This window comes from Mesorhizobium sp. P2_D1 (assembly GCF_056404455.1).
In genome coordinates this window covers 1-53,097 of record NZ_JBFUDZ010000025.1, presented here as the reverse complement: position 1 = coordinate 53,097, position 53,097 = coordinate 1, and the positions used below count along the sequence as shown (strand labels likewise).

The 53,097-nt window shown below is 63.7% G+C and carries 65 protein-coding genes and 2 pseudogenes (1 of these 67 only partly in view); 28 read left to right on the top strand and 39 right to left on the bottom strand.

The features are described 5' to 3' along the window. On the bottom strand, positions 1-49 hold the 5' portion of the coding sequence (locus AC1D0I_RS18945; RefSeq protein ID WP_477396954.1) for an SDR family NAD(P)-dependent oxidoreductase. Its footprint begins 701 nt before the window's first position; the window shows 49 of its 750 coding nt (coding positions 1-49); it begins with the start codon at positions 47-49; its stop codon lies off the left edge, out of view. Positions 50-180: 131 nt separating this feature from the next. Here AC1D0I_RS18945 and AC1D0I_RS18940 point away from each other — a divergent pair, with 131 nt between their 5' ends. From AC1D0I_RS18940 to AC1D0I_RS18930, 3 genes are all read left to right on the top strand, one after another. Next, on the top strand, positions 181-519 hold the full coding sequence (locus AC1D0I_RS18940; protein WP_477396952.1) for a LysR family transcriptional regulator: 339 nt from the start codon (positions 181-183) through the stop codon (positions 517-519). A 31-nt stretch (positions 520-550) separates the two neighbouring features. Continuing rightward, the gene (locus AC1D0I_RS18935) at positions 551-1,075 is read left to right on the top strand and encodes a substrate binding domain-containing protein (protein WP_477396950.1); all 525 of its coding nucleotides are present in this window, start codon (positions 551-553) and stop codon (positions 1,073-1,075) included. A gap of 115 nt (positions 1,076-1,190) precedes the next feature. Then, positions 1,191-1,502, top strand: a complete 312-nt coding sequence (locus AC1D0I_RS18930) for a hypothetical protein (protein WP_477226709.1) — start codon at positions 1,191-1,193, stop codon at positions 1,500-1,502. 49 nt (positions 1,503-1,551) lie between these two features. Here the strand turns inward: AC1D0I_RS18930 and AC1D0I_RS18925 are convergent, their stop codons facing one another. Beyond that, positions 1,552-2,154, bottom strand: a complete 603-nt coding sequence (locus AC1D0I_RS18925; protein ID WP_477396948.1) for a DUF6456 domain-containing protein — start codon at positions 2,152-2,154, stop codon at positions 1,552-1,554. Positions 2,155-2,589: 435 nt separating this feature from the next. Between AC1D0I_RS18925 and AC1D0I_RS18920 the strand changes: the two genes are divergently transcribed. Both AC1D0I_RS18920 and AC1D0I_RS18915 read left to right on the top strand, forming a co-directional pair. After that, entirely contained in the window at positions 2,590-2,868 is a 279-nt protein-coding gene (locus AC1D0I_RS18920; protein WP_477226707.1) for a DUF982 domain-containing protein, read from the top strand. 123 nt (positions 2,869-2,991) lie between these two features. Further along, a complete protein-coding gene (locus AC1D0I_RS18915) occupies positions 2,992-3,300 on the top strand; it encodes a DUF982 domain-containing protein (protein WP_477397004.1) in 309 nt (102 codons plus the stop codon). Between the two features lie 131 nt (positions 3,301-3,431). Here the strand turns inward: AC1D0I_RS18915 and AC1D0I_RS18910 are convergent, their stop codons facing one another. Continuing rightward, positions 3,432-4,118: a GcrA family cell cycle regulator gene (locus AC1D0I_RS18910; RefSeq protein WP_477396946.1), complete on the bottom strand. Its 687-nt coding sequence runs from the start codon at positions 4,116-4,118 to the stop codon at positions 3,432-3,434. A 618-nt stretch (positions 4,119-4,736) separates the two neighbouring features. Here AC1D0I_RS18910 and AC1D0I_RS18905 point away from each other — a divergent pair. Beyond that, positions 4,737-5,441 carry an XRE family transcriptional regulator gene (locus AC1D0I_RS18905; RefSeq protein WP_477396944.1) on the top strand — a complete coding sequence of 235 codons (705 nt, stop codon included), beginning with the start codon at positions 4,737-4,739 and terminating at the stop codon, positions 5,439-5,441. A 28-nt stretch (positions 5,442-5,469) separates the two neighbouring features. On the opposite strand, the gene AC1D0I_RS18900 is transcribed toward AC1D0I_RS18905, so the two are convergent. After that, positions 5,470-5,772 carry a hypothetical protein gene (locus AC1D0I_RS18900; protein WP_477226705.1) on the bottom strand — a complete coding sequence of 101 codons (303 nt, stop codon included), beginning with the start codon at positions 5,770-5,772 and terminating at the stop codon, positions 5,470-5,472. 184 nt (positions 5,773-5,956) lie between these two features. On the opposite strand from AC1D0I_RS18900, the gene AC1D0I_RS18895 reads away from it, so the two are divergent. After that, the gene (locus AC1D0I_RS18895) at positions 5,957-6,325 is read left to right on the top strand and encodes a hypothetical protein (protein ID WP_477396942.1); all 369 of its coding nucleotides are present in this window, start codon (positions 5,957-5,959) and stop codon (positions 6,323-6,325) included. A 95-nt stretch (positions 6,326-6,420) separates the two neighbouring features. On the opposite strand, the gene AC1D0I_RS18890 is transcribed toward AC1D0I_RS18895, so the two are convergent. The 4 genes and pseudogenes from AC1D0I_RS18890 to AC1D0I_RS18875 form a co-directional block, all read right to left on the bottom strand. Next, positions 6,421-7,437: an ABC transporter permease gene (locus tag AC1D0I_RS18890; RefSeq protein ID WP_477396940.1), complete on the bottom strand. Its 1,017-nt coding sequence runs from the start codon at positions 7,435-7,437 to the stop codon at positions 6,421-6,423. Then, a complete protein-coding gene (locus AC1D0I_RS18885; RefSeq protein WP_477397002.1) occupies positions 7,434-8,528 on the bottom strand; it encodes a sugar ABC transporter ATP-binding protein in 1,095 nt (364 codons plus the stop codon). The genes AC1D0I_RS18890 and AC1D0I_RS18885 overlap by 4 nt, the downstream gene beginning before the upstream one ends. Next, a pseudogene (locus AC1D0I_RS18880) lies at positions 8,502-8,930 on the bottom strand (ATP-binding cassette domain-containing protein); the annotation flags it as partial. The gene AC1D0I_RS18885 and the pseudogene AC1D0I_RS18880, both read right to left, overlap by 27 nt. A gap of 280 nt (positions 8,931-9,210) precedes the next feature. Continuing rightward, on the bottom strand, positions 9,211-10,158 hold the full coding sequence (locus tag AC1D0I_RS18875) for a substrate-binding domain-containing protein (protein ID WP_477301431.1): 948 nt from the start codon (positions 10,156-10,158) through the stop codon (positions 9,211-9,213). 377 nt (positions 10,159-10,535) lie between these two features. Here AC1D0I_RS18875 and AC1D0I_RS18870 point away from each other — a divergent pair, with 377 nt between their 5' ends. From AC1D0I_RS18870 to AC1D0I_RS18840, 7 genes are all read left to right on the top strand, one after another. After that, positions 10,536-10,871: an ArsR/SmtB family transcription factor gene (locus AC1D0I_RS18870; protein ID WP_477396938.1), complete on the top strand. Its 336-nt coding sequence runs from the start codon at positions 10,536-10,538 to the stop codon at positions 10,869-10,871. Next, entirely contained in the window at positions 10,868-11,362 is a 495-nt protein-coding gene (locus AC1D0I_RS18865) for an SRPBCC family protein (RefSeq protein WP_477396936.1), read from the top strand. Before AC1D0I_RS18870 ends, AC1D0I_RS18865 begins: the two co-directional genes overlap by 4 nt. Further along, complete coding sequence (locus tag AC1D0I_RS18860) at positions 11,352-12,176, top strand: alpha/beta fold hydrolase (RefSeq protein WP_477396934.1); 825 nt, start codon at positions 11,352-11,354, stop codon at positions 12,174-12,176. The genes AC1D0I_RS18865 and AC1D0I_RS18860 overlap by 11 nt, the downstream gene beginning before the upstream one ends. 137 nt (positions 12,177-12,313) lie before the next feature. Further along, entirely contained in the window at positions 12,314-13,105 is a 792-nt protein-coding gene (locus AC1D0I_RS18855; RefSeq protein ID WP_477396932.1) for a pseudouridine synthase, read from the top strand. 134 nt (positions 13,106-13,239) lie between these two features. Beyond that, the gene (locus tag AC1D0I_RS18850; protein WP_477396931.1) at positions 13,240-13,986 is read left to right on the top strand and encodes an SDR family NAD(P)-dependent oxidoreductase; all 747 of its coding nucleotides are present in this window, start codon (positions 13,240-13,242) and stop codon (positions 13,984-13,986) included. 42 nt (positions 13,987-14,028) lie between these two features. Next, on the top strand, positions 14,029-15,075 hold the full coding sequence (locus AC1D0I_RS18845) for an RNA polymerase subunit sigma-70 (protein ID WP_477396929.1): 1,047 nt from the start codon (positions 14,029-14,031) through the stop codon (positions 15,073-15,075). Positions 15,076-15,123: 48 nt separating this feature from the next. Continuing rightward, a complete protein-coding gene (locus tag AC1D0I_RS18840) occupies positions 15,124-15,567 on the top strand; it encodes a VOC family protein (RefSeq protein WP_477396927.1) in 444 nt (147 codons plus the stop codon). Position 15,568: 1 nt separating this feature from the next. On the opposite strand, the gene AC1D0I_RS18835 is transcribed toward AC1D0I_RS18840, so the two are convergent. Further along, complete coding sequence (locus AC1D0I_RS18835; protein ID WP_477301417.1) at positions 15,569-16,150, bottom strand: histidine phosphatase family protein; 582 nt, start codon at positions 16,148-16,150, stop codon at positions 15,569-15,571. Positions 16,151-16,358: 208 nt separating this feature from the next. Here AC1D0I_RS18835 and AC1D0I_RS18830 point away from each other — a divergent pair, with 208 nt between their 5' ends. Next, positions 16,359-16,808 (top strand): universal stress protein, encoded by a 450-nt coding sequence (locus AC1D0I_RS18830; protein ID WP_477396925.1) that lies wholly within the window; start codon positions 16,359-16,361, stop codon positions 16,806-16,808. 10 nt (positions 16,809-16,818) lie between these two features. On the opposite strand, the gene AC1D0I_RS18825 is transcribed toward AC1D0I_RS18830, so the two are convergent. Continuing rightward, the gene (locus tag AC1D0I_RS18825; RefSeq protein WP_477396923.1) at positions 16,819-17,568 is read right to left on the bottom strand and encodes a sulfite exporter TauE/SafE family protein; all 750 of its coding nucleotides are present in this window, start codon (positions 17,566-17,568) and stop codon (positions 16,819-16,821) included. A gap of 21 nt (positions 17,569-17,589) precedes the next feature. Next, the gene (locus AC1D0I_RS18820) at positions 17,590-17,784 is read right to left on the bottom strand and encodes a hypothetical protein (RefSeq protein ID WP_477396922.1); all 195 of its coding nucleotides are present in this window, start codon (positions 17,782-17,784) and stop codon (positions 17,590-17,592) included. Positions 17,785-17,934: 150 nt separating this feature from the next. Between AC1D0I_RS18820 and AC1D0I_RS18815 the strand changes: the two genes are divergently transcribed. The 7 genes from AC1D0I_RS18815 to AC1D0I_RS18785 all read left to right on the top strand — a co-directional run bounded on the left by AC1D0I_RS18815 (position 17,935) and on the right by AC1D0I_RS18785 (position 23,725). Continuing rightward, positions 17,935-18,807 carry a LysR substrate-binding domain-containing protein gene (locus tag AC1D0I_RS18815; protein ID WP_477396920.1) on the top strand — a complete coding sequence of 291 codons (873 nt, stop codon included), beginning with the start codon at positions 17,935-17,937 and terminating at the stop codon, positions 18,805-18,807. Between the two features lie 160 nt (positions 18,808-18,967). After that, positions 18,968-19,468, top strand: a complete 501-nt coding sequence (locus AC1D0I_RS18810) for an Lrp/AsnC family transcriptional regulator (RefSeq protein ID WP_095091173.1) — start codon at positions 18,968-18,970, stop codon at positions 19,466-19,468. Next, entirely contained in the window at positions 19,465-20,625 is a 1,161-nt protein-coding gene (locus tag AC1D0I_RS18805) for a saccharopine dehydrogenase family protein (RefSeq protein ID WP_477396918.1), read from the top strand. The genes AC1D0I_RS18810 and AC1D0I_RS18805 overlap by 4 nt, the downstream gene beginning before the upstream one ends. Positions 20,626-20,730: 105 nt before the next feature. Then, on the top strand, positions 20,731-21,519 hold the full coding sequence (locus AC1D0I_RS18800; protein WP_477396916.1) for an ABC transporter substrate-binding protein: 789 nt from the start codon (positions 20,731-20,733) through the stop codon (positions 21,517-21,519). Positions 21,520-21,612: 93 nt separating this feature from the next. Further along, positions 21,613-22,284: an amino acid ABC transporter permease gene (locus AC1D0I_RS18795; RefSeq protein ID WP_457150578.1), complete on the top strand. Its 672-nt coding sequence runs from the start codon at positions 21,613-21,615 to the stop codon at positions 22,282-22,284. Next, complete coding sequence (locus AC1D0I_RS18790) at positions 22,281-22,955, top strand: amino acid ABC transporter permease (protein WP_457150579.1); 675 nt, start codon at positions 22,281-22,283, stop codon at positions 22,953-22,955. Before AC1D0I_RS18795 ends, AC1D0I_RS18790 begins: the two co-directional genes overlap by 4 nt. A gap of 26 nt (positions 22,956-22,981) precedes the next feature. After that, on the top strand, positions 22,982-23,725 hold the full coding sequence (locus AC1D0I_RS18785) for an amino acid ABC transporter ATP-binding protein (RefSeq protein ID WP_477301403.1): 744 nt from the start codon (positions 22,982-22,984) through the stop codon (positions 23,723-23,725). A 9-nt stretch (positions 23,726-23,734) separates the two neighbouring features. Here AC1D0I_RS18785 and arsK read toward each other — a convergent pair whose 3' ends face one another. From arsK to AC1D0I_RS18730, 11 genes are all read right to left on the bottom strand, one after another. Then, entirely contained in the window at positions 23,735-24,976 is a 1,242-nt protein-coding gene (arsK, locus tag AC1D0I_RS18780; RefSeq protein ID WP_477396914.1) for an arsenite efflux MFS transporter ArsK, read from the bottom strand. Continuing rightward, entirely contained in the window at positions 24,969-26,393 is a 1,425-nt protein-coding gene (locus AC1D0I_RS18775) for an NAD(P)-binding domain-containing protein (protein WP_477396912.1), read from the bottom strand. The genes arsK and AC1D0I_RS18775 overlap by 8 nt, the downstream gene beginning before the upstream one ends. Before the next feature lie 45 nt (positions 26,394-26,438). Continuing rightward, on the bottom strand, positions 26,439-26,759 hold the full coding sequence (locus tag AC1D0I_RS18770) for an ArsR/SmtB family transcription factor (protein ID WP_477301397.1): 321 nt from the start codon (positions 26,757-26,759) through the stop codon (positions 26,439-26,441). 63 nt (positions 26,760-26,822) lie between these two features. Continuing rightward, the gene (arsC, locus tag AC1D0I_RS18765) at positions 26,823-27,245 is read right to left on the bottom strand and encodes an arsenate reductase (glutaredoxin) (protein WP_477301396.1); all 423 of its coding nucleotides are present in this window, start codon (positions 27,243-27,245) and stop codon (positions 26,823-26,825) included. Further along, the gene (locus tag AC1D0I_RS18760; RefSeq protein WP_477397000.1) at positions 27,242-27,931 is read right to left on the bottom strand and encodes an MIP/aquaporin family protein; all 690 of its coding nucleotides are present in this window, start codon (positions 27,929-27,931) and stop codon (positions 27,242-27,244) included. The genes arsC and AC1D0I_RS18760 overlap by 4 nt, the downstream gene beginning before the upstream one ends. Positions 27,932-27,998: 67 nt before the next feature. After that, positions 27,999-28,331, bottom strand: coding sequence for an ArsR/SmtB family transcription factor (locus tag AC1D0I_RS18755; protein ID WP_477396910.1), 333 nt, complete (start codon positions 28,329-28,331; stop codon positions 27,999-28,001). 117 nt (positions 28,332-28,448) lie between these two features. Beyond that, positions 28,449-29,147 carry an RES family NAD+ phosphorylase gene (locus tag AC1D0I_RS18750; RefSeq protein WP_477301392.1) on the bottom strand — a complete coding sequence of 233 codons (699 nt, stop codon included), beginning with the start codon at positions 29,145-29,147 and terminating at the stop codon, positions 28,449-28,451. Beyond that, positions 29,141-29,569: an antitoxin Xre/MbcA/ParS toxin-binding domain-containing protein gene (locus AC1D0I_RS18745; protein ID WP_477226684.1), complete on the bottom strand. Its 429-nt coding sequence runs from the start codon at positions 29,567-29,569 to the stop codon at positions 29,141-29,143. Before AC1D0I_RS18745 ends, AC1D0I_RS18750 begins: the two co-directional genes overlap by 7 nt. A 131-nt stretch (positions 29,570-29,700) precedes the next feature. Continuing rightward, complete coding sequence (locus tag AC1D0I_RS18740; RefSeq protein ID WP_477396908.1) at positions 29,701-30,063, bottom strand: hypothetical protein; 363 nt, start codon at positions 30,061-30,063, stop codon at positions 29,701-29,703. Between the two features lie 209 nt (positions 30,064-30,272). Beyond that, positions 30,273-31,706, bottom strand: coding sequence for an aldehyde dehydrogenase family protein (locus AC1D0I_RS18735; protein WP_477301388.1), 1,434 nt, complete (start codon positions 31,704-31,706; stop codon positions 30,273-30,275). Positions 31,707-32,081: 375 nt separating this feature from the next. Further along, positions 32,082-32,549: a GNAT family N-acetyltransferase gene (locus AC1D0I_RS18730; protein WP_477301386.1), complete on the bottom strand. Its 468-nt coding sequence runs from the start codon at positions 32,547-32,549 to the stop codon at positions 32,082-32,084. Positions 32,550-32,836: 287 nt separating this feature from the next. Between AC1D0I_RS18730 and AC1D0I_RS18725 the strand changes: the two genes are divergently transcribed. After that, positions 32,837-33,427, top strand: coding sequence for a cation efflux transmembrane domain-containing protein (locus AC1D0I_RS18725; protein WP_457153586.1), 591 nt, complete (start codon positions 32,837-32,839; stop codon positions 33,425-33,427). Between the two features lie 12 nt (positions 33,428-33,439). On the opposite strand, the gene AC1D0I_RS18720 is transcribed toward AC1D0I_RS18725, so the two are convergent. The 4 genes and pseudogenes from AC1D0I_RS18720 to AC1D0I_RS18705 all read right to left on the bottom strand — a co-directional run bounded on the left by AC1D0I_RS18720 (position 33,440) and on the right by AC1D0I_RS18705 (position 35,971). Next, positions 33,440-34,180 (bottom strand): SDR family oxidoreductase, encoded by a 741-nt coding sequence (locus AC1D0I_RS18720; protein WP_477301383.1) that lies wholly within the window; start codon positions 34,178-34,180, stop codon positions 33,440-33,442. A gap of 17 nt (positions 34,181-34,197) precedes the next feature. After that, positions 34,198-35,187 carry an aldo/keto reductase gene (locus AC1D0I_RS18715; RefSeq protein ID WP_095091155.1) on the bottom strand — a complete coding sequence of 330 codons (990 nt, stop codon included), beginning with the start codon at positions 35,185-35,187 and terminating at the stop codon, positions 34,198-34,200. Positions 35,188-35,199: 12 nt separating this feature from the next. After that, the gene (locus AC1D0I_RS18710; RefSeq protein ID WP_477301381.1) at positions 35,200-35,571 is read right to left on the bottom strand and encodes a DUF2255 family protein; all 372 of its coding nucleotides are present in this window, start codon (positions 35,569-35,571) and stop codon (positions 35,200-35,202) included. A gap of 3 nt (positions 35,572-35,574) precedes the next feature. Beyond that, positions 35,575-35,971: pseudogene (locus tag AC1D0I_RS18705) on the bottom strand ((R)-mandelonitrile lyase). A 152-nt stretch (positions 35,972-36,123) separates the two neighbouring features. Between AC1D0I_RS18705 and AC1D0I_RS18700 the strand changes: the two are divergent. Next, positions 36,124-37,017 carry a LysR family transcriptional regulator gene (locus AC1D0I_RS18700; protein WP_477396906.1) on the top strand — a complete coding sequence of 298 codons (894 nt, stop codon included), beginning with the start codon at positions 36,124-36,126 and terminating at the stop codon, positions 37,015-37,017. Between the two features lie 111 nt (positions 37,018-37,128). On the opposite strand, the gene AC1D0I_RS18695 is transcribed toward AC1D0I_RS18700, so the two are convergent. The 8 genes from AC1D0I_RS18695 to AC1D0I_RS18660 all read right to left on the bottom strand — a co-directional run bounded on the left by AC1D0I_RS18695 (position 37,129) and on the right by AC1D0I_RS18660 (position 46,386). Then, positions 37,129-37,890 (bottom strand): ATP-dependent DNA ligase, encoded by a 762-nt coding sequence (locus AC1D0I_RS18695; RefSeq protein WP_477396904.1) that lies wholly within the window; start codon positions 37,888-37,890, stop codon positions 37,129-37,131. Between the two features lie 123 nt (positions 37,891-38,013). After that, the gene (locus AC1D0I_RS18690; RefSeq protein WP_184875499.1) at positions 38,014-38,352 is read right to left on the bottom strand and encodes a slr1659 superfamily regulator; all 339 of its coding nucleotides are present in this window, start codon (positions 38,350-38,352) and stop codon (positions 38,014-38,016) included. Positions 38,353-38,368: 16 nt separating this feature from the next. Then, a complete protein-coding gene (locus AC1D0I_RS18685) occupies positions 38,369-38,929 on the bottom strand; it encodes a slr1658 superfamily regulator (RefSeq protein WP_206073834.1) in 561 nt (186 codons plus the stop codon). Between the two features lies 1 nt (position 38,930). After that, positions 38,931-41,297 carry a SpoIIE family protein phosphatase gene (locus tag AC1D0I_RS18680; protein WP_477226673.1) on the bottom strand — a complete coding sequence of 789 codons (2,367 nt, stop codon included), beginning with the start codon at positions 41,295-41,297 and terminating at the stop codon, positions 38,931-38,933. Further along, the gene (locus tag AC1D0I_RS18675) at positions 41,294-42,472 is read right to left on the bottom strand and encodes a methyltransferase domain-containing protein (RefSeq protein ID WP_477396902.1); all 1,179 of its coding nucleotides are present in this window, start codon (positions 42,470-42,472) and stop codon (positions 41,294-41,296) included. Before AC1D0I_RS18675 ends, AC1D0I_RS18680 begins: the two co-directional genes overlap by 4 nt. After that, positions 42,469-42,942, bottom strand: a complete 474-nt coding sequence (locus AC1D0I_RS18670; protein WP_457155392.1) for a ubiquinone biosynthesis methyltransferase UbiE — start codon at positions 42,940-42,942, stop codon at positions 42,469-42,471. Before AC1D0I_RS18670 ends, AC1D0I_RS18675 begins: the two co-directional genes overlap by 4 nt. A gap of 214 nt (positions 42,943-43,156) precedes the next feature. Further along, complete coding sequence (locus tag AC1D0I_RS18665; RefSeq protein ID WP_477396998.1) at positions 43,157-44,806, bottom strand: putative bifunctional diguanylate cyclase/phosphodiesterase; 1,650 nt, start codon at positions 44,804-44,806, stop codon at positions 43,157-43,159. A gap of 440 nt (positions 44,807-45,246) precedes the next feature. Next, positions 45,247-46,386: a helix-turn-helix domain-containing protein gene (locus AC1D0I_RS18660; RefSeq protein WP_477396900.1), complete on the bottom strand. Its 1,140-nt coding sequence runs from the start codon at positions 46,384-46,386 to the stop codon at positions 45,247-45,249. Between the two features lie 232 nt (positions 46,387-46,618). Between AC1D0I_RS18660 and AC1D0I_RS18655 the strand changes: the two genes are divergently transcribed. The 4 genes from AC1D0I_RS18655 to AC1D0I_RS18640 all read left to right on the top strand — a co-directional run bounded on the left by AC1D0I_RS18655 (position 46,619) and on the right by AC1D0I_RS18640 (position 49,010). Next, positions 46,619-46,921, top strand: coding sequence for a hypothetical protein (locus AC1D0I_RS18655; protein ID WP_457155460.1), 303 nt, complete (start codon positions 46,619-46,621; stop codon positions 46,919-46,921). Between the two features lie 116 nt (positions 46,922-47,037). After that, entirely contained in the window at positions 47,038-47,268 is a 231-nt protein-coding gene (locus AC1D0I_RS18650) for a hypothetical protein (protein ID WP_477396898.1), read from the top strand. A gap of 157 nt (positions 47,269-47,425) precedes the next feature. Next, entirely contained in the window at positions 47,426-47,812 is a 387-nt protein-coding gene (locus tag AC1D0I_RS18645) for an ester cyclase (protein ID WP_477396896.1), read from the top strand. 136 nt (positions 47,813-47,948) lie between these two features. Further along, positions 47,949-49,010 carry a YeiH family protein gene (locus AC1D0I_RS18640; protein WP_477396894.1) on the top strand — a complete coding sequence of 354 codons (1,062 nt, stop codon included), beginning with the start codon at positions 47,949-47,951 and terminating at the stop codon, positions 49,008-49,010. Positions 49,011-49,033: 23 nt separating this feature from the next. Here the strand turns inward: AC1D0I_RS18640 and AC1D0I_RS18635 are convergent, their stop codons facing one another. The 5 genes from AC1D0I_RS18635 to AC1D0I_RS18615 form a co-directional block, all read right to left on the bottom strand. Continuing rightward, the gene (locus AC1D0I_RS18635) at positions 49,034-49,531 is read right to left on the bottom strand and encodes a GAF domain-containing protein (RefSeq protein WP_477396893.1); all 498 of its coding nucleotides are present in this window, start codon (positions 49,529-49,531) and stop codon (positions 49,034-49,036) included. A gap of 266 nt (positions 49,532-49,797) precedes the next feature. Further along, the gene (locus AC1D0I_RS18630; RefSeq protein WP_095091143.1) at positions 49,798-50,112 is read right to left on the bottom strand and encodes a GYD domain-containing protein; all 315 of its coding nucleotides are present in this window, start codon (positions 50,110-50,112) and stop codon (positions 49,798-49,800) included. A gap of 281 nt (positions 50,113-50,393) precedes the next feature. Then, positions 50,394-50,552 carry a hypothetical protein gene (locus tag AC1D0I_RS18625; RefSeq protein WP_167458376.1) on the bottom strand — a complete coding sequence of 53 codons (159 nt, stop codon included), beginning with the start codon at positions 50,550-50,552 and terminating at the stop codon, positions 50,394-50,396. 142 nt (positions 50,553-50,694) lie between these two features. Then, positions 50,695-52,323: a chaperonin GroEL gene (groL, locus tag AC1D0I_RS18620; RefSeq protein ID WP_477226664.1), complete on the bottom strand. Its 1,629-nt coding sequence runs from the start codon at positions 52,321-52,323 to the stop codon at positions 50,695-50,697. Between the two features lie 70 nt (positions 52,324-52,393). Then, a complete protein-coding gene (locus AC1D0I_RS18615) occupies positions 52,394-52,708 on the bottom strand; it encodes a co-chaperone GroES (protein WP_379020208.1) in 315 nt (104 codons plus the stop codon). Positions 52,709-53,097 lie beyond the last annotated feature (389 nt).

Sequence of the window (53,097 nt, the reverse complement as noted above, 5' to 3'; positions counted from 1 at the left end):
CCTTTGATGCGCCGGTGACGATGGCGACCTTGCCGTTCAGACTGCTCATCCATTCTCTCCTTGATCCTGACGATGAGCGGTATTTAAGTGCGCGTAAAAAGCGTATTAGCCTGACCTCAGGCCATTCTTTCTTGCCTGGAATTCCGCAATCAGCCCTTCTCGACATGGGACGATGCCGCCATGACCACAATCCTCGAAAAGACCGCCGGCCTCGTCGCTTTCGTGCGCACGGTGGATGCCGGTTCGTTCCAGGCCGCCAGCCGGCTGATCGGCTCCAGTCCGTCGGCCGTGTCGAAGAGCGTGGCGAAGCTGGAGCGGAGGCTCGGCGCTAAACTCATCCAGCGCTCGACGCGCAGGCTGGGGCTGACCAGCGAAGGCCTCGCCTATTACGAGCGGGTGGCGCCGCTGCTGCAGGCGCTCGACGATGCGCAGGACATCGTGCAGAGCACCGGTACGGCGCGCGGCCTGCTGCGTGTCACCGCCCCGGTCGAACTCGGCCGCGGCCTCATTGCCTCATGAGGTGCAGCTGTTTCTGGCAGAGCAACCGGAAGTGAAGCTGGAACTCAGCGTCACGGACCGCCATGCCGACCTGATCCGCGAGAACTATGACGTGGCGGTGCGCATGGGCACGCTGGCCGATGCCGGGCTCACGGCGCGGCGCATCGCCAGCCTGCCGATCGTGCTGGTGGCCGCCCCCGCCTATCTCCAGCGTCGAGGCTTGCCAGCCTCGATCGCCGATCTGCGACACCACGATTTCGTCCGCTATGTATCGGCCGGCCGCCCTCGGGCCATCACTTTCGCCGACGGCACCAAAATCGTGCCCGACGGCCGCTTCGACACCGACGACGGCGGCGCCATCCGCAACGCGGCACTTTCCGGCGCCGGCATCGCCCACCTCCTGCAAGTCGCCGTGCAAGACGACATCGACACCGCCCGACTCATGCGCGTCCTGCCAGATGTGCCGATGCCAACCATGCCGGTCCACATCGTACACGCCTTCGGCCGGCAACTGCCGGTGCGGGCAAGGCTGTTCGTGGAGTTTTTGGCAAAGCAAATGGGGAGGTTGGGAAGGTGAAATGTCTGCCGGGCACGGCCCCGGTGCCCGCATTGCTCATCACATCTTTAAGAATCTGTGGAACGGGGCCGCGCCTCGGGGATTATATTAGGCTAACCTTGAAAAGGAGGTAGCCATGAAGAAGCTCCTGCTTGCTTCGGTTATCGCCATTGCTTCGGCGGCGGCGATGATCGCTCCCGCGAATGCCGGTAGTCGCATCACGATCGGCATCGGCGGCTATGCCGACGACTATTACGGCAACGGTTATTACAATGGTTATGGTGACTACGGCGATCGCTACGCCTATCGCCGCTACTACCAGGACGAGTCCTACGACAACGGCTACAGGCCGCGTTACTACCACCGGTACCACCGTTGTCACATCGAACTGGTCAAGCACTGGCGCCATCACCACAGGATCATCGAGGAAATCCGCGTCTGCGGATGACCTGATCCGGGAAGACTGATCCGGCCGGCATTGCCGGTCGGGTGGTCTGTCACCCGACCCTTCTCCCCACCATCATCCCATAGTGCACCGCCAGCAGGTCCAGTCCGACCTTCAACAGCTTCGTCACTACATCCCGCCCCTCGCCGGTCTGCTCGGCCAGACTCTTGATCGAGCCGCCTGCGCAGCAGACTTTCTGCACTATGTCAGCCACGTCCCAATGGCGTAGCGCCTTGCTCGCGGTGGCGTGGGCGCGGCCAGCGTCGAGCACACTGTCGGCGATGCCGCCGCCGTGCCGACCGCCGTCGACGCGCTCGCTCCAGCGCATCGGCTTCACGCTCGCCTGCTGGCTGCAGCGGAAATCCTCGCGGTAGCGCAAGCCGGCCTCGCGCTGCTGACGCGACAGCGAGGTGATGCCCAGCAGCGGATCCACATTGCGCACCCGCACGATGCCGCCGGTGGAGGTGAAGCCGTCATTCGACACCTCGTAGACGCGGCCCGCTTCCAGCGTGCCCGCAGCCAGCCGCTTGCGGCCGAAGCCATCATCCTTAAGCGCGAAATCATGGCCGATCTCGCGGCGGATGCGCACCTGCTCGGCCTCGCCCTTCGGCAGTTTTGGTGCCTGCGGTCTTGCGGCTCTGGTTCTCTTGCTCACGGGAGACTCCTGGTTGGGGTGTTGGGATTGGGTTGGGCCGTGCGGAACCTGCGTTCCTCGCCCCCGCAGAGCGGGGGAGAGGGAGAGGTGGCTCGGGCGGAGCCCGAGACGGAGAGGGGGCAGCGCGGGGGATCATGGTTGGGTGCCCTATCCTCAACCGGCATTGACTGAGCGGAGGTTGCCCCTCTCCGTCTTGGCTACGCCGAGCCACCTCTCCCCACTCCGTGGGGCGAGGAACCCAAGTTCTGACGCGCCGCCCCTCGCGGCGAGCGGCTCGCGGTTGGCGCGGCGTTTTGCGCAGCTCGATGCGGAGCTGCGCTTTGGAGAGGCAAAACCAAGCCTTGCCGCGGCCGCGGCCATATCCGCGTCCGGACTAATGGAACCAGCGCGAACTTTCGACGTTATGTCGCGTCCATACCAACGGGAGGTTTGCGTATGACAGCTTTCATGCCGGTTACGCTGCGCTTTTGCGACAGCAGAACCATGTTGGTCGGCTCGGTGGCCGAGGCCGCCGACGCGCTCAGGCAGCAATGGCCAGACAAGACAGCACCTGGCTATGTCGAGGCGGCCAGGCTCGTCGCCTTGGCGGTAGACGGCACTTGCAGCCAGCGCATCGCCTTCGACGCCCTCACCAGGGCGGCTGGCCAACAGAATATATTGGTGGCCAGGCCAAGAAGCCGCGCCCATGCCTGGCTGGACGCCGTGGTCCCGTGAGGGTTGTGAGGTTGGTGGGCCGGGCCGGGCCGAAAATGTGATGCAACCGCCAGCCAGCGTGGCGCGTTGATAAGAGCGGGGTTTCCAGCCCCGCGCAGAGTGAAGGTGAACGCCGTGGGTACGATGAAGACCGGAGTGCCGCTCAAGGTGCGGATCGACGGGCAGATCGAAGAGATCGACTGCGTCAACGACGCCGCCGACTTCCTGCAGCGCTGGCCGCTCGAGCGGCGCGGCCATGTCTACCGCAGCGCCCTCAACGCCTGCAGCGCTGCCATCGCCGCGCAGATTTCCGAATCCGACGCCATGAAAGTGTTCACCGGCTTTGCCAGGGTGGCCGACATCCTGGAGGCCGAAGGCGGACCGGCCATGACGCTCGAGACCAGGACCGTGCAAAGCCGCATGCCCAAGCAAGGCCGGCAGGTACCGAAATAGGGCGACGAGGTTTCTTTCTCCCCGTTCACGGGGAGAAATGCCCGCCAGGGCAATGAGGGGCGGCGCCAGCGCTTCGGTCGGATGCTTGAAGCTCATATCTGTTTTCAATCCCACCACGTCAGCGCCGCCCCTCATCCGCCTGCCGGCACCTTCTCCCCGTAAACGGGGGTGAAGGGATGCTCAGCCGCCTGCGCCTCAAAAACGCGGCGGCGAAAGCGGGCCTGGTGATAAGGGCAATAGCTTTTCAGCGCCTTGGTGCGCATGCCGCAGCACAGCATGGCGGCGCCCGGCCGACTGCCCGGCGCATCGTTTTCAGGATCTTCTTCCAGCGTCAGGTCCAGCGGCGCGCGGCAGCGGCCGAACAGGCAGTCGATGAAACGCATCGCCACGCCATGCGGCTGGCGGCCGAGGGCCGCACGAGGCGGCACCGGCATCTCCAGGCGATAGGCTTCGCCATCGGCGACCAGCACGCCCACTTCGCGCACCGACAGGGGTTGCGGCAAGCGCTTCGGCCGGACCGGCGTGCCGGCGATGCCGGTGGCAAGCGCGACGTCGATCGTGTCGGACACCTTGGCGATGGCCCCGTCCGTTCCGTTCGCCCGCTTGCGCGCCTTGGGTTTGCGGGCCGGCAGCCGCTTGCCATTGGCAAAGCCGATCGCACTCAGCATGGCGTTGCGGTGCACGATGCCGATGATGGCGTTGCGCGACACGCGCGCGGCGCGCAGCACAGTGAAAGCCGCCGCGATCTTCGAGGCGGAAAGCCCGTCCTTCAGCCAGCCGGCGATCACTTGCAATTCGGCGTCGGTATAGCTTGCCATCTCAAGGCTCCATCCAAAGTTCTGCCTTCGGCCGTGCGCCGTCGGGCAAGCGTCAGGGCTGGGCCCGGTTGCCTGGGCCGCAGTCAGGGTTGTCGGTTCGGGGGGCCGGCTGGCGCCGGCTTCAGCCTCACCGGGAGCGGGCTCGCCGCCTGGCCGGTTCAGCGAGGCGCGAAAGCCGCGCCTCGGCCGTTTTTCTGTCGGAGGCGGAAACCGCCCTGCCCGCCAGCGGATCGAACAGGATGACGGTGCCATCCTGCGTGCGGATGCATGACCGGTCAGCTGGACCGGCAGAATCCTGGCCAGCGCCATCTCGATCGAATTGGGGGCCGGAGCCGCTGGGAGCGGCGGCTCCGGCCGTTCCGGTCGCCGGTGACGGGCGGACCGGATCCGAGGCCGATGCAATCAGGCAAGGCACCTCGGGCTTCGCTCCGGCCGGGGAGGAGGACGGCCGGGGCGGAAGGGAATGGCTGGCGGTGGTGACCGCCGGGTGCGCCTCATGCGAGGCCGGCGCCACGGCGCCATCGAATCTGGACAGGTTTTGCATGTCCATATATAAGCATAACTCAAAAATATATGCAAGCCATTCTTTCATAGACGAGAGCCACTTTCATCGCTCACATGCACGCCATGGCAAAAACGCAACTGTCAATCAAGGTCGGGGCGGCGATCCGCCAGGCGCGCAAGCAGCGCGGCCTGGTCATGCGCCACATTGCCGAGCACAACGACACCGATGTCGCCGCCGTCGGCAATTGGGAAACCGGCCGCAACCTGCCCAAGACCGAGAACCTGTTGAAGACCGCCGCCTTCCTGCGCGTCGACCCAGTGGCGTTGGGCAAGGGCGAGGTCGTCTTCCTCGATGACACCGGCCCGGTCGCCGACGTGGAGATCGTCACCGATGCCGGCCCACCACCCGCCGGACCGATGGATATCCCGGTGCTGGGCGCCGCCGTCGGCGGCGATGACGGCGACTTCACCTTGAACGGCGAGCCGGCCGGCTATGTCCAGCGTCCGCCCGGCATCCGCAACCTCCCCAAGGTGTTTGCGCTACACGTGCTGTCCGATTCCATGGTGCCGCGCTACGAACCGGGCGACATGATCTACTGTGGCGGCCGTGAGGCGGTGCCCGGCGACCATGTCGTGATCGAGACCTTTCCCGAAGAAAACGAGCGCAACGGCAAGGCCTTCATCAAGAAGCTGGTCAAGCGCACCACCGCCGAGCTTGTGGTCGAGCAGTACAATCCGCCGAAGACGCTGACCTTCAACCGCTACGCCATAAAACAGGTCTGGCGCGTCATCCCGCTCAAGGAACTGCTGGGGTATTAGGGTGGCGGCTCCCGCAGCGCGCCTCTCCTCACGCCCGCCTCGCTCCCTCGAGCGGCGCCTCGCGGTCGTTCAGCATCCGGGCTTCGCTGCGCACGCGCTGGCGCTCGTCGATGAACGCCGCCTGGATCGAAATGGCCACGCCCGGCAGCCCGTCGGCGCGGCAGGCCGAGCAGACGATGCGGCCTGAAAGGGCGGCCAGCGGCGTATTCCCCGACACCCCGAACCGCTTCAGCTGATCGGGCCGCCACCATCTGTTGCGGCCGCAATCGGCGCACTCGACCGATATCGAGGCGACATGCGCGATTACTGCTTCCTTGCCTGGCAATGCCATCGCCCCTGCCTCGTCTTTGTTCCTGATTTGTTCGCATAATCCTGTGTTTTAGGCCGCGAGTCGAGTCGCCCATCTCAAAGATTCCCAAAAGTTTTTCTTCTACAGTTTTTGAGTTATGCTTATATCGACTCACAAATGTGAGTCGGGGCGCGAACCGCCCGCCGCATCATATCCGGGAGTGACGATGGACGCCCTTGCCGCCGATTTCGCCCGCGCCTGCGGTTACACCGGCGACAGCCCTGCTCTGCTCGAAGCCTTCGACGCGATCCGCCGCAACGGCATCGAGCGCGCCCGCCAGGATCATGTCAGGCGCAAGGCCGTCATCGATGCACTGAAACATTCGCAGGCGCTGTTCCTGACGGCGATCGGTCCGGCGCTGTCGGCGCAAGAAGCCATCGAGGATGCCGCCCGCTTCATCGCCTTCTGGCGCAACATGCCGCGCTGGCGCCAGGAGCGGCGCCTGCCCGACCTCATCAGAGCCAGACAGCAGCGCCTGATGGCACGTTACTTCCGCCGTTACGGTCACCGGCTCTGGGCGTTGGAAGCGGCCTGACGAGCAGGCATCCAATAGCTTGCCTCCCGTACAGCACCCCTCATCCGTCTCGGCGCTGTGCGCCGACCCAACCTTCTCCCCGAGAGGGGAAGCGACTATCTTCTCACCCGCGACTTCAGCCAGCGGTCGAACGCCACGGCCAGAATCAGGATCAGGCCGATGACGATGCTTTGCGTGTAGGACGAGACGTTGTTGAACTGCAGCCCGTTCTGCAGCACGCCGATCAGGGCGGCACCCACCACCGTGCCGCCGACCGAGCCGATGCCGCCGAACAGCGAGGTGCCGCCGATGACCACGGCCGAGATCACCGTCAGCTCGTAGCCGATGCCGGCAACCGCTTCCGAGGAGTTGAGCCGCGCCGACAGCAYGAAGGCGGCCAGACCGGCGAAGAAGCCGACGATGACATAGACCGAGACCAGGATGCGGTCGACCCGCAGGCCCGACAACCGTGCCGCCTCGGCATTGCCGCCGACGGCATAAACGGCGCGGCCGTAGCGCGTGTAGCGCAGCACGATGTGGCACAGGATCGCGGCCGCCGCGAAGATCAGCGCCGGCACCGGCACCGGGCCGATCAGGCCGGTGCCGAACCAGCGCATCGAAGCGTCGAAGCCCGAGATCGGGCCGCCATTGGAAATGGTCAGCGTCAGTCCGCGAAACACCGTCAGCCCGCCCAGCGTGACGACGAAGGGCGGCACTTTCAGCCTGGTGATGGCAAGGCCCTGCACGCCGCCTGCTGCCGCGCCAACCACGACGGCGGCCAGCAGGGCGGCGAACCAGCCATAGCCCTGCGTGCCTGAGGTCGACAGCGACAGCGTGTTGGCGGTGCCGCCCTTGGCGACCACGGCGGCGACCATGCCGCAGAAGGCAAGCAGCGAGCCGACCGACAGGTCGATGCCGGCGGTGAGGATGACGAAGGTCATGCCGAGCGCGATCAGCCCGGTGATCGAGATCTGCCGCGTGATGTTGAACAGGTTGATCGGATCGATGAAGCTCGGCTTCAGCACGGTGAAGACGACGACCAGTGCGGCCAGGAACAGCAGCGGCCCAAAGCTCATCAGCAGCCGCGCGATGTTGATGCCGCTACGCTGGTTCTGCTCTCCCGCCACGCTCATCGTGCCTGCCCCTTCGCATCTGGCCCCTTCGCATCCCGCTTGTCGAGTGCCATCAGTTCCATCAGTTTTTCCTCGCTTGCCTCGATCCCCGGCATCTCGCCGGTGATGCGCCCCCGGCGCATGGTGACGATGCGGTCCGACACCGCCAGCACCTCCGGCAGTTCGGACGAGATCATCATCACCGCGATGCCGCCCGCCGCAAGCTGCACCAGGATTTGGTGCACCTCGGTCTTGGCGCCGACATCGACGCCGCGCGTCGGCTCGTCGACGATCAGCACTTTCGGATCGCGCGCCAGCCAGCGCGCCAGGATCACCTTTTGCTGGTTGCCGCCAGACAGGCCCTCGATCGCCTGTTCGACCGAGGCCATGCGGATCGACAGCATCTTGCGAAAACCGGCAAGCGCGTCGCGTTCGCGCCGCTCGGCCATGAAGCCGAAGCCGTTGCTGAACGTGCCGAGCGAAGCGACGGAGAAATTCGGCAGGATACCGAGTGCGGCAAAGATCGCCTGGTGCTTGCGGTCCTCCGGCACCAGGCCGATGCCGAGTGCTATGGCATCCGCCGGTGACGCGGGAGCGATTGGCTTGCCGTCGAGCGTGATGGTTCCCGTCGCGATGCGGTCGGCGCCGAAAATGGCGCGCGCCAGCTCCGTGCGGCCGGAGCCGACGAGGCCGGCAACGCCGAGGATCTCGCCAGCCTTGAGATCGATGTCGACGCCGTCGAGCACGATGGCATGCGGCGCCTCGGGGTCGCGCACGGTGCGCAACCCGCGCACCGACAGCACGACATCGCCGGCGACCGCGCGCTGCGCCGGTCGTGCATAGAGTTCGGACGCCGCGCGGCCAACCATCTTCTCGATGATCTTCGGCAACGCGATCGGCCCGCCCTGGCGGTCGAGGTGCCCGGCCAGCCTGCCATCGCGCAGCACCGTCATGCGGTCGCAGATGGCGGAGGCCTCTTCCAGCCGGTGGGTGACGAACATGATGGCGACCTTGTCCCTGCGCAGCCGGTCCATGATCGACAGCAGCCGCTGCACCTCGGTCTCGGTCAGCGCCGAGGTCGGCTCGTCCATGATGATCAGCCGACTTTCCAGCGACAGCGCACGGGCAATCTCGACCAGCTGCTGTTCGGCCACCGACAGCGCCGACACCAGCGTCATCGGATCGATGGAGAGACCGACGCGGGCGATGATCGCCCGGGAATCTTCCTCCATCTTGCGCCAGCTGACCAGCCCGAGCGGACCGATCGGTGCGCGGCCGATAAAGATGTTCTCCGCCACCGTCAGAGTCGGGATCAGGCTCAGCTCCTGGTAGATGGTGACGATGCCGAGCCGCTTGGCATCCTGGGGACTGGACGGATGATAGTCGGCGCCGTCGAAAATGATGTGCCCGCTCGACGGCGGCATGACGCCCGACAGGATCTTGAGCAGCGTCGACTTGCCGGCGCCGTTTTCCCCAAGCAGGCCGAGGATTTCGCCCGGCCGGATGTCGAGCGAGACGTCGCTCAGCGCGGTGACGCCGGAGAAATGCTTGGTGACGCCCTCGACGGCAAGCAGGATGGGCGGTGACGATACGGCTTCAGCTAACGGCAATGGTTGCTCCCTGAGTCATCGAACGTCAGCGCTGCCTCTCACCTTACCCTCTCCCCGGAGACGGGGAGAGGGGGTCGCCAGCGTCAGAGCGATTGCCTTCTCCCCGTCGCTACACGGGGAGAAGGTGCCGGCAGGCGGATGAGGGGCGGCGCCAGCTTCAGCGATCTGTGCGCAACCTACTCAACTACTTGGTCTCGCCAATCCGCTCGGCCTTGTCGAGATTGTCCTTGCCGATGACGATTGGCGTCAACAGCACCAGCTTCTCCTTCGGCTCGGTCTTGTCCTTGGCGTAAGCCACCGCAATGCGTACCGCCGTGCGCGACTGTTCGCCGGGGAACTGCTCGACGGTGCCGGCGAGCTTGCCGTCACGTACAGCGACCAGAGCTTCCGGCAGCGCGTCGAAGCCGTAGATTTTCACGTCGGTGAAGTTGCGCGCCGCACACGCCTCCATGGCGCCGAGCGCCATGTCGTCATTGGCGCAGACGATGGCATCCGGCTTGCCGTTGGCGGCAAGGCCGGCTTCGGTCACCGACAGAGCCTCGGCGCGGGCGAAGTTGGCGGTCTGCTCGAATACGATCTGGTACTTGTCCTTCAGCGGGTCGAGCACATTGTGGACACCCTTGTTGCGATCGATCGCCGGGCCGGCGCCGGGCTGGCCCTGCAGATGGAAGATCTTGGCGCCATTGGGGAACGCCGCCACCATGGCGTTGGCCTCCGCCTCGCCGCCCTTGACGTTGTCGGCGCCGACATGGGCCAAAATGCCTTCGACGCCGTCGACACGGCGGTCGATCGTCACCACGGGAACACCGGCCTTGACCGCTTCCTCGATTGCCGGCGCCAGCGCGTTGACGTCGAGCGGCGAGATGACGATGGCGTTGACCTTCTGCACCAGCGCCGCCTCGATGTCGGCGGTCTGCTTGGTGGCGGAGTTCTGGCCGTCGCTCTCGGTCAGGTTGACGCCTTGCGCGGCGGCCTCGGCCTTGATCTCGTTCAGCATGTGCACGAAGAACGGAAAGCCGAGATTGGGCACCGAGCCGAGGATGGTGAGCTTGTCCTCGGCAAACACCGAGGGCGCGGCAAGCATCATGGCGCCAAAGGCCGCGGTCGACAGCAGGAATTCACGTCTGTTCATAGGGTTCCTCCTCCACAGGGACGCATCATCCCCAAGGCCGTGATTGGTCTTGGGAAGGGATCATGCGCCGGTTCAAAGTGTTGGAGCATCCTCCGTGCGCCCGAAAACGCGTGCAGCTCCAGCTGGTCGCCGATGTTGAAAAGTGCCTCCCATCGACGTCAGCGCGGGGATGCTAACCCAGGGTCATCCGTTTGCGCAATAATCGATAGAACGGAACTGTTGGGCAAATTATCGGAATTGTCGGATTTTTGGATTTCTGGGGCCGGCAACGCTTTGCCCTTCGCGGCCAGCGTCCTGTTTGCGAGCGTTTTTCCGATTGACGCGGCAAGCGGCGTCTTTTATAGAACCAGATAGTTCCAGAACTAAATGGTTCCGTAATGGCAACTCAAATCTCCCTCGACGACACATTCGCCGCGCTGGCCGACCCGACGCGCCGCGCCATCCTTGCCCGGTTGCTCGACGGCGAAGCCTCGGTCGCCGAACTGGCGCAACCTTTCGCGCTGACCGTGCGGGCGATCTCCAAGCATGTCGGCGTGCTGGAGCAGGCAGGCCTGGTCACCCGCAGCCGGTCGGCGCAGAAGCATCTGAGCCGCATCGAACTCAAGCCGTTGCGTGACATCGACCGCTGGCTCGACGGCTATCGCAAGCTTTGGGAAGGCCGCTTCGACCGCATGGAGGACTTGCTGCGGCGCGACCCGGACAAACCGGAATGAGCGCGCCCATGACCTCGGCGGACGACCGCAGCTTTGCCATCGAGCGGACTTTCCACGCCCCGGTCGAGCGTGTCTTCCGGCTGTGGACGGATCCTGTGCTGGTGGCRCAATGGTGGGGCATCAAGGACTGCACCATCCCGCATTGTGTGCTCGACCTGCGCGTCAGCGGCCGCTGGCGCATCGACATGCGCACCTCGAGCGGCGCGCTCTACCGCAACCAGGGCAGCTATCTCGAAATCGTGGAGAACAGCCGACTGGTCTATTCCGACGAGCCGGATCCCGAATTGCGCGAATGGGCCGGCAAGCCACCGGGGCAAAGTCGCCATACGGTGACTTTCACGCCGGATGCGCAGCGAACCCACGTTCATTTCGAGGTGACGCTGGCCAGCGCTGCCGACCGCGAGCGCCTGCTGGCACTCGGCATGCGCGGCGGCTGGACGCAGAGCTTCGACCGGCTCGAGCAGCTGATAGGAGCGACCCATGCTCGCTGAAAACGCCGAGCCGACCACGCAGGCCGTCCTGTCGCGGGATGGAACGCCGATCGCCTGCGAGCGCCGTGGCCAGGGCCATCCGCTCATCCTGGTCGACGGCGCGCTCTGTTCCCGCACCATGGGCCCGAGCCTTCAACTCGCCAGGGCGCTTGAAGGCAGCTTCACCGTGTTCCGCTACGACCGCCGTGGCCGGGGCGACAGCGGCGACACCACGCCCTACGCGGTCGAGCGCGAGATCGACGACATCGAGGCCGTGCTCCAGGCAGCTGGCGGTGAGGCCTTCGTCTGGGGCATGTCGTCAGGCGCCATGCTGGCGCTGATGGCGGCAAGCCGCCTGCCCGGCATCGGCAAGCTGGCGCTCTACGAAGCGCCGCTGATCGTCGACGACAGCCGCGAGACCACGCAAGGCGACTGGGCAACGATCCGGGCCGCGATCGCTGAAGACCGGCGCGGCGACGCGGTGACCGCCTTCCTCAGATCGGTCGGTATGCCCGGCCTGCTGATTGTCTTCATGCGGCTGACGCCGATCTGGCGCAAACTCAAGGCGGTGGCGCATACATTGCCCTATGACGGCGCCATCGTCGCCGGCGATCAACGCGGCAAGATGCTAGACCCTGCCCGCTGGGCTTCGGTGCGCGTGCCGATCCTGGTGACCGATGGCGGCAAGAGCCCGCTCTGGATGCAGCGTGGAAACAAGGCGCTGGCCGAGGCGTTGCCCAATGCCCGCTACCGGACGCTGGCCGGTCAGAACCACATGCTGAAACCCGCCGCGCACGCACCCGTGCTGACGGCGTTTTTCAACGGTCGGGAATAGCCTCTTCCGGTAAGAACAGCTTCGTGGAAGGAGACAGCCCGCCATCGCCGCATGTGAGCGAGCCTCGCCGCATCCGGCTTGCGAAACCGTCGTGGCCCGTGGCATCTGTCTGACACAACGGACCGATCCCCAGCAGCATGGCAGCACGACCACCACCGCCCAACAGCAGGCCACCTGCCCGCAACGCTAGCACTGGCAAGCCGCACACTGGCAAACCGCCTGGCGTCAGCCTCAACCGCGCTTTGTCGAAGCTCGGCCTGTGCTCGCGCACGCAGGCCGAGGTGCTGATCGCCGAGGGGCGCGTGCGCGTCGGCGGCAAGGTGGTGCGCAATGCGGCCCTTCGTGTCGACCTCAACCGCGACCGCATCGTCGTCGACGACCGGCCCGTGGTTGCCGAGCGCAAGGTCTATCTCATCCTCAACAAGCCGCGCGGTATGGTTACCACCCGCGACGACCCGCAACAGCGCGACACCGTCTATGCCTGCCTCGACGGGCTCGACTTGCCCTTCGTCTCGCCGGTCGGCCGGCTCGACAAGGCGAGCGAAGGCTTGCTGTTGATGACCAACGACACCCAGTTTGCCAACCGGCTGATGGACCCGGCCTCGCATCTGCCCAAGACCTACCACGTGCAGATCGGCACGGTGCCCGACGCCGCGATGCTGGAAAGATTGCGCGCCGGCGTGACCGTCGACGGCGAGACCCTGACCACGAACGCGATCGAGCTTCTGCGCAGTGGTGGTCGCACCGCGTGGCTGGAGATCGTGCTCGACGAGGGCCGCAACCGCCACATCCGCCGCCTGCTCGCCGCGCATGACATCGAAGTGCTGCGGCTCATCCGCATCGCCATCGGCCGCCTGCTGCTCGGCGACCTCGCCAAGGGCACGGCGCGGCACCTGACGCCGGAGGAATTGGCGCTGCTGGCGGAGTAAGTGGCAGGTGCAGGCCCCTTCAACCGCGACACTTCAAAAAATTCTTGCCCCCCACCGATGATTTCCGCTCACCCGCGCTGTCCTGATCTACAGGCGCTGGAATGGTCCGGCGGCCGGAAGAAACGAGGTGATCCATGGCATCGTTACAAGGTCAGAATGTCGTCGTCGTCGGAGGCAGCCGGGGCGTCGGCCGCGCGATCGTCGAAACCACACTCAGCGCGGGCGCGACGGTGCTCGCCGTAGCCCGGGGTGCAGCCGATCTGAAACAGCTGTCCTGGGAGAAGCCCAGGGTGAAGACATTGGCGGTCGACGCCACGCAGGAGATCGCGCCCGATGCGGTGTTCGCCGCGCTGGAGCCGGATGTTCTAGTGATCTGCGCCGGCGCCCTCGCCCCGTCGGCGCCGGTCCAGAACCAAAGCTGGGACGACTTCTCCGCGAACTGGGACATGGACGTCAAGGCATCGTTCCTGTTTTGCAAGGCCGCACTTCAGGGCCGGCTGAAGCCGGGCAGCCGGGTGGTGCTGATCTCCAGTGGCGCGGCGCTCAGCGGCGGGCCGCCGAACTCCGGCGGCTACTCCGGCGCCAAGCGCATGCAGATGTTTCTTGCCGCCCATTGCCAGAAGGAAGCCGACCGGCTCGGCCTCGGCCTTCGCTTCATGGCGCTGGTGCCGATGCGGATCATGCCGGACACCGGCGTCGGCCAGCGCGGCATCGACAGCGTCTCGGCCTATCTCGGCATCAGCCCGACGGATTTCCTCGCCAGCATGACCGACATGCAGACACCGGCCGATGTCGGGCACGCCGTGGTCACGCTCGCCGGCGGCAAGCTGCAAGGCGTCTCCTTCACCGTCAGCGGCAGCGGACTTGCGGCGGCGGCATGAGGCGCGCAGGATGCCAGTCGCATTCAACACGATGGGCTCAACATGACAGACGCTCCTGGCCCGCTTGAGCCCATCGGCGAGCAAGGCCAGCCGATCCTCGACCGGCTGGCCTTCGAGCGCCTGACAATGGCCCATCGCCGCGCACTCAAGCTGCATTGCTACCGGATGATGGGCACGCTGCACGAGGCCGACGACCTCATCCAGGACACGTTCCTGAAAGCCTGGCGCGGCCGGTCGCAATTCGATGGCCGCGGCTCGCTCCGCGGCTGGCTCTACACCATCGCCACCAACAGCTGCCTCAACGCCATCAAGGCGAGGTCACCGGCGCATCGCATCGTCGAGCAGCCCGGACGGCCGCCGAGCGAAGGGCGGGCCGCCGCCGGGCCCGCCGCCGAACTCGCCTGGCTGGAGCCCTACCCGGACACCGAGCTGCCGGACCTTATCGACGGCGAGCCGGGCCCGGAAGCGCGCTACGAGACCCGCGAAGCGGTGCAACTCGCTTTCGTCGCCGCGATCCAGTCCTTGCCGCCCAGGCAGCGCGCCGCCCTTTTGCTGTGCGACGTGCTGGGCTGGTCGGCGCTCGAGAGCGCGCAATTGCTGGGCGGCTCCGCCGCTTCGATCAACAGCGCCCTGCAGCGGGCCCGCGCAACGCTTGGGGCACGCTATCCGCAGGGGCGTCCGCTGCAGCGATCGCGGCCCACCGGCGAAGAGGGCCTGCTGCTGGAGCGCTACATGCAGGCCTGGCAGTCCGCCAACCTCGACGGCTTCATCGAACTGCTGCGCGAGGACGCCACCTATCACATGCCGCCATGGCTGGACTGGTATCAGGGCCGCCGGGCGATCCATGGTTTCTTCAAGACTGTCTGGGGCAATTTCGCCGGCTACCAGCCGGTCGCCACCCGCGCTAACGGCCAGCCCGCGGTCGCGATCTATGCGCGGCGCCATCAGGATTCGGAATGGCGCGCCCAGTCGCTGCATGTCATCGAGCCGGGCGACGRCGGGATCGCCTCGCTCACGGTCTATGTCGGCCCGCTCGGCCCCGACCTGTTTGCTCCCTTCGGCCTGCCGCCCGTCTGGCCGGCCTCCTGACGGGAAGCTGTCAGGAGGCCTGGTCTATATCTGCGCACGAGCCCGACCATGGCTCCAGCAAATCAGGGAGCAAATGCGATGAATTTCGTCTCGGTCCGCATCATCACGTCGGATGTCCAGCGCCTCGTGCGGTTCTACAGCGAGATCACCGGCATGCCCGTGACGATCTACACCGAAGACTTCGCCGAACTGGCGACACCGGCCTGCACGCTGGCGATCGGCAGCACGCGCACCTTGCAGCTGTTCGGCGGCGACGTCGCCCGCCCCGCCGACAACCACACCGCCATCATCGAATTCCGCGTCGGCGACGTCGATGCGGAATTCGCCAGGCTGTCCGACACCATCAAGGACGCAACCGTGCAGAAGCCGACCACCATGCCCTGGGGCAACCGCTCTTTGCTGTTCCGCGACCCGGACGGCAATCTGGTGAACTTCTTCACGCCGGTGACCGCCGAGGCGATCAAGAAGTTCGACAAGCAGGTTGTCGTCTGACCTATTTCTGGTTCCACTTACGAATGACCGGCTCGGTCAGATCGTGCTCGTAGCCGAGCACGCTGATGCTTGCGGTGTCCAGCACGAACAGCGCGCCGCCTTCCGGCGGCAGGCCGATCCAGCGCGCCGCCAACACCCGCAGGAAATGCGCGCTGGAAAACACCAGGATGTCGGCATTGGCCTTGCGCAGCGCGGCGATGATCGTGTCGGCCCGGGCGCCGACATCGGCCGCCGTCTCGCCCTTCGGGCAGCCATCGCGAAACACGTTCCACCCCGGGTGCTCGGCCAGGATCTGTTTTGTCGTCAGCCCTTCATAGGCGCCGTAGTCCCACTCCTGCAGATCGTCTTTCTTGACGCTCTCGGCGCCGAAGCCGGCAAGCACGCTGGTGTTGTAGGCGCGCTGCGACGGGCTCGACCATACGGCCGAAAACGACAGGCCTTTCAACCGCTCGGCGACGCCGCGCGCGGCAGCCTCGCCGGCCGGCGTCAGCGGCATGTCGGTGCGGCCGGTGTGCTGCCCCGAAAGGCTCCACGCCGTCTCGCCATGCCGGACCAGATGGATCTGCGGATATGCGCTGCTCATATGGGTGTCCCTCAAATCGCCGGCACCTTAGAGGAGGACGCGGCAAAGGGGAATCCGGCCAACGCGAAAGTGTGCAATCGCCTGGCGTTGATCCGCATCGAGCTGGCCCCTGTGATGAGCCCGGTGGCGCAACTATATCAAGGTCAGCCGCTACAGGCTCTCACCACCACAAGGGCGTGTCGGCCCTGGCACAACAGGTCACATCATCATGTACACACATTTGCTGATCGCCACGGACGGATCGGAACTGGCCGAAAAGGGCGTTGCCCACGGCCTGGCGCTGGCCAGCCGCCTCGGCGCCACCGTTACCTTTGTCCACGTCACCGAGCCATTCCCGATCTTCGCCTGGGGCGGCACCATGGCCGGCTATGCCGCCGGCGACGAATTCGTCGCCTATCAGGAAGGCGGTCGCCGATACGCCAAGGACGTGCTCGACAAATGCAAGGCGTCGGCGGAGCTGGCGAATGTGCGCGCCGAGGTGGTGCATATCGAGGACAAGAAGCCCGCCGAGGCGATCCTGGAATTGTCGAAGGCTGAGGGCTGCGACCTGATCGTGATGGCCTCGCACGGCCGCCGGGGACTGGGCAGGCTGCTGTTGGGAAGCCAGACCGCGGAGGTGCTGTCCTTAACCGAAATCCCGGTCCTGGTGGTTCGGTAGGCCTGCGCGGCTAAAACACCACCTCCCCCGCGAGATAGACCCCCAGCGCCAGCAGCCCGACGAAGAACACCGTGCGGAAGGTCTCGACGCTCATCCGCTGGCGCAGCGCCTGGCCGACGACCATGCCGGCCAGCGCCGGCGCCAGGGCTGCGGCCGATCCCGCCAGTTGCGCCGTCGGCGATGCGAAAGCTCCCGTTCTGAACAGTCCGATGGCCAGCGCTGCCGTCGAGACGGTGAAGGACAGGCCGAGCGCCTGGATCAGGTCTTCCCTGTCCAGCCGCAGCGATTGCAGATAGGGCACGGCCGGAATGACGAAGACGCCGGTGGCGCCGGTGACCAGCCCGGTCGCCACGCCGACCAGCGGCGACGCCCACGTCTCGTAGCGCGCCGGCGTGGTGAAGCCGGCCCTGGCGAGGCCGACAAACGCATAAAGCACCAGCGCCGCGCCCAGCCCCGCCGAGGCAAATCCCGTGTGCGAGCCGGTCAAAAGGCCGGCGCCGGCGACGGTGCCGAGCACGACACCGGCCATCATCGCCCACAGCCGCTTGCACAGGCGGCCGAACGACGGACCCGTCAACAATTGCCAGAGGTTGGTGACCAGCGACGGGATCAGCAGCAAGGCGGCGGCTTGCGCCGGCGGCATCGTCACCGCCAGCAGCCCCATCGCCACGGTCGGCAAACCCATGCCGACGACGCCCTTGACCACGCCGGCGGCGAGAAAGACAGCGCCAATCCAGGCGAGGACACCGGCGCTCAGCACGATCGCACCTTCAGGGCGGGATCAGTCATGCAGCAGCATGTCCGTGGCATCGGCCTCAGGGCTGGACTTTGCCGGCGCGGCATCGCGGCTGACGGAGGTCGTCGCGCATCCTCGCAGGCCGGGCTCCCACACCATCGCAAGGCAGGCCACGGCGACGGCCAGCACAACAGCCGTGCTTTCAAGAATGCCGGTCCGGCCTGATGTTCGTTCGCTCATCACACATCTCCACCTGAAACTGTTTGACGCAGATGCGGGCCGGTCACAATGTGGAAATTGCACTATCAGCCTTCGGCCAGGACGAAGGCTGATCCATGAAAGAAGTTACTGGCTTTGCCTGGCTGCCGAACCATTTGCAGGAGCAAAAGTATGCGCTTCGATCTGGTCGATCTCCGGCTGTTCCTGCTGGTGGCCGAGCGCGGCAGCATCACCCATGGCGCCGAACTCGCCGGCCTTGCCCTGGCCTCGGCCAGCGCCCGCATCAAGGGCATGGAGGATCGCCTCGGCGCGCCGCTGCTGGAACGCCGCCGCCGTGGCGTGGTGCCGACGGCGGCCGGACAGGCGCTGCTGCATCATGCGCGCGCCGTGCAGAACCAGATCGAGGCGATGGCCGGCGACCTCGGCGCCTACGCCACCGGTCTTCGCGCCCGCGTCCGGCTGCTCGCCAACACCGCCGCCACCGGCGAGCTGCTGCGCGATATCCTGCCGGCTTTCCTTGTCACGCATCCCCAGATCGACATCGATCTCGACGAGCGCCCCAGCCATGAGATCGCCGAGGCGGTGGCCAGCGGTGCGGCCGATCTCGGCATCGCCGCGACCTGGGCTGGCCTATCGCATCTCGAACAGAAACCGTTCTTCATCGACCGGCTGGTGGTGATCGCCGCGCGGAACTGGCCCGGCCTCGAAGGCCGCACTACCAGCCTCGCCGACATTCTCAGTGAACCCTTCGTCGGGCTCGCCACAGGCCATGCGCTGCAGGAGCACGTCACACGCCAGGCCGCCCGCCTTGGCGGCCATCTGCATATCCGCATCCGCGTGCCCGGCCTCGACAACGTCTGCCGCCTCGTCGCGCAAGGCGCCGGCATCGCCATCGTGCCGGAAAGTGCGGCGCGCCAGTCGGCACGCTCGCTGCGCAGCCTGCGGCTCACCGACGACTGGGCACCACGCCAGCTCAATCTGTGTGCCCGCCGCTTCGACGAATTGACGCCGCAAGCGAAATTGCTGGCTGCCGCGCTGGTCTGAACCCGGCAACGCAATAGCGCAACCGCAACCGCGCCAGACGACGCACCATGCCACTTGGTGCGAAAACAACACCTTGCTTTTCAAAAATTCGTGACATAGCTTGCTTTCATATAGGCAAATTATTTGCCGATCTTTTTTCTTTTTATGAAAGACAGGGCCTTTGCGGGAACATCTCGATCTGACCGATCGGCGGTTGGTCAAACAGCTGTCGCAGGACGCACAGCCGGGCATCAACCGCCTCGCCGAGATGTTGGCGATTTCGGTGCCAACGGTGCGCACGCGGCTGCGCAATCTGCTCGACCGGAATCTGCTGAAGATCGTCGGGCTCTTGAACCTGACCGAGCGCCCCGAACTGATCTCGGCCATTGTCGGTATCAATGCGCAAGGACGCGGCCGGGCCCGCGAGCTGGCGCAGCGCATTTCCGAACTGCCCTTCGTCAACTCGGCTTCGGTGGTCACCGGGCGCTTCGACATCATCGTCGACGTGACCGTGGCCGGTGACGTCGCCGATCTCTACCGCGTCACCAGCGAGCTGATCCCGGGGGCCGGCGAGCCGGGCGAAGTCGTTCGCAGCGAGACCTTCGTCGTCATGGCGTCCTGCAACAAATGGGTCAGCCTGCCGGAAGGCTGCTGGTCGGACGATCGCAAGGAGCCGGCATGAGAATAGCGGTTCTCGGCGGCCTCGGCCTGCAAGGCCGGGCGGCCATCGCCGATCTCGTCGCCAGCGGTGTCGAGGAGGTGGTTTGCGTCGACACGGCGCCGGACGGTGCGGCTCGCCTTGACGGCCTGACCGACCTTGCCCGCGTGCGCTTTGTGGTACCGCAGGGCGCGATCGGCCCTGCCCTGGCCGGCGTGCTGGCGGATGCCGACGCCGTCATCGACCTGTTGCCGCAGCCGCTGATGCGTGAGGCGGTCCAGGCCGCGATCGCAACGCGCACGCCGCTGGTCACCACCAATTACGGCAAGGCCATCGCCGACCTGGCACCGGCCGCCGAACAGGCTGGTGTGCCGATCATGGCCGAGTGCGGGCTCGATCCCGGCATCGACCTGGTGCTCTACGCGCGCGCCGCAAGGCAGTTCGACACCATCGCCGCGATCGATTCCTATTGCGGCGGCATCCCCGAACCGAAGGCAATGGCCAAGCCCCTTTGCTACAAGGTGAGCTGGAACTTCGACATGGTTCTGGTCAGCCAGAACCGCGACAGCGTGATGATCGAGGACGGCAAACGCGTCGCGGTGCCGGCCGGCCGGCAGCACGACAACCCCTTCATCCACGAGATCGAGGTGGCGGGCCTGGGCGCGTTGGAGGCCTTCCCCAATGGCGATGCGCTGCATTATGTCGAGATGCTGGACGCGGCAAAAGGGCTGCGCCGCTCGGGCCGCTATACGCTGCGCTGGCCGGGATGGTCGGCCTTCTGGGCGCCGCTGAAGGAACTCGGCTTCCTTTCCGAAGACAAGGTGCCCGGCACCGGCTCCAGCCCGCGCGAATTCCTAGGCCGGCTGCTCGGGCCGCAACTGCAGTACGGCCCCGGCGAAAAGGACCTTTGCGTGATGCGCAATGTCTTTTCCGGCCTCGAAGGCGGCCGCCGCAAGACGGTGACCTCGGACCTGATCATCGAGCGCGACCTAGCCTCCGGCCTGTTCGGCATGAGCCTCGGCGTCGGCTATCCCGCCAGCATCGTGGCGCAGATGCTGGCGCGGCGCGAGATCACCAAACCAGGCCTGCTCAACCCGCTGCTCGATGTGCCCGATGGCCGCTTCTTCGACGAGTTGGCCAGGCGCGGCATCACTGTGACCGAGACGGTGGCCTGGGACTGAGGGTTTTCGAACGGTGGCTGCCGCCGGCAACGGCGCTGCCGCTCAAAAAAGCACCCCGAAGGGTGAAACAACAACGTGGAACAATAAAACAAGGAGGAATGCCAAATGAAGATTGCCAGACTTTTCGTCGCCGGCCTTGCGCTCGCCGGGCTCACCACGGCAGCCAGTGCCGGAACGCTCGACGACATCACCAAGCGCGGCGAGTTGCGCGTCGCCGTGCAGACACAGGGACCGCCCTTCTCGCTGGTCGGCGCCAATGGCGAACGCACCGGCAGTTCGGTTGAACTGGCCGAGCTGATGGCCAAGGAAATGGGCGTCAAGATCACCTTCCTCGACTTCGACTGGGACGGCCTGATCCCGGCGCTGCTGTCGGGCAAGGCCGACCTTCTGGTCGCCGACATGACGCCGACGCTGGCGCGCGGCATGAAGGTCGCCTTCACCAAACCTTACATGTATACGGGCAGCACCGTGTTCACCAAGGCAGACAGCAAGTTCAAGACCACCGAGGACTGCAAGGCCAAGGGCACCAAGATCGCCGTGCTGCTCGGCGCCACCGGCGAGAAGGAGGCCAAGGCCGTCTTCACCGATGCCGACATCAAGAGCTACAAGGGCGGCGGTCCGCTGCTGCTCGACGCCGTCAACAACGGCCAGGCCGATTGCGGCGTCAACGACGTCTCGGCGGTGAAAGGCCAGTCGACCGCCTATCCGGCCGGCACCTTCACCATCATGCCGGAGCTTTTGTCGAAGGAGCCGCTTGCCTTCGCCACCCGCTATGACGAGCCGGACCTGCTGGTCTGGATGAACCTGTTCCTCGACCAGGTCAGCATCGACGGCCGCCTGCAGAAGAACCTCGACTACTGGGTCAATTCCGACGCCTGGAAGAAGGACCACTAACCAGCCTTGGAATCCAGGCGGTTTTGCGCGCGTCTTGAGCGCCGCGAAGCCGCCTGGCCTTTCGTTTCGCCCGCTTTGGGGAACCGCCCAGCGATGCTCGAGAATTTCAGTTTCCGCACAATCGTCGAGTACCTGCCCCTGTTCGGGCAGGGCCTGGTCACGACCGTGTGGCTGTCGGCGCTGTCCTTTCTCGGCGCGCTCGCCGTCGGCATCGTGCTGTGCGCCATGAATCTGCAGCGCGGCTGGCTGTTTCGTGCCCCGGCCAAGGCCTATATCGACGCCGTGCGCGCCACGCCTTTACTGGCGCAGCTCTATTTCCTCTACTTTGGCCTGCCCCGGCTCGGCTTCGTCCTGCCCGAATTGGTCGTCGGCATCCTCGCGCTGTCGTTGAACAGCGGCGCCTATGTCGCTGAAATCATTCGTGCCGGTATATTGTCGATCCCGCGTGGCCAGGTCGAAGCCAGTGTCGCCTCGGGCATGACCTATGTCCAGCGCATGCGCCTGGTCATCCTGCCGCAAGCCTTCAAGGTGACGATCCCGCCGCTGCTTGGCCAGGCGATCGTGCTGGTCAAGGATTCCGCATTGCTGTCGCTGATCTCGGTCGCCGAGCTGACCCGCGCCGGCCAGTTGCTCGCCTCCGACCGCTTCATGCCGGCGGAAGGTTTCCTCACCATCGCCGCCTTCTACCTGCTGCTCTACTACTGCCTGAAGGGGCTGGCTGCTCTCTCCGGTCGCTGGCTCGGCACAGCGGGGGCGCGGACATGATCTGGCAACAGCTGCAAAGCCTCGCCGGCAGCTATCCGCTGGCGCTGCGCGGTCTCGGCATGACGGTGGTGCTGTCGTTGATCAGCCTGGTGCTCGGCACGCTGCTCGGCTTCGGCCTCGGCATCCTGCGCACCGGCGGCAACCGGCTGGTGGGCAGCCTCATCGGCGCCTGGGTCGACCTGATCCGCGGCACGCCGTTCCTGGTGCAGATCTTCCTGATCTTCTTCATCCTGCCGGAGCTCGGCATCGAGCTCGACGCCTTCACCGCCGGCATCATCGCGCTGACCAACCTTGCCGCCTGCTTCATCTGCGAGATCGTCGCCGCCGGCATTCGCTCGGTGCCGACCGGCCAGGTCGAGGCCGCGCTGGCATCCGGCCTGTCGCGCTGGCAGCGCATGCGCCAGGTGGTGCTGCCGCAGGCGATGCGCATCGTGCTGCCGCCGCTGGTCGGGCAGTATGTGCTGCTGATCAAGGACTCTTCGGTCGTCTCGGCGATCGGGCTCACCGACCTCACCCGTGTCGGCTGGCTGGTGGTGCAGCGTGTGCCCAACGGCCTGCTGGTCTTCTTCCTCGTCGGCGTCGGTTATTTCATCGTCTGCTATCCCCTGATCATGCTCGCCCGTCGGCTCGAACACCGCATGGGCGCGGCGCATGGCGAGGTGCAGCTATGACAGCGAACCCCAAGGGTCGGCCAAATATGACCAAAACCGGTATGATCGACTTTCGCGGCGTCAACAAATGGTTCGGCGCGCTCAACGTGCTCAAGGACATCACGCTCAGCGTCGAGCCGCGCGAGGTGGTCGTCGTCTGCGGCCCGAGCGGCTCGGGCAAGAGCACGCTGATTCGCTGCGTCAACGGCCTGGAGGCGATCAAGGATGGCGATCTCGTCGTCGACGGCCAGCGCCTCGGCGACCCCGCCACCAACATGACGCAGCTGCGCACCGAGATCGGCTTCGTCTTCCAGTCGTTCAACCTCTATCCGCACAAGACGGCGCTCGAAAACGTCACGCTGGCGCCCATCCATGTCCGCAAGATCCCGCGCACTGAAGCCGAAAAGGCCGGGCGCGAATTGCTGGCCAAGGTCGGGCTGGCCGACAAGGTCAACGCCTATCCGGCGCAGCTCTCGGGCGGCCAGCAGCAGCGCGTCGCGATCGCGCGCTGCCTCGGCATGCGGCCCAAGATCATGCTGTTCGACGAGCCTACCTCGGCGCTCGACCCCGAGATGATCTCGGAAGTGCTCGACGTCATGGTGGCGGTCGCCGAGGAAGGCATGACCATGATGGTGGTGACGCATGAGATGGGCTTTGCCCGCAAGGTCGCCCAGCGCGTGGTGTTCATGGATGCCGGCGCCATCGTCGAAAGCGGCACGCCCGACGAATTCTTCTCGCACCCCAAGACCGACCGCAGCCGGGCTTTCCTGAGCAAGATCCTGCGGCACTGAGTATCCGGGCTAGCTCGCCTGTTCCGGGCTGCCGCCAATCGCAAACGCAACCCGGCCGGCGCGCCGTCTCAGCAGCGCGATGGCGAGGAAGGCGATGACGCCGCTCGCGGCGACGACCACCAGCACCCACAGCGAATTGGCGACGGATGTCCGCGCCATCATGAAGGCGAGCGCGAACGGCGCGAAGGCCGAGGTGAACTGGCGGGCGGCACTCGCCCATCCCAGCCGCGCGCCATAGCCTTGGCGGCCGAAGAGCTCGAGCGGCAAGGTGCCGCCGACGATGCTGGTGAGACCGGAACCGAGGCCGAACAGCAGCACGAACAGGAAAGCGCCGGGCAGCCATGGCGTGGTCAACAGCAGCGTGCACAGCCCGGCCGTGAGCAGCGACGCGGCAATGACGGCGAGATGCGTCTGCTGAAGGCGCCCGCCGAACAGCATGTTGATCAACCGGCTGGCGACCTGCGCCGGCCCGAAGAGGGTCGAAACGAAGAGGCCGGCCGTGCCGAGCCCAAGTGCTGCCGTCAGGGGCACCATGTGGATGAGGATCGCCGACAGCACGAAGCCCTCGGAGGCGAAGCCCGCCAGCATCAGCAGGAACACGGCCTGCCCGCGTCGCGGATCGAGTGCCGCGCCCGCTTCATGGGCCGGCTCGCGTTCTTGCGGCGCGGTCGTCGCGTGACGGCGCGACAGGCGCATCAGCCAGGCGTGGATCGGCAGGCAGAGCCCGAGATTGAGCGCCGCGAACAGCAGATAGACCTCGCGCCATGTCAAATGCGCATGCAGCGCCGAGGTCAGCGGCCAGAACAGCGTCGAGGCGAACCCTGCGATGAGCGTCAGGTGGGTGATGCTGCGTTGGGGCCGGGTAACCCCGATCTGCACGATCGCCACGAAGGCGGCGCTGTAGAGGACGAAACTGGAGGCCAGCTCCATCGCCAGCAAGGCCAGAACAAAGGTCACGCGGCCGGACGAGACGGCGCACAGCGCCAGCGCGACGGCTGCCGCGACCGAGCCGATGGTCATGATGCGCCCTGCGCCGAAGCGGTCGGCCCAGCGCCCGGCCGTGGGCGCGAACAGGCTGCCGGCAAACAGCGACGCGGACAGCGCGCCGAACACCCACCCTTCCGTGAGGCCGAACTCCCTGGCCATCGCCGGCGCCAGGATCGAAAAGCTGTAATAGAGCGTGCCGTAGCCGATGATCTGCGTCAGCCCGAGCGCCCATATCGCCTTGCGCAGGACAGACCGGTCAAGCATCGACGCCCACGGCTTCCGTCGCCTTGGCGCCAACCGATGGACCCGTTGCGCAGCCGCAGCCCGACGCACCCTTTGCCTTGGCGTCCGCATCCTCGACGCAGCAGGCATCGACATTGGCGGGCGCGGGCCCGCCACAACAACCAGCACTGTCCGATCCCGTCACGACATCGGCGCTGCACACGCCGGTCTCCGGCAGCACCAGCCGCACCTCGCGCGCCGCGACATGGTCTCCGGCAATGTCGGCGACCACCGAGCGAACCTGCTCGTAGCCGGTCGCCATAAGGAAGGTCGGGGCGCGGCCGTAGGATTTCGAGCCGACGATGGTGAAGCCGGGTTCGGGATGGACAAGTTCCCGGATGCCATGCGCGGGAACCGTACCGCACGAGTGGAAATTCGGATCGATCAGCGGCGCCAGCGCCGGCGGCGCTTCGACGGCGGGATCGAGCGCGAGGCGGATTTCGCCGAGGAACGACAGGTCGGGCCTGAAGCCCGTGGTGACGACGATGCGATCGACGGAAAGGCTGAATGGCTTGCCGGCCAGGCTGGCGTCGACGGCAAGCCCCTCGCCTTGCATCTCGATGCGGTTGACGGCGAAAGCCGCCAGCATGTTCAGCCTTCCATCGGCCATCGCCTGCTTGGCGGCGAGGCCGAGCGCGCCACGTTCGGGCAACTGGTCGTTCAGCCCGCCGCCAAGCAGCCGGTCGACGCTGGCGTGCCGCAGCGCCCAGAAAATCTCGGTGCCAGGCGCTGCGTCCTGCAACTCCATGAGCGCCAGGGCGACGTTGATCGCCGAATGCCCGCCGCCGATGACGAGGACACGCTTGCCCGCATAGCTGTCCCTGGCCTTGCCGACCACGTCGGGAATGCCATAGGCAATGCGCTCGCAGGCCGCGCCTTCGCCGGCAACCGGCAGCCCGTCGACGCCGATGGGGTTTGGCCGCGACCATGTTCCGGACGCGTCGATGACGGCGCGCGCGAGAACGCGGCGCTCGCCGCCCACATCGCGGTAGCGGATGACGAAGGGAGCGTCCTTGCGGCCGTCATTGGCGACCTTGTCATGTCCCTGGCGGGTGATCGCGGTGACCTCGGCGCCGAGCTTCAAATTGGCGGCGATGCCGGCAACTGCGGCAAGCGGCGCCAGATAATCGCGCACGATCTCGCCCCCGGTCGGCAGGCCTCGCATGTCTGGCGCCGTCCAGCCGGAGCGGTCGAGCAGCGCCCGCGCCGCCGCGTCGATATTGTATTGCCATGGCGAGAACACCCGCACATGGCCCCATTCGAGCAATGCAGCGCCAACGCTTTCGCCACGTTCGAGGATCAGGGGGCGGATGCCGCGTTCGACAAGATGCGCGGCGGCGGCGAGGCCGACCGGGCCTGCGCCGATCACCGCGACGGGAAGGTTTGCCATCATGTCCATATGTTCGATCCTTCCGGTATCTTCGAATTACAAAGCGAAAAAAAATCAGGCCAGCGCTTTGCCGACGGCAGGCGCGCAGATGGCATCGGCACAGCACTCGTCGGCGAGATAGCCGATCAGCGCATTCATGCCGGGATAGTTGGCGCGGCAGATCAGCGTCGTCGCTTGCCGTTCCTGCGTCACAAGGCCGGTGTCGACCAGCCGCTTGAGATGATGCGACAGCGTCGAGGACGGAATATCGAGCTTGCCCTGGACGCTGCCGACGGCAAGCCCGTCGTCACCGGCGCGCACCAGAATGCGGTAAAGCTGAAGCCGCGTCGGATTGCCGAGCGCTTCGAGCTGGGCGGCTGCTTTTTCGAGTTTCATGGAAATAAACTACGCGCCGCCCATCGAGTCGTCAACCTAATTTCGAAAAATATGGAAATACCGTCAGCCGACCCGCTTGCCCGAAGCGTCGATGACCACCTCGCCATCCTCCTTGGTGAACGCACCGATGTCCGGGTTGGGCAGGATGTCCAGCACCTTTTCCGACGGCCTGGCCAGCACCACGCCGAGCGGGCTCACCACGATCGGCCGGTTGATCAGGATCGGATGCACCAGCATGAAACCGAGGATCTCGTCGTCGGACCATTTCGGGTCGGCGAGGCCGAGTTCGGCGTAGGGCGTGCCCTTCTCGCGCAGCAGGTCGCGCGGTGTCATGCCCATGGCAGCGATCAACTCGACCAGCTTTTGCCGTGACGGCGGCGTCTTCAAATACTCGATCACCTCCGGTTCCTCGCCCGACTGCCGGATGACGGCCAGCGTGTTGCGCGAGGTGCCGCAATCGGGATTGTGATAGATGGTGATGGTCATTTCGCGGCCTTCATCTGTCTGGTTGGTTTCGGTTCGGCAAGCAGCCAGCCCGCCAGGGCCATAGCCAGCAGCGCGCCCAGCAATTCGGCTGCTATGAAACCCGGCAGATCGACCGGGCGGATGCCGGAAAACGTGTCCGACAAGGCACGGGCGATGGCGACGGCCGGATTGGCGAATGAGGTCGAGGCCGTGAACCAGTAGGCGGCCGTTATGTAAAGCCCGACCAGCCAGGGGATCGCGTCGGAACGGAAGCGCAGGCCTGCCAGGATGGTGAAGACGAGGCCGAAGGCGGCGACTGCCTCGGCGAGCCATTGCCCGGCTCCGGTCCGCACCGTCACCGAGGCCTGCAGGAWCGGCAGTTCGAACATGGCGTGCGCAAGGAACGTCCCGGCGATGCCGCCGACGATTTGGGCGACGACATAGGCGATCGCCGCCCTCGCGTCGATTTCGCGGCGGAGCGCGAACGCCAGCGTGACGGCCGGATTGAAATGCGCGCCTGAAACCGGCCCGAGTATCGTGATCAGCACGACAAGGATCGCCCCCGTCGGCAACGTGTTGCCGAGCAGCGAAATGGCAATGTCGTGCGTCAGCCGGGATGCCATGATGCCGGAGCCGACCACGGTCGCGACCAGCAGCGCGGTTCCCAGCGCTTCGGCAACGCAGCGGCGTGGCAGGTCGTTCGCCACGGCGCCCAGCTGGCCATCGGCAGGGTGCAGGCGATCTCGTACAGCCACTTCGCTCATCGGCGTGCTCCTAGCAGTCACAGGTCACGGCATTGATGACGGGACGGCAGAGTTCCGGCGCGCCGTTGCAGCAATCTTCCATCAAATAGGCCAGCAGGTCCCGAAACCCGGTCATGTCGGCGACGTAGCGCACGATCCGGCCATCGCGTTYGGGGTGGATCAGCCCGGCATGGGCGAGCACCTTCAGATGCGCCGACATGGTGTTCTGGACCGTATCCAGCTTTGTGGCGATCTCGCCCGCCGGAATGCCTTCCGGACCGGCGCGGACGAGCAGCCGGAAAACATCCAGCCGCGTCTCCTGGCCAAGGGCCGCCAGCGCGTTCAATGTGTCTTTTTTATCCATATATCCGAATCCTTGGATTTATGGATATCGACTCTCCCGCGACCTGTAAAGCGGGGATTCCGGACGGCTGCAACCAAGCGGGTCTTCACCGCGGATGCAATCCGCCCTCGCCAGCCATCAGGTGACGGCCAGCACCTTGCCCGTATCGTGCTCGCGCACGAAATCCACGCGGGCGCCGTCCCAGTGATAGCTGTAATGCCGGCCCTGCACCGGAATGGTGATGGCGTCCGGCCAGAAGATGCCGATGCAGCCGCCGCCCGGCATGCGCACGCTGTTCCACACCAGCCCGTCGCTGCCGGTCGCCCGCAGCGCCCGCCCCTCCGCTTGCGAGGCGGTGTAGTCGTCGGGATCGAGCACGCCGGGCACCGCGTTCACGTCGTCGAGGTCGCGGTCGACGCTGCCGATCAGGACGCGAAAATCCGCCGTCCAGCCCGGATCCTCGTTGGTGGCGCGCATGAATTTCTGATGGTGGTGAATGGTCTCGGCGAGCGCCACCTCTTCGCTGTCGCCGGCATAGTAGATCCCGTAACTGCCATCCGAGAACCGACCGGGCCGCAGGGTCGAGCAATGCACGAAGGGCGCCATCACGAAGCTGGCGCCAGGACCGGAAACCCGCCTTGTGGCCGCCACCTTGCCAAGGTCGCCGATCTCGAGCCTGATGCGCGGGTTGGTCTTCTCCTCGACCGCCGCCAGCGCCTCCCAGTCACGCGGGTCGGCAATGTCCTCGAAGAGGTCGATGGGCGGATGGATGGAGCGGATGATGCGGAAGGTCTGCTGCCAGTGGACGCGGCGCCGGACCGCAAGCCCACTCACCATGCACCACGCTCCGCATCGAGCCATTCGCGCATTGCGGCAAGGTCGGAGATTTCGCCGCGCAGCATCAGGTCGAGCGCCGACTGGCCGCCGAAAGCGGCATTGGGCTTGCGGATCCAGGCATAGCCGCGCGCCGGCTCCGTAAAGAGATAGCGCAGCCCTTTGTGGATGCCCATCAGATGCGCCATGCGGGTGCGCAGGTCGCGGTCGATCCTGCCTATGCCGCCCTCCTTCCAGCGTGCCCCAGTCTTCCAACGTGCCCATGTGCGCGCCGACATGCCGCCGAGCAGGATGCAGGCTTCCAGGTCGGTGAGGTTCCAGGCCTTGAACAGGTTGACGGTGGTGCGCGCCAGCGCGCCCGCCTCTTCATCCGAAATGGCGTTTCCAACCGTGGCCGGCGTGGTGACTATGGGCTGAAGCTGCATTTTTTCGTCCTTGCTATTGGCAGATATATAGCATGAATTTGCCAATTGGCAAGAAACGGATCCAACTGCGGATCAGACGCATTCCGTGAATCCCCATGAGCGCTTAGCCAAAAGCTCTGGGCCGCGCGCAATCAGGTTTTTGGAACAGTCGAGACGCGAGCCAGGATTTCGCACCGCTCCAATGCATAATTCCAAGCGGAGAAAGGCGGATCAACCCGCAGCCCCGGCGGTGTCTTTATGAACGGATCCGAGCCAAACAAGCTGTATTTCTCAAACAGCTCTTCGGCAGTCGCTCCGGGTTTGAAAGCATCTTCCAGTTCGCTGTCGACTATGGCGCGGCAGCGCTCCACAGCCCCATCGTAGGTTGGAAATTTTCCGTCGAGGTAACGGTGGCTCTCATCGCGATAATGAAAATGATCGTCGACAAAAACCTGGTAGTGGCTCTCGTCGGGCTCTTGTCCTTCCAGCTTCGGCTGGGAGCTCCCCACACTCAAGGCTCGAATCCTCCCGCTGCCGGCAATCCAGCCTATCACCAGTCGCTTTCCGCGAGCAACGAAGCCGTGTCGCCCCGGCGGCTTGCTTGCCCTGGCATCCAGGCGGGCAGCCTGAGGCCTCAAAACAGCAAGGGCGCGGCCAACCGTGCGCACCGCCCCTGAATCGCAGGACGGGCCGGCATTGCCGCCGGCCCGGAACTGCGTCGTGCCTATTCAGCCGCCTCGTAGCCGGCGATGCCCTTGATCTCGAGGAAATCCTCAAGACCGTATTCGGCATATTCGCGGCCGTTGCCCGACTGCTTGTAGCCGCCGAACGGCAGGCCGGCGTCCCAGGTCGGATAGTTGATGTAGACATTGCCGGTGCGCATGCGCGCCGCCACTTCGCGCGCTTTCTTCATATCCTTGGCCTGGATGTAGGAGGCAAGGCCGTAGACCGTATCGTTGGCGGTTTCGATCACCTCCTCGACGCTGTCATAGGGCATGATCGCCAGCACCGGTCCGAAGACCTCCTCGCGCGCGATCCGCATGTCGTGGGTGACGTCGGCGAACACCGTCGGCCGGACGTAGTAGCCACGGTTGAGTTCGGCGGGACGGCCCGGGCCGCCGGCGACCAGCGTGGCACCTTCTTCGATGCCGCTCTGGATCAGTTCCTGGATCTTGTCGAACTGGACCTGGCTGACGACCGGCCCGAGCTTGGTGCCGGCCGCGTCTGCAGGGCCTACGGTGAACTTTTCCGCCGCGGCCTTGGCATAGCCGGCAGCCTCGTCATGGCGGTCGCGCGGCACGAACATGCGCGTCGGCGCATTGCAGGACTGGCCGCTGTTGCCGAAGCAGCCGGCGACGCCCTTGGAGACGGCCTTCGCGAGGTCGACATCGCCGAACAGGATGTTGGCCGACTTGCCGCCGAGTTCTTGATGCACGCGCTTGACCGTATCGGCGGCGGCCTTGGCCACCAGGATGCCGGCACGGGTCGAACCGGTGAACGACATCATGTCGATGTCGGGGTGGCTGGACAGCGCCTGGCCAACGCCCGGTCCGTCGCCATTGACGAGGTTGAAGACGCCCTTCGGCACCCCGGCCTCGTCCAGGATTTCGGCGAAGATGATGCCGTCGAGCGGCGCGATCTCGGACGGCTTCAGCACCATGGTGCAGCCGGCGGCAAGGGCGGGGCCGACCTTGCAGGTGATCTGGTTGAGCGGCCAGTTCCATGGCGTGATCAGGCCGACGACGCCGATCGGCTCCTTGACCACCAGCGAGCTGCCCTTGACCTGACGGAACTCGAACGACTTCAGCACGTCGGCCATCTTCTGCAGATGCGCGAGGCCGACGCCGACCTGGCTGTCGAGCGCGAACTGCCGCGGCGCACCCATTTCGCGCGATACGGCGAGCGCCAGATCGGCGCTGCGCTTCTTGTAGACCTCGATGATGCGGTTCAAGAGCTCGAGCCGCTCGCCGACCTCGGTGAAGCCAAAAGTGTTGAAGGCGCGCTTGGCGGCGGCCACCGCCTTGTCGACATCGGCCTTGGAGCCGAGCGAGATCTGCGCGAAGGCATCCTCATTCGACGGATCGATGACGTCGAATGTGTTGGGCACAACAGGATCGACCCACGCGCCATCGATATAGAACTGCAGATTGTGTGACATGGTTTTCTCCTTGGGGTGCGCCGCATGGCTTCGCCGGCCGTCATATGTGGCTGGAGATAACGATGCACAAACCCTGCTGTCAAACGCAAGAGCCAAGTGATTGAGCCAGCCGTGTGCAATATGCCCGTTACGCTTTAGCGGAAGCGGTGAAGAACCCGCCGTCGAGTTCCTTCGCGCCCCCCTCTGTCCTGCTGGACATCTCCCCCACAAGGAGGGAGATTGGCAGCTTGGGCGCCGGCGCTCTTCCTGCGACATCCGCGATTGGCAAAGGCGGTGTGGTGGCGGCCGATCTCCCCCCTTGAGGGGGAGATGTCCGGCAGGACAGAGGGGGGCGCCACAGGGCGCTATCTTTGAGCCGTGAACTGGCCACCCACATCAGCCTGCCAGTTTCTTGCTCATATAGACCGTCACCCCGTTCATGAACGGCTCCTCCCGGTCGATTGTGTAGCCATACTTTTTGTAGAGCGACACATTGGCCTCGAAGGCGCCGTTGGTCAGCAGGCGCAGCGCGGGGCGGCCGGCTTCGGTCGCCCTCCGCTCGGTCTGCTCCAGCAAAAGTCGGCCGATGCCCCTGCCCTGCGCCCGCGGTGCGACGCAGACATTCTCGATCCAGAGATGGTCGTCGGCCAGGATCGTTTCGATCATCCCGACAATGCCGTCCTCCTCGACGGCAAGATCGAACGGATGCTCGGCGACGGCCTTGTCGTAATCGGCGCGCATCGGCAGCGGCTCGCGGCCGATCACCGGCACCCATTTGGCATAGGCGGCGCGCACGATATCCCTGATCGCGGTGGCGTCCGCCGGCTCGGCCGGCCGAAGCCGGATGGAAGAAGTGATGGTCATGAAAATGCTCCAGGCATGAAAAACCCCGCCGGCGGATGCCGCGGGCGGGGTTGGAAACGAACGAACCGGATCTATCGTGCCGGTCTTTGTCGTCGCGCAATCAGCTTGCCGCTCCGCACTCTGCAGGGGCGGCGTCGCTTGCTGTTGGCGGGCGCAAAGACGAACATGGGGGTCAAGCTGGAGCAGGAAGCGCGCCGCTGTCAAGACGGACGCTCAATCGGCAATGTCTCACGTCATGGAATCCCTGTATGCCTTGCGGCAACAACAATTTGGCCGATGGACAAGATATGACCGGGACGCTGAGCAAAGCGGTGCGGATGGTCGCCATCCTGAACCTCGGTTATTTCGGCATCGAGTTTGCCGTGGCCGTTTGGATCAGATCGGTATCGCTGTTCGCGGACAGCATCGATTTTCTGGAGGACGCATCCGTCAACCTGCTGATCATGGTCGCGCTGGGTTGGACCATCCGCAATCGAGCGCGGCTCGGGATGGCGCTGGCGGGCGTACTTCTGATCCCGGCTTTGGCGACCCTTTGGACCGCTTGGGAGAAATTCAACGTTCCAATCCCGCCAGCGCCCGTTCCGCTGACGCTTACCGCGGCCGGCGCGATCCTCGTCAACCTGACATGCGCGCTCTTGCTCGCTCGCTATCGCCATCACAGCGGCAGTCTTACCCATGCGGCATTCCTGTCGGCCCGCAACGATGTCCTGGCGAATGTCTCGATCATTGCCGCCGGCCTGGTCACGGCCTTCGTGTGGAACTCAGCCTGGCCAGATATCATCGTTGGCCTTGCAATCGCCGTCATGAATGCGGATGCCGCCCGCGAGGTCTTCACGGCTGCAAGACGCGAGTTCGCGCAAAGCCATATTTCAAGCTGACGCACTGCGCCTTCAATACTCCTGCGCCGTCGGTCGAAACAGGATCTCGTTGATGTCGACCTCGTCCGGCTGGCTCATGGCGAACACCACTGTCCTGGCGAAGGAATCGGCGGGGATGGCCACCCGGTCGTAGAGCGCGCGCACGCCTTCGGCGACATCGGGCTCGGTGACGCTGTCCGGCAATTCCGTCGCCACGGCGCCCGGCGAGATGATGGTGGTGCGGATGTTGTAGGGCTTTACCTCCTGGCGCAGGCCCTCCGAGATGACGCGCACCGCGTGCTTGGTCGCGGCATAGACGGCGCCGCCCGGCCCCACCTTGTGGCCGGCGACCGACGAGACGTTGATGATATGGCCGCTCTTCTGCGTCTTCATGTGGGAGAGCGCCGCGGCTATGCCGTAGAGCACGCCCTTGATGTTGACGTCGATCATCCGGTCCCAGTCCTCGACCTTGCCGCGTTCCAGCGGCGAGTGCGGCATCAGGCCGGCATTGTTGATGATGACGTCGACGCGGCCATGGACCTTGACCGCATGGTCGACCAGACGCCGGACCTGTACGACATCGGTCACGTCGGTCGCCAGGATGGCGTCCTTGCCCAGCGACAGCCCTGCCGCCAGCGCCTCGAGCCGGTCGAGACGGCGCGCGCCCAGCACCAGTTTCGCGCCCTCTTTGGCCAGAAGCCGCGCGGCGGCTTCGCCCAGCCCGCTGCTGGCGCCGGTGATGACGACGACCTTGCCCTTGATGTTCTCTGTCATGGGATTTTCCTTCCGCTTCAGCGATCGATCCTCGCCGCTTGTTGTGGCGAATAGCGCTCTCCCTGCACGGCAATCGCCGAGACCGCGTTCTCGATGTCGCGAAGATCGTCCACGCTCAGCACAACGGCGGCCGATCCGATGTTCTCCTCGAGGCGATTGAGCTTCGTGGTGCCGGGGATCGGGACGATCCATGGCTTGCGAGCCAGCAACCAGGCGAGCGCGACCTGTGCGGGGGTCACCTTCTTCCCGGCTGCGATCTTGACGATCGCATCGACCAGCGCCTGGTTCGCCTTGCGGGCCTCCTCTGCAAAACGCGGAACCGTGTTTCGGAAGTCGCTGCTGTCGAACGTCGTGCTGGCGTCGATGGCGCCGGTGAGGAAGCCCTTGCCCAGTGGGCTGAAGGGCACGAAGCCGATCCCCAGTTCTTCCAGGACCGGCAGGATCGCCTCCTCGGGTTCACGCCACCACAGCGAGTATTCGCTCTGCAATGCCGTGACCGGCTGCACCGCATGCGCACGACGGATGGTGCGCACGCCCGCTTCCGAGAGGCCGAAATGCTTCACCTTGCCTTGGCTGATCAAGTCCTTCACCGCGCCGGCCACCTCTTCGATAGGCACGACCGGATCGACGCGGTGCTGGTAGAGGAGGTCGATATGGTCGGTCCTAAGCCGCTTTAGCGACGCCTCGACGACCTCCCGAATATGCCCCGGCCGGCTGTCCATGCCGTCGTGTCCGGCTGTACCGGCAATGTCGATGCCGAACTTGGTGGCAATCACCACCTGGTCGCGGATCGGCTGCAGCGCCTCGCCGACGACCTCCTCGTTCTTGAACGGGCCATAGACCTCCGCGGTGTCGAAGAAGGTGACGCCGCGCTCGAACGCGGAGCGGATCAGGCGGACAGCATCCGGCGTGTCCATCGGTTGCCCGTATGAATGGCTCATCCCCATGCAGCCCAGCCCGATGGCCGAGACTTCGAGGCCACCCTGGCCCAGTTTGCGCTTTTGCATCTCAGTTCTCCTTCATGTCTTCGCTAGGATTCTGACGGTCGCGGCGCGGGCGCGCGCGCTGATCATCGGGGCAAGGTATGGGCTCGCCGCATATTTCGCCCCGTAGGCATCGTCGATGCGGTCGTTGACCGGCCCATCGACTGCTTCGAAGGCGACATCCCTGGTCATGCCGGCGGCGGTGATCCGACCGGCCTTCTGCTTGACCGCAGCCTGGTACCAACGCGACTTCCGGCCGTTGTAGCCGCGCACATAGATTTCGCCTTCGGTCACCACCGACCAGATCCAGGTCGGCGTGCCAAAGGTCACGCGATCATCGCGCAGCGGCGCGATGTGCAGATCGTCGGTCGCGGCGATCCTGCCGAGTTCGTCCTTCGACCACGTCATTTGTCACCTACCATACTGCGCGTCGCTGACCTGCTCCATCCAGTCGACGGCCTTGCCGTCCAGCGCTTCCTGGATGGCGATGTGGGTCATGGCGGTGGTCGGTGCCGCGCCCATGCCAGTGCTTCTCGCCCGGCTCGAAGCGCACCACATCGCCCGGCCGGATGTCTTCGACCGGGCCGCTCTCGCACTGCACGCGGCCGCAGCCGGCGGTGACGATCAGCGTCTGGCCGAGCGGATGGGTGTGCCAGGCGGTGCGCGCGCCGGGCTCGAAGGTAACGGCGTTGCCGGCCGCACGCGCCGGCGCGATGGCTTGAAACAGCGGATCGATGCGCACCGTGCCGGTGAACCAGTCGCCCGGCCCCTTGCCCGAGGCTTGAGAGCCGCTTCGCTTGATTTCCATGGTTTATCCCTTCTCGACGCGGGGCAGGCACGGCCGCCGGCCTCGGAGCCGCCGCCTTTGGGCCGCCCGATTGCGATGATGCCTATTTAAGGCCTGCGATTGATCACGATTAGCTGCTATATCCGGCATGTACTTATGAGAAGGGCTCATGAATGCCGCGCGACAATCTGAACGAGCTGACCGCCTTCCTCGCCGTCGCGCGTGAGCGGAGCTTCACCCGAGCGGCAGCCAGGCTGGGCGTCTCGCAATCGGCGCTCAGCCACACATTGCGGGCGCTGGAGGAGCGGCTGGGCGTGCGGCTCCTGACCCGCACAACGCGCAGCGTATCGCCGACCGAGGCGGGCGAGCGCCTGGCTCGCAGCATCGGGCCGAGGCTCGACGAGATCGAGATGGAACTCGCCGCCTTGAGCGCATTGCGCGAAAAGCCCGCCGGCACCATCCGCATCACCGCCGGCGAGCACGCCGCCGATGCGGTCCTGTGGCCGGCGATCGCCAGGCTGCTGCCCGACTATCCCGATATCAGGATCGAGATCATCGTCGATTACGGCCTGACCGACATCGTCGCCGAGCGCTACGACGCCGGCGTGCGGCTGGGCGAACAGGTGGCGCGCGACATGATCGCGGTGCGCATCGGCCCCGACATGCGCATGGCGGTGGTCGGCGCGCCGGCCTACTTCGCCGCCCGGCCAAAGCCGCGCGCGCCGCAGGACCTGACCACGCACAATTGCATCAATCTGCGGCTACCGACCTATGGCGGGCTCTATGCCTGGGAATTCGAGAAGGCGGATCGCGAACTGAAGGTGCGGGTCGAGGGCCAGCTGGTGTTCAACACTGCCGCGCTGCGGTTGAATGCCGTGCTTGCCGGCTTGGGTCTTGCCTATTTGCCCGAGGACCAGGTGACGACCTATCTGGCCGACGGCCGGCTCGTGCGGGTGCTGGCCGACTGGTGCCCGCCCTTCCCCGGCTACCACCTCTATTACCCCAGCCGGCGACAAGCGACGCCGGCTTTCTCGCTGCTGGTCGATGCCTTGCGCTACCGCGGCTAGATGGAGTTGACGAAAGTATCTGGTGGAAGACGAGCGGCCGAGCAACGACCTCGGCATGTTCTAACTTATGTCACCCAAAGGTGCGCAGTGGTTTTGGGTGAAGCGCCCAATTCAGGAACCGGCCTCCTCGAAATATTTGGCCTTCAGCCATGTGTTCGACGGTCCGCTCCTGTAGCGGCTGTCGGTGCGCTTCGAGATGATGATCTCAAGCTTGTCGATCTTGTCGATGGCGCGGAAGATCGCGAGCGCATTGCCCTCGAAATGCTCGCTGTACTGGATCTTGCCGAGGCCGTGCTCGACCAGTTGCCACAGCGCCTGCTTGCGCTGCAGCAGGGGCAAGGACGTTAGATTGCGACCGTTGAGATGGAGGATGTCGAACGCGACGAACACCAGCCGGCTCGGTTCGTTCCAGATAGCCGCTTCCAGCGCAGGGCAATCGGGAGCCCCCTGCTCGCCCGGCACAATGACCTCGCCGTCGATAATGGCAGACCGGCATGGCAGCTCGGCGGCCAGCGCGATGGGCCAGTATTTCGTGGTCCAGTCTCGGCCGTTCTTACTGTAGAGACGCACGCCGCCTTTATCGATGATGATCTGCGTTCGGTACCCGTCAAGCTTGACCTCGTGAACCCATCCCTCACCTTCGGGCGGCCGCTCGACCAGAGTCGGGATCTGCGGCGGAATAAATTCCAGCCGGCCGCCGATGACCTTGGCACGCTTACTCAATGACGCCACCTTTGACCGAGCAGCGGCGGCTGATCGGCACAGGCAGCCCGACATCCTCCCAACCTGGACGCCTGCCGCCTGTGCCGAGCCCCCGCCGAGCATTGCCAGCATCTGCGCACGGGGCCGGATTGTCGTTAGCTTCGCATCCAAAAATTTATCCTGGCGTACATATCGCACTCGGTGCGGCGCTCTTGCATCATCACCGACCGGCCTGTCCTATCCAGGATTGCCGCCGGCCCACGCAGTCCTCTGGCAAATTTAGGGTGACCCTGGTTAGTCCATCAGAAGCACCAGGGCGGGATGCAGCTTCTTCAGATTCGGCAATGATTTCGATTGCCAGGGTATGTCGGGCGTTCCACGCACGACGAGCCGAACATCGGGATGCTTGCGCACCTCGATAGTAAATTTCGCCAGCAGGTTGATGCCGGAAGAGTTGAGAAAGTGAAGGTCCTTCAAGTTGAGCGTAATGGAAGGGGGATTTGCGGCAAGAACACTGGTCGCCAAAGCCGTGACAGGCGCACCGGCTTCGGAACTTGCAAGCCGCATGGCGCCGTCGAAGAAAATTTCGCTTCCTTCGATCCACACGCGGTAGTCGTCTGTCTTGATTTCCATGGCCTTGCTTCGTGACCTAGTTGTGAGTTTGCGAGATCGGAATGGAGGCATATGTTTCCAGGCAAATCCGATCGGTTTCGTCGACGGAGCTGAATATCCAGGCCAGGCGTGCGCCATAGTCGCTCATCAACGTCAGCAATCCGAGTCCGGAGCCTGTCACGTCGGGGTTGGCAGCATTCGCTTCAATTCGCTGTATCAGCAGGTCTCTGGGGTCCCCAACCGTGATGTCCGCCAGGAGGCTTTGGAACTCGGACGCGTCTTCACCATCGAGGTCATTCGACACCTTGAGCTTGAAGCACTCCGAATCCATCGACGCCTCGATCACGATTTCACCCGGTGCGCGAAACTTGACAGCATTTTCGATGAGCTCGTTGGCCAGGTATCCGATGCTGTGCCGCACTTCCCTGTAGTCATTGCGGGACGACTGAAAGCGCAATGCGAAAAGATCGGCGATGAAGTCCGAAGTCGTAGCGCAATGACGCCAACTCAAGTCGAGAGGTCCGTCGAACAGCCGCACCCGGCTGACGCTTTCCATCATTCCGATTGCAAGGTCAGGGGTACCGAACAGCGTGGTCATCCTATGTGTGCCTTATGATCACGAGGGTGATGTCGTCGTGGATCTTCTGGATTCCGATATGGGCCATCAGATCCTCGATGATCCCGGTTTTGATTTCCTCGGCGCTGCTGCCATGACGTTTTCGGGCGCTCTGGCAGAGGCGCTCGAACCCGAACAGTTTTCGGTCATGGTCTTCCGCCTCGGTCACACCGTCGGTGTGCAGCACGATCACATCGCCAATCCCAAACAGGATGTTCCGCGTGGCAATGAACTTCGAGATGTCTTTCTCCAGACCAACTGGCAGACCCAGATCTATCGTATCGATGCGTTCGACTTCGCCACCCGCACGGACAACGAGAACATCCTCATGCTGGCCCGATAGCGTTACCCGCTCATCCTCGAAATCAAGAAAGGCCAGCGAGAGATGCTTGTCGGTGTTCGTCCGCTCGATATTCTTATAGATCGCTCTGTTCAGCCGATCCAGAAACTGGTGTGGATCCGCTTCGTTGGTCTCCTGCAGCGCGCGTGCAACGGATTGGACCATCAGCATCAGCACGCCGCTCTCGAGACCATGACCGGTCACGTCGCCGATGCCGATCTTGACCCGTGATCCATTTTGCAGGACGTCGTAATAGTCACCCCCGACCTCGTCGGCCGGTCGCATGTAGGCCGCGATCTCCAGCCCTGGAATCGCTCGGAGTTCGAATGGTTTCGGCAGCACCATCATCTGGATATGCCTGGCGACTGCGAGCTCGGCACCGAGGCGGACGTTCTCGTCCCGCAACTTTTCGTTGAGTGCGGATATTTCCTGATTTGCGTCCCCGAGCTCCCTGGTTCGGTCGTCGACGAGCTGCTCGAGGTTTTCCGTGTGAAAGCTGATCTGCTCGGCCATCCGGTTGAAAGCGATCCCTGCCGCTCCGACCTCGTCGCGCGTCGGAATGCTCACGCGGACTGAATAGTCTTTGGATTGGAGCCGCTGGGCCGCGCTGGCAAGCGCTCTGAGGCCTGCGGTGATGCGCTTCGAAATTCCGAGCACGGCCGCGAAAACAATCAGAAGCGAAACGATGATCGCGCCGATCTGAAAGAGCAGGATACGATTGGTTGCCCGCGAAATACTCTGTTGCGCGGCGAACAGGGACGCATAGATCTCCCGTTCAGGAACGACGATCCCGACCGACATCGTTTCGGACTTGATCGGTCCCGAACTCCACAGATTGGTTGGCTTCAATCTCTTGAGGACAACGATGTAGGGTACGCGCTCGCCTTTATTGTCGAGCATGATATGTTGAATGACGCCGTCATTGTTCTGGTCGAGAGGCAGCGACGCGATTGCCGGCTGCACACTTCCCCGCAAGGACCTCTCCAGGCCAGTGACGCCTTGCGTGCCCGCATCGCTCGATGAAGTCAGGCCGATGATAGCCTGGCCCGACGGATTGATCGCCACCACGTTGCCGGTCGACATCGTGAGGAAGCCGAACCCGGTTTCAGCGATCTTCACACGTTCGACGACTTGCGCGAGCTGGTCGAGAGTGATGTCTGCCCCCGCCGTACCGGCGATACCGGTGCGATCGCGCGTCCACAGCGGGTGGAAAAAGCTGACGATCAGCTTTCCCGTGATTGCATCGGTGTAAGGCGCTGTCTGGGTAATGTCGTCAGGGACGGGACGAGAGGCCGGATTCCCGGCCCATTGCTGCCATGAACCATAGATACCCGGAAAGAAGAACTCCCAGAACTCCGCCTTGTTGTGGCCCGGATAAAGCTTGTCGAAGGTCTGTGCCTGGTCCGTATACGGAACCGTCCTGAAGATCGGCCTTTCCTTTGGGCCAATATAGTACATCTGCAATTTGGACGACCCGCTGGCCATGAGAGTCGGCGCGACGAGATCGATCACGGTACTGTCTTCTATTTCCTTCTGAACGCTCGGCAGCGGGGTGTGGTCGGCACCCAGTAGGTAGCCCCAGACGCTTACCACCGAAGGCGCGCCCGGCAGATTCTGCGACCAATCGCCCCGCGCGTCGTAGACGACCTTCACGGAGCCGGGCGCCTCATGCGAAAGCGTCGCTCCGACCTGTTGCTGCCTGCTCGGATCGTCGATCTGGGCCTGCAGCACGCCGGCCAACGCCTTGACGTCGCCATGAACGCGGTCGAGCAGCAGGTCGACGCTCAACGCCGTCGATTGGGCGTACGAACGAATGTATTCCTGGTTTGCGGTCGTCAGGCCCTCACCGACTTCCGACGTGGCATCGCGCGACAGCTTTTGGACGTTCCAAAGTGCCAGACCACCGCTCAGCAGGAGGTCGAACAAGACGGCGCCGCCAACGACCAATACGAATTTCGCTCGAAAGGAGCGCAGGCCGAAGCGCGGTGTGGGCTCATCGTGGGCGTTCATTGCGGCCGTCGCCCCGATGCGACCCAAATCGGCCAACCCGCGTAACCCTTGGGGTGGAGCGCAGCGAAAATGTGGTCCTGGAAGCCCTGTCGGAACCGTGCAACGAACTCCGGTCCGTCGCCGCGTCTGGTCGCCATCTCGCCCGCATAGACATCCGCCCAGGCTACAATGACATCGGCGAAGTCCTGCGGATCACCATCCAGGTTAGTGACCATGAAGGTCTCGACACGAATGTCTTCGAATCCGGCTTCGATCAGGTATCGCCGGCTCTTGGGCCCAAGCTCGACGTCCATCTCGAAATGCCCGAACAGCTTCGCCACCTCGTTGTAGGTCCAACGAATGCTCTCGGCGCGCGGCTCGCCGAGGCAATGCGAGTTCTTCTCGTTGGTGATATAGACCCGCCCGCCCGGCTTGCATATGCGGTAGAGCTCCTTGAGGATGAGTTCAGGTCGATTGAAGATTTGAAGGGAATGCCGGCAGGTGACCAAGTCAAACTGCGCTTCGTCAAGCAGCATCTCCGACGCATCGCCATAGGTATATTCCACGCCCCGGATATCGAACTCCCGCATCACGCGTCGAGCATAGCTGAGGCTTGACATGGAGTGGTCGAGGGCGACGATCCGCGATGGCTGGAACTCCTTCTGCACCAGCAAGGCGAAATCACCGATCCCGCAACAGATGTCGGCCATGACGATGCCGGGCCTCATGCCGTGTCGCGGCAAGATTGCGCGCTCGTGGCGCCAGGTCATCTTTGTCTGTGTGCGCAGGATCGGAACGAACCCGCCTTCCTCGAGGAAGCCCTGCCCCGGATAGAATTTACTGTCATACTCCTCGACCGTGATGTTCGGTTCGATCCCGCTCAAGCGACCGAATTTTCGCGAGGTCCATCCGACCACGCTTGACGTGATGACGACGAATTTGAGATCGGGTCGAGCCCGACAGGCGTCAAGGAGGATCTGCGAAAAGGCGTGAAACGCAGCGTTGTTCATCTGCGTCAGGCGTCTGACATTGACGTAGAGAACGCCGCGGACACGACTGATCGCATCGCGAAGCAACGCGATGCTGGGCCCAAGCTCATCGACCGCCTGAGGCCGGACCACGCCCGATATGGAGAACTCCTGATTGTTCGCGTCGTATTGCGCCCTGAAGCGTGGGGGAAGGTCGTAAGGGCTCAATTGTGCAGGCCTTCGAGCGGAAGATCCACGACAAGCCTGATTGCATCACCATCGGCTTCCTCGACCCTGAGTGTGGCGTTGTAGTCGACAGCCAGTTCCAGAAGTACGACCTCCCGGCTTGGCGCGATATCGCCAGACACCGAGTTGAGGTATCGCTCCCTCGCCTCGAATCCCGCGACTTGCGACATGGCTTCTTCGTAGAATTGGCGCTCCCCTGGCACGCATGGGAATGTCAGCTCGATCCTGTCCGTGGCGCCATGGCGAGACACCCTGCATGCCAACTCGCCGTCGGTATGGCGCGTGCGAAAGGCAATTTCCAGCAGCTCGTTGAAGGCCGAGGAAAAGAGATTTGAATGCCGGACCGAGTCTGATCTATTTTGACTGATCATCCGGGCCATGTATGTCGAGACATAATCGCAGTGTCTCCAAGCGGAGACAAAGGCTTTGATTTCCATGTCGATCTGGATCATGGGCTCAAAAGTCGGCTCGCCAGCCAGGTCATGTTGAACAGATCCCATCGGCATCCTCACTTATTCCATCAGTATTTGAGCCCTGGTGGGCTATGGCCTCCGAGGCGGAAATTTGAACGCCTCATAATCAGTCAGTCCCGCACTGCCTCGAAGAATTGCGTGGCGTCTGCGTCGATCGTTTCCACAACTGTCCACTTACAAAGGGTGCAAGGCGCTAGAGCGCCCGATTTGAATTCTCCATCTCCCGTACCACCTTCGGCGGGGACCGCCTGATGAAATCGCTGGTTGCCTCGGCTCCGAGCGGCCGCCCCAGGAGATTACCTTGCAGGCAATCGCAATTTTCCTTGATCAGCCAACGTGCCTGCGCCGACGTCTCGACCCCCTCGGCAGTGACACTTATTCCCAGGCCGTGCGCCAGGTTGATGATCGATCGCACGATCGTTTGGCTTTTGAGATCGGTCTCCAGGTCCGCAATGAAGTACTGATCTATCTTCAAGGTGTCGAAGGGAAAGTTCTTGAGGTAGCTCAACGACGAATAGTATGTGCCGAAATCGTCGAGCGAAATTCGTATCCCCAAGACGTTCAGGGTATTCAACGTGTCGATATTGTCGATCGTCTTCTCAAGAAGAACGGTCTCGGTTATCTCAAGTTCAAGTCGGTCGGCCCGGATTCCAACTGCGTCGATGATCTGGGCGACCGTGTCCGTCAGCGTACCGCTAAGGAACTGAGCTGGCGACAGGTTCACTGCGACTGTCAGCGAAGAAGGCCACTTCAAGGCCTGCCGACAGGCTTGCTCGAGCACCCATCGTCCAATCTCATCCATCAGACCGTCGGCTTCGGCGATCGGTATGAACACGCTGGGTGGAATGGTTCCGACGTCGGGATGCCGCCACCGCAGCAGCGCTTCGAAACCGATCGTCGACGAGGGAGGCCGAATGAGCGGCTGATACTCCAGATAAAGCTCGCCTCGCTCCAGCGCGGTTCGAAGGCTGYGCCTCAGGTTCTCGCGTTGCTCCAGCAAGAGCAGCATCGAACGGTTGAATGTTCGAGCGCAGCCGCGTCCATCTGTCTTGGCAGCGTAAAGAGCAATGTCAGCGGCTTTCATCAGCTGCTCGCCATCGGTCCCGTGCTCGGGCCCGAAAGCAATTCCGATACTCGAGCCGACGAAGACGGGAATGCCGTTGATGACGAACGGTTGCTTGAATGCGTCGACCAGCGACCCGGCGAGGCGCTCAGCCTCGGCTGGCTGCTCTTTTCCCAATTGGATGACAGCGAACTCGTCGCCGGCATACCGGTACGCGGACTCACCATCCTGCAGCGCGTCGCGGATACGACCCGCCGCGAGCTGAAGAAGCGTATCGCCTGCCCCATGGCCGAGCGTGTCGTTGACCGCTTTGAAATCGTCCAGGTCGATTTGCAGCAGGGCAGCTTTCGGCTTTGGTCCGCCGAGGGCCACCATTGCTTGCTGCAGCCGCTCGCCGAATCGCCGCCGATTCTGCAGTCCGGTCAGCGCGTCGTGCGTTGCCTGATGGAGCAGAATTACATGCTCTTGCTCCTCCGCAACGCTCCGCCCGCCATGGTCCCTTGATTCGATGATTCCGGCACCATTTGCAGTGCTGAAGACAAAGACCGACCGGGGCGCTCCGCCCGATGATCGCGGCAGGTCGAGGCTTGCCGGAGGGCCACCCTGGAACACACGAAGAAATTCGTCGCGATACTTCGCATCGAGAAAGCTCGGGTAGATCTCCCAGACGGCGGCGCCCAGCGCCACCGCGGCTCCGTACACGCCTTTGAGCCTTGTTGCGTAGTGCGTCAGCCGGAAGTCGCGGTCATAGAACGACAAAAGTTCGGTCGTGTTCGCCAAAAGGTCAAAGAGAACCCCTTCGCCGGCACGTGGAGCATCGACCGAGGAAGGCCCCTCGCTCTCCGTGCCGACGCCTGATGCCTCTGGGCGCAAGAGCCACCTCCATAAGCGATGCAGATTCGCGCCGCCCAGTCTAAAAATAGCATAAACGTCAAGCTTGGCAAACTTTCAACTCTCGGTCTTAACAAGCGCCGCAAGCAGCATAGTTGCCATAAATGCTCCGCTGTGATTGGCGGTAAATTGTCGATAACGATCAACAGTCACAGTTCGTTAACAGATCGTGAATTGACGGGAATCAGCTATGCGATTTGATAGCGCGAGGGGCGCCGCAAGAAGATATTGTGGTCGACGATATCGTGGTCCATGAGGCCGCGTAGCCTTCCCAGCCCCCGGCCAAGGCTCTTTTGAGCCCGCCCCGTCAGCAACGCCGATCACCTTATTCAGTTTCCGAGCGCCTTGAGCCAACCTTCAAAGGAAGAGGCCTTCTCGTGTCCAGCAAGCGAAACAGAGTGGGCGGAACGCGGCAACACCACGGTGCCGCGGCCTTCGCGGGGGCTGTAGCCGAATTCCTTGCTGAATGCCCGGCTGAAATTAGCCGCTGAACTAAACCCGAAGGCTTCGGCAATTTCGACAATGCGCCGCCTGTCCGTCGCATCGCTAAGCGCAACATGGGCCGCCAGAAGGCGGCGGCTTTGTATGTAATGGAGAACCCCACCGCTCGGTTCGAACAACTGATAGAGGCGCGAGCGCGAGACGCCGAGCGCCCGGCACATTGAATCCGGTGTCAGATGAGCCGCATCCAGATTGTTCTGGACGTATCGGCGGGCTCGCTCCATCAGCGCGACACTCGCCAATTGTTCGGCGGCCGCGGCATGTTCCGCCGGAGGCGCGAGGCAGGCAATGATCATGCTGCGTGTTGCGTGTACGATGCGGGGCAGGTCATCAACCGTGAGACTGCGCAGGCTTGCTTCGATGCTGTTGACGTAGTCGACCAGAAGGTTGGCAAAGTTGCCTGACAGAATTGAATTGTTCCTTGCGTCGAGGTTTGCCGCGGCGTCAGAGAACAAATCACGCGGAAGATACAGAAGGAGACTTTCGGAGTCTGTTGTCCTCCCGCGAAACGGGTAGCCAAGTGATCTGATCTCCAATTTGCCCGGCTGGCCTTCTGCAATGCGGCGATCGACCTCCGTCCACGACCGGCCGGTACGTGGCAAGGCGATATACCAGTGATCGATCGCGCTGGACCGAAGCTTCGCGGCAGAACGCATGTAACTATGCGCCGTCGCGTGCTGTTGAACGATCAGCATGCCACCGAGATTCCAAGCCGTGTGGTTGGCGGGAAAGCCATCGTCCAGCGATTTGTCATCCGGCAACCTGACCTCGACAAGCGGTGCCATGTGCGTTTGCCAAGCGGCGAATTGATCCTGCGGCGCCAGTTCGAGCGTTGAAAAGAACAGCGGTTCGAGCACCGGCGCGAGTGACGGGGCAGCCTCATTGTGGGGTTGAGCCTCGCGCGGCCAACGACGTCGATCACGCTCCGGCGKCTGCCCGGGGGGCTCGTCTKGCCTCTTAGTGTCCATCGTATGGTGCCATATCCGATTCCGGTATGCCCATGCCCCTSCCAATCATGTGGTGTATCTCAGGCTTCTAGCAAGACTGGCGGAACTCTAGTCCACTGAAACGGTGATCACGCTGGATTACAGTAAGAAATAAATGCCGAGATAAGTTTCTGGATGCGAAGCTAACGACACTCTTCAACCTGGTGCTTATAGAATCGGGCATCATGAAATCGTAGTTGAGGAGGCCGTCAAAATGAACACAAAGCTCGACAGCGAAGCTCGTCGCAAGATCATTCTTGATGGATACGGTAACAACGAACCGTTGAAGGATATTGCGGCAAAAATAGGGTGTTCACTGGCCAGCTTGAAAGTCACCGCCAGCAAGATCGGTTGCACTCGAACTCCGAAAGAGGCGGCTGACTTTCGACGTGGGTTTCATATCCCGGAGGACAAACGGCGGGACTACCATCAACTCATGACTGTTGGACAGTATAAAGCCCGCGAGTGTGCGCTGATTTTGGGACTCTTAACGCAGCAAACATCCAGCGGCGAGTAAACTGTTTCCAATACACTATCGACGATAGTGCCACTCGAACAGTCCATCGCCTCGGCGGTTCATCAGCAAAAGACCCTCCGCAAGCACGGGCGGCGGGCTCTGAAAGGTTCGCGCAGATGCTGCGCCGGCGCTCCAATCGCACCTGCCTGAGCCATCACGAACTGGCGATTTGCGAACGTGTGTTCAACCAGGTATGCGCGGATGAGGATCTCGATCCTCTGGATCCGAAAGCGGAAATCTTGGCGATGATGGTTGTCGCCCTTTTTCGAAAGGCTCACATCAGCGAGCGCGAACTGCTGGAGGCGGTCAGGTCTCGTCGCCAAAAGGCAGCGCGAAAAGGGCACTAGTGCATACCGTCCAAGTGCGCAGCGGTGTTGGTGCGTCGACATGGATAGGGCAACAACCCAGGGTGCGTCGCATGATTCCGTTCAGTCGCGACGCGCTTTAGCCAAGGCACCGGAGTTGATAGAAGTTGGCATGGCATAAACCATCGGAGCAATCGCCGTGACCGACACCAAGCTTGCCGACACCTATCGCGGCTATATCGCTTGCCTCAACAATCAGGACTGGAGCACGTTGCACCGGTTCGTCCATGACGAGGTGCACTACAATGGCGACCGGGTCGGGCTGTCCGGCTATCGCAAGATGCTGGAGCGGGATTTTTCCGAGATCCCTGACCTCTATTTCGATATCCAACTGCTGATCTCCGATACGCCTTTCATAGCCAGCCGGCTTCAATTCAACTGCACGCCCAAGGGAAATTTCCTTGGCCTGCCCGTCAACGGCAGGAAGGTCTCCTTCAGCGAGAACGTCTTCTATGAATTTCTCGACGGCAGGATCAGGCACGTCTGGTCGGTCATAGACAAGGCGGCCATCGAAGCGCAGCTCTAGCGGAAGAGGACGGCAGCGGCTTGCGCGATGAGACCAGCAATCGTTCGCTAAAATCGATCGTTCTAACGAAAATAATTCGTTGGAAGGATCGGTTCAGGAATGGCATTCCTCCGGCATTCACGCCTGGAGCATTGCATTGTCTTCCCTTACCCACATCGCGAACGATATTCCGAATGGCCTGATTTCCGCCGAATTCGCCCAAGGACGAAAGTCCCTCAATTCGGTGTGGAACGGCGTTGTGCCCGGCATCGTGCTGATCGCGATGATCACAGGCGTCGCCTTCTCGGCCCGCAATGTGTCCGGCTTCGCTCTGTTCAGCCCGATGATCCTCGCTGTCGTCGCCGGCATGATCTATTCCAACGTRCTCGGCACCCCCGCCCACGCCAAGGCCGGCATCGCGTTTTCGCAGCGCCGGCTGCTGCGCTTCGCCATCGTGCTGCTCGGCTTCCAGCTGACGCTTGGCCAGGTGGTGTCGATCGGCGCCGGCGGCGTCGGCATCGTGGCGCTGACGCTTGGCTCCACCTTCCTCTTCACCATCACGGTTGGCCGGCTGATCGGCGTCGACGCCAAGCTGGCGCAGCTGATCGCCGCCGGCACCTCGATCTGCGGCGCCTCGGCCATCGTCGCCACCAACATCGTCACCGATGCGCGCGATGAGGACGTCACCTACGCCGTCGCCTCGATCACGCTGTTCGGTACCGTCGCCATGCTCGGCTTCCCGCTGCTGGCGCCCGTACTCGGCCTCGACCAGCACGCTTTCGGCCTGTGGGCCGGCGCCTCGATCCATGAGGTGGCGCAAGTCATCGGCGCCGGCTTCCAGAACGGCACCCAGTCCGGCGAGATCGCCACCGTCGCCAAGCTGACCCGCGTCGCCATGCTGGCGCCGATGGTCATCGCGCTCGGCCTGATGGCGCGCCGCAAGAGCAGCAATCAGTCGGCGGCACGACCGCCGATGCCCTGGTTTGTCGCCGCCTTCGTCGCCGTCGTGGCGTTGAACAGCCTCGTCAGCGTGCCGACCGACGTGAAGTCGGCGATGGCGCTCGCCACCACCATCATGCTGACCATGGGGCTGGCCGCCATGGGCCTGCAGGCCGACATTTCGCAGCTGCGCTCGCGCGGCCTGCGCCCGCTGGCGCTGGCCTTCTCGGCCTTCCTGTTCATCGGCTGCTTCAGCCTGATGCTGGTGAAGCTCGTCTGAGGCGCTCTAGGGCGTTCGAACCTTCAGTCCTCGAACGAGCTCGCGGCGGCATAAATCGCCGCCAGCGTCTCGATGCCGGCCTGGTCGGCCTTGTCGAAGCGGCCGGGCAACGGGCTGTCGAGATCGAGCACGCCGAAGACGCCGTCATCGTCCTCGAGCAGCACGACCAGCTCCGAACGCGAGGCGGCATCGCAGGCGATATGGCCGGGAAAATCATGCACGTCCTCGATCAGCATCGAGGTGCTCAGTTCCACCGCTGTTCCGCAGACACCCTTGCCGACCGCGATGCGCACGCAGGCCGGCTTGCCCTGGAACGGCCCAAGCACCATCTCCTCGTCGGATTGCAGGAAATAGAAGCCGGCCCAGTTGAGGTCGGGCACCATCTGGAAAATCAGCGCCGCGGTGTTGGCGGCGTTGGCGATCGAATCGCGTTCGCCCTCGAGCAGCGCCTTCAGTTGCGCGGCGAGGTCGCGGTAGAACGCAGCCTTGTCCGAGGTGTCGATGGCCTTGGCCGCAAACATCGCTTGTCTCCGTATCGAGGATCGCGGTTCGTTTCGGCAAGCTCTCTGCACCAAACGACCACTGGGCGATACTAGAGGAATTCCAGGAAAAGTGTGAAACGGTTTTCCCGGGGAAAAGCGCGTGCGCTTTCCCTTAGGGAATTGCATCAAAACAAAGAGTTAGAATTCCAGTCGCTGCGAAAGTCGCGAGAAGGATGCCCGGTCCGATACTCGGCAGCACGGCACGTCCATCGAACCGTGCTGCCTTGATCAAGAAGGCAAGTCCATCAGCCGGCGGGCTTGTACGCGCCAGCAGCCTTGTTGGCAGCCGCGAGCACTGCCTTCATATCGAGTTCTTCCAGTACAACCATATCTGTCAGCGAGCCGCTCGCTCGCACCGCAAGGGATATGCCCATCCCTGCGACCTGGTCCGGCACCTCGCCATTGACGACGACGTCATAAATGCCGCGCGTGAACATCACGCTGGTCATCTTGCCGCCAACGCTTTCAAAAAGCGCCTTGACCGCAGCTTGCCTGTCTGACCCCTGCATCAATCCTTTGGCGGCGTGAGGCGCATAGCTTGCCAATATGGTCACTTTCATGACTATTCCTCCCAATGTCATTGTCTCGTGGCTGCTCGACGAATTCGAGCCGGCACGGAGTGATTTTTTCGGTAGCAACTGCAGGCGCCCTTGGACGCCTTGACGGCCAAGGGCCCACTGCCCGTCAAATATGCGCTGAAGCTAATATAATGACAATACCGGACATCCCGACACCGCCTACAGGAACTTGCTGGACGTGTTCGGCCGGCGCGATGGGCCCGCGCCGCTGACGCGCTATGTGATACTGGCGTTGCGCGCAAGCAGCGACGGCGCCGCAGTGCTCACATCGGGCGTTTGGGCTCGCTCTTTGAAGGCGCTGCCGTGTCGGAATCGGATTTCTTGTGCTTGTCGGCGGCAATCCTGCGGATGCGGTCGAAGCGGCTTTCCTCGGTGATTTCGGTCGTAACGACCGTCTCTGGCTTCTGCACGAACGTGATCATGGATCCGTCTCCTGGGCTAGAGGCCTGCGCGCCGGGGGAGAATGCCCCCGGCGGTAATATCCGGCTCCTAGAACCGGCGTAGATTCATGTCAGGCCGGGTCGAAAACGGCGGTTTCCGAGCAGGCCGGCATCACCTGAAACTTTAGTAGCCGCCCATGCCGCCGCCATTGCCTGCAGGTGCGGCATCCTTGGCCGGGATGTCGGTGATCATGGCTTCAGCGGTGATCAGCAGTGCCGCGATCGAGCCGGCATCCTGCAGTGCGGTGCGCACCACTTTCGCCGGATCGACGATACCTGCCTTGATCATGTCGACATAGACCTCGTTCTGGGCGTCGAAGCCCTGATTGTGGTCCTTGCTGTCCGTGAGTTTGCCGACCACGATCGAGCCTTCGACGCCGGAATTCTCGGCGATCTGCCGGATTGGCGCTTCAAGAGCCCGCAGCACGATCGAGATGCCCGCCGTGACGTCGTCATTGGCGCCAGCGAGACCCGCAAGCGCCGACCTTGCGCGCAGCAGAGCCACGCCGCCGCCGGGCACGATGCCTTCTTCAACCGCCGCGCGCGTCGCATTCAGCGCGTCGTCGATGCGGTCCTTCTTTTCCTTGACTTCCGACTCGGTGACGCCACCGACGCGGATGACGGCAACGCCGCCGGAGAGCTTGGCCAGCCGCTCCTGCAGCTTTTCCTTGTCGTAGTCGGACGTCGTCTCCTCGATCTGGCCCTTGATCTGGGCGACGCGCGCCTGGATGGTCGCCTTGGTGCCGGCGCCGTCGATGATCGTGGTGGTGTCTTTGTCGATCAGCACGCGCTTGGCGCGGCCGAGCATCTCGATGGTGACGTTTTCGAGCTTGATGCCGAGATCCTCGGAAATCATCTGGCCCGATGTGAGCACGGCGATGTCTTCCAGCATCGCCTTGCGGCGGTCACCGAAGCCCGGCGCCTTGACGGCCGCGACCTTGAGGCCCCCGCGCAGCTTGTTGACGACCAGAGTGGCGAGCGCCTCGCCTTCGACGTCCTCGGAGATGATCAGCAGCGGCCTGCCGCTTTGCACCACGGCTTCGAGGATCGGCAGCATCGCCTGCAGATTGCCGAGCTTCTTTTCGTGGATGAGGACATAGGGCTCTTCCAGCTCGACGCGCATCTTGTCGGCATTGGTGACGAAATAGGGCGAGAGATAGCCGCGATCGAACTGCATGCCCTCGACGACGTCGAGTTCGGTGTCGGCGGTCTTGGCTTCCTCGACGGTGATGACGCCGTCATTGCCGACCTTGTCCATCGCCTTGGCGATCATCTCGCCGACGCTGGCATCGCCATTGGCGGCGATGGTGCCGACCTGCGCGATCTCGGCCGACGACTTGACCTTCTTGGCCCGCGCCTTGATTTCCCCAACCACGGCGGTGACCGCCTGGTCGATGCCGCGCTTGAGGTCCATCGGGTTCATGCCGGCAGCAACCAGCTTGGCGCCTTCGCGCAGGATCGAGGCGGCCAGCACCGTGGCGGTGGTGGTGCCGTCACCGGCGAGGTCGTTGGTCTTCGAAGCCACTTCGCGCACCATCTGCGCGCCCATGTTCTCGAACTTGTCGGCAAGCTCGATTTCCTTGGCGACGGTGACGCCGTCCTTGGTGATGCGCGGCGCGCCATAGGCCTTGTCGATGATGACGTTGCGGCCCTTGGGGCCGAGCGTGACCTTCACCGCATTGGTGAGGATCTCGACGCCGCGCAGCATGCGGTCGCGTGCATCGGTGGAGAATTTGATTTCCTTGGCAGACATTTTTTTAATCCCGTTCGTGTGGTGGAGTGAACCGCTCGCCGGAGCCTGGCAAAAGCCGGCTCCTCATTGGTCAGGCGGCCTTCTTGGCCTCGACGGCCTTCTCGATGACGCCCATGATGTCGGCTTCCTTCATGATCAGCAGGTCCTCGCCGTCGATCTTGACCTCGGTGCCCGACCATTTGCCGAACAGGATGAAGTCCCCGGCCTTGACGTCGAGTGCGATCAGCGCGCCGCTTTCGTCGCGTGCACCCGGGCCGACGGCGATGACTTCGCCTTCTTGTGGCTTTTCCTTGGCATTGTCGGGGATGATGATGCCGCCCTTGGATTTGGTATCGCCTTCAGCGCGACGAATGACGACGCGGTCGTGGAGTGGCCGAAATTTCATGGGAACTTCTTTCTGGGGCCGGCACAGGCGGCCACGCCCGTCCTATATAGACGCGTTGGCACTCGATAGATAGGAGTGCCAAAAATTATTCGCCGCCGGAATTAAATATTCAAAAGTATTATTTTGGTTAGCCGTTTCGTGATATCGCCGATTGGTCAAATAATTCAAAAAATTGAATTTTGCCGATTGAGTGCCTATTTATCGGACAAGTTCGTTTTCACGATTTCAGGCACAAGGGAGATTTCTTCGATGGCCGAAGGCAATCAGACGATCATGGAAAAAGCTGAAGCCCGCTTTGTCGACAAGCAGAAGAAAACGGCGGAGCGCAACAAGGCAACCGCTGAATACATGTCCGAGGCACGGGCCAGGGAGATCAAGACCGCGACCGC

Coding starts and splice junctions, on each gene's coding strand:
- AC1D0I_RS18940 (WP_477396952.1), top strand. CDS start 181: ATGACCACAATCCTCGAAAAGACCGCCGGCCTCGTCGCTTTCGTGCGC.
- AC1D0I_RS18930 (WP_477226709.1), top strand. CDS start 1,191: ATGAAGAAGCTCCTGCTTGCTTCGGTTATCGCCATTGCTTCGGCGGCG.
- AC1D0I_RS18920 (WP_477226707.1), top strand. CDS start 2,590: ATGACAGCTTTCATGCCGGTTACGCTGCGCTTTTGCGACAGCAGAACC.
- AC1D0I_RS18915 (WP_477397004.1), top strand. CDS start 2,992: ATGAAGACCGGAGTGCCGCTCAAGGTGCGGATCGACGGGCAGATCGAA.
- AC1D0I_RS18910 (WP_477396946.1), bottom strand. CDS start 4,118: ATGGCAAGCTATACCGACGCCGAATTGCAAGTGATCGCCGGCTGGCTG.
- AC1D0I_RS18905 (WP_477396944.1), top strand. CDS start 4,737: ATGCACGCCATGGCAAAAACGCAACTGTCAATCAAGGTCGGGGCGGCG.
- AC1D0I_RS18900 (WP_477226705.1), bottom strand. CDS start 5,772: ATGGCATTGCCAGGCAAGGAAGCAGTAATCGCGCATGTCGCCTCGATA.
- AC1D0I_RS18895 (WP_477396942.1), top strand. CDS start 5,957: ATGGACGCCCTTGCCGCCGATTTCGCCCGCGCCTGCGGTTACACCGGC.
- AC1D0I_RS18875 (WP_477301431.1), bottom strand. CDS start 10,158: ATGAACAGACGTGAATTCCTGCTGTCGACCGCGGCCTTTGGCGCCATG.
- AC1D0I_RS18870 (WP_477396938.1), top strand. CDS start 10,536: ATGGCAACTCAAATCTCCCTCGACGACACATTCGCCGCGCTGGCCGAC.
- AC1D0I_RS18860 (WP_477396934.1), top strand. CDS start 11,352: ATGCTCGCTGAAAACGCCGAGCCGACCACGCAGGCCGTCCTGTCGCGG.
- AC1D0I_RS18855 (WP_477396932.1), top strand. CDS start 12,314: ATGGCAGCACGACCACCACCGCCCAACAGCAGGCCACCTGCCCGCAAC.
- AC1D0I_RS18850 (WP_477396931.1), top strand. CDS start 13,240: ATGGCATCGTTACAAGGTCAGAATGTCGTCGTCGTCGGAGGCAGCCGG.
- AC1D0I_RS18840 (WP_477396927.1), top strand. CDS start 15,124: ATGGCTCCAGCAAATCAGGGAGCAAATGCGATGAATTTCGTCTCGGTC.
- AC1D0I_RS18835 (WP_477301417.1), bottom strand. CDS start 16,150: ATGAGCAGCGCATATCCGCAGATCCATCTGGTCCGGCATGGCGAGACG.
- AC1D0I_RS18830 (WP_477396925.1), top strand. CDS start 16,359: ATGTACACACATTTGCTGATCGCCACGGACGGATCGGAACTGGCCGAA.
- AC1D0I_RS18820 (WP_477396922.1), bottom strand. CDS start 17,784: ATGAGCGAACGAACATCAGGCCGGACCGGCATTCTTGAAAGCACGGCT.
- AC1D0I_RS18815 (WP_477396920.1), top strand. CDS start 17,935: ATGCGCTTCGATCTGGTCGATCTCCGGCTGTTCCTGCTGGTGGCCGAG.
- AC1D0I_RS18805 (WP_477396918.1), top strand. CDS start 19,465: ATGAGAATAGCGGTTCTCGGCGGCCTCGGCCTGCAAGGCCGGGCGGCC.
- AC1D0I_RS18800 (WP_477396916.1), top strand. CDS start 20,731: ATGAAGATTGCCAGACTTTTCGTCGCCGGCCTTGCGCTCGCCGGGCTC.
- AC1D0I_RS18795 (WP_457150578.1), top strand. CDS start 21,613: ATGCTCGAGAATTTCAGTTTCCGCACAATCGTCGAGTACCTGCCCCTG.
- AC1D0I_RS18790 (WP_457150579.1), top strand. CDS start 22,281: ATGATCTGGCAACAGCTGCAAAGCCTCGCCGGCAGCTATCCGCTGGCG.
- AC1D0I_RS18785 (WP_477301403.1), top strand. CDS start 22,982: ATGACCAAAACCGGTATGATCGACTTTCGCGGCGTCAACAAATGGTTC.
- arsK (WP_477396914.1), bottom strand. CDS start 24,976: ATGCTTGACCGGTCTGTCCTGCGCAAGGCGATATGGGCGCTCGGGCTG.
- AC1D0I_RS18775 (WP_477396912.1), bottom strand. CDS start 26,393: ATGGACATGATGGCAAACCTTCCCGTCGCGGTGATCGGCGCAGGCCCG.
- AC1D0I_RS18770 (WP_477301397.1), bottom strand. CDS start 26,759: ATGAAACTCGAAAAAGCAGCCGCCCAGCTCGAAGCGCTCGGCAATCCG.
- arsC (WP_477301396.1), bottom strand. CDS start 27,245: ATGACCATCACCATCTATCACAATCCCGATTGCGGCACCTCGCGCAAC.
- AC1D0I_RS18750 (WP_477301392.1), bottom strand. CDS start 29,147: ATGGTGAGTGGGCTTGCGGTCCGGCGCCGCGTCCACTGGCAGCAGACC.
- AC1D0I_RS18745 (WP_477226684.1), bottom strand. CDS start 29,569: ATGCAGCTTCAGCCCATAGTCACCACGCCGGCCACGGTTGGAAACGCC.
- AC1D0I_RS18735 (WP_477301388.1), bottom strand. CDS start 31,706: ATGTCACACAATCTGCAGTTCTATATCGATGGCGCGTGGGTCGATCCT.
- AC1D0I_RS18730 (WP_477301386.1), bottom strand. CDS start 32,549: ATGACCATCACTTCTTCCATCCGGCTTCGGCCGGCCGAGCCGGCGGAC.
- AC1D0I_RS18725 (WP_457153586.1), top strand. CDS start 32,837: ATGACCGGGACGCTGAGCAAAGCGGTGCGGATGGTCGCCATCCTGAAC.
- AC1D0I_RS18720 (WP_477301383.1), bottom strand. CDS start 34,180: ATGACAGAGAACATCAAGGGCAAGGTCGTCGTCATCACCGGCGCCAGC.
- AC1D0I_RS18715 (WP_095091155.1), bottom strand. CDS start 35,187: ATGCAAAAGCGCAAACTGGGCCAGGGTGGCCTCGAAGTCTCGGCCATC.
- AC1D0I_RS18710 (WP_477301381.1), bottom strand. CDS start 35,571: ATGACGTGGTCGAAGGACGAACTCGGCAGGATCGCCGCGACCGACGAT.
- AC1D0I_RS18700 (WP_477396906.1), top strand. CDS start 36,124: ATGCCGCGCGACAATCTGAACGAGCTGACCGCCTTCCTCGCCGTCGCG.
- AC1D0I_RS18690 (WP_184875499.1), bottom strand. CDS start 38,352: ATGGAAATCAAGACAGACGACTACCGCGTGTGGATCGAAGGAAGCGAA.
- AC1D0I_RS18685 (WP_206073834.1), bottom strand. CDS start 38,929: ATGACCACGCTGTTCGGTACCCCTGACCTTGCAATCGGAATGATGGAA.
- AC1D0I_RS18680 (WP_477226673.1), bottom strand. CDS start 41,297: ATGAACGCCCACGATGAGCCCACACCGCGCTTCGGCCTGCGCTCCTTT.
- AC1D0I_RS18670 (WP_457155392.1), bottom strand. CDS start 42,942: ATGATCCAGATCGACATGGAAATCAAAGCCTTTGTCTCCGCTTGGAGA.
- AC1D0I_RS18655 (WP_457155460.1), top strand. CDS start 46,619: ATGAACACAAAGCTCGACAGCGAAGCTCGTCGCAAGATCATTCTTGAT.
- AC1D0I_RS18650 (WP_477396898.1), top strand. CDS start 47,038: ATGCTGCGCCGGCGCTCCAATCGCACCTGCCTGAGCCATCACGAACTG.
- AC1D0I_RS18635 (WP_477396893.1), bottom strand. CDS start 49,531: ATGTTTGCGGCCAAGGCCATCGACACCTCGGACAAGGCTGCGTTCTAC.
- AC1D0I_RS18630 (WP_095091143.1), bottom strand. CDS start 50,112: ATGAAAGTGACCATATTGGCAAGCTATGCGCCTCACGCCGCCAAAGGA.
- AC1D0I_RS18625 (WP_167458376.1), bottom strand. CDS start 50,552: ATGATCACGTTCGTGCAGAAGCCAGAGACGGTCGTTACGACCGAAATC.
- groL (WP_477226664.1), bottom strand. CDS start 52,323: ATGTCTGCCAAGGAAATCAAATTCTCCACCGATGCACGCGACCGCATG.
- AC1D0I_RS18615 (WP_379020208.1), bottom strand. CDS start 52,708: ATGAAATTTCGGCCACTCCACGACCGCGTCGTCATTCGTCGCGCTGAA.